This is a genomic window from Priestia sp. YIM B13552 (assembly GCF_042787775.1).
Taxonomy (GTDB): domain Bacteria; phylum Bacillota; class Bacilli; order Bacillales; family Bacillaceae_H; genus Priestia; species Priestia megaterium_E.
This window is the reverse complement of sequence record NZ_JBHZOU010000002.1, coordinates 741,469-798,810: the sequence shown is the minus strand read 5'-3', so window position 1 is coordinate 798,810 and position 57,342 is coordinate 741,469. Positions and strand designations below refer to the sequence as shown.

Here is a 57,342-nt window from a genome sequence, read left to right as displayed (position 1 = left end):
TCAAAATAAGGGGAAGCGTTTCGGCTTCTCGTATTTATTTACACTGATAGTAAACAATAGATATTAAATAGACATAGAGAGACTTTTATTGTGCTCAAAACGGTTAAAGACGATGAAGGAGGATTATCCAATGGCAATAACAATGGAATTGACTAACAAAGAAAAAGTAGATACTCCGCAAACAAAAGAAATTGTATATAAAACAAAAGGTTTGAATTTATGGTATGGCAACACACATGCCTTAAAAAATATTGATTTAGACATTCATGCTAACGAAGTTACCGCGATCATCGGTCCATCAGGCTGCGGAAAATCAACATATATTAAAACGTTAAATCGTATGGTAGAAATGACTCCAATTGTCCGTACATCAGGTGAAATTGAGTATAGAGGGAAAAATATTTTTGATAAATCGTACCACGTGGAAGAGCTGCGCACGCAAGTAGGAATGGTTTTCCAAAAGCCAAATCCGTTCCCAAAATCTATTTATGATAATATTGCCTACGGCCCAAGAATTCATGGCGTTCGCAATAAGAAAAAACTAGATGAAATTGTTGAAAAAAGTTTACGAGGAGCAGCTATTTGGGACGAAGTTAAAGATCGTTTGAATCAAAATGCGAATGGGTTGTCAGGTGGACAACAGCAGCGTATCTGTATTGCGCGCTGCTTGGCTATTGAACCCGACGTTATTTTAATGGATGAGCCTACTTCTGCACTCGATCCAATTTCAACATTAAAAGTAGAAGAGTTAGTACAAGAATTAAAGAAAGACTTCAGCATTATTATTGTTACACATAATATGCAGCAAGCGGCACGTATTTCAGATAAAACAGCATTTTTCTTAAATGGAGAAGTGGTAGAGTACGCAGAAACAGATAAAATCTTCTCAATGCCATCTGATAAACGCACAGAAGATTATATTACAGGTCGTTTCGGTTAAGACATACAAGGAGATGGGATGAGTGGTTGTACGCGAAAAGTTTCATGGTGATTTAAAGATATTACGTGAAAAATTATTAGAAATAGGGCGTTTAACGCATGAGGCGCTATCAAAATCAATTGAAGCGTTGCAAACAAGCAATGTTGAGCTGGCGCTAGAAATTATCGACGGCGATTCATACGTAGATGACTTAGAAGAAGAAATTAATGACCTAGCTATCTTACTGATTGCAAAGCAGCAGCCCGTGGCTATCGATTTAAGACGTATCATTGTGGCAATTAAAATTGCTTCGGATGTTGAGCGTATGGCAGATTTTGCGGTTAACGTAGCAAAATCAGCTATACGAATTGGAAACGAAGAATTAATTAAGCCGTTAGAACATGTAAAGAAAATGCACGATATTTCGATTGAAATGTTGAGCCTTTCGTTAAAAGCTTATCACGAGGAAGATCTTGTGCTGGCTAAAAAAGTAGCGGAAATGGACGATCAAGTGGATGAGCTTTACGGAATAACAATCAAAGAACTTTTAAGTCTTGCTAAAGAAAAGCAGGAGGCTATGAACCAAATTACGCAGCTTTTATTTGTAGCCCGCTATTTAGAGCGTATGGCTGATCATACCACTAACGTAGCAGAAAGCGTATTTTACCTTGTAAAAGGCAAACGCTACGACTTAAACGAATAGTAGAAAAACCTCTTCTAATAAGCGAAGAGGTTTTTTTGTTAGTAAATTATAATTACTACGTTAACCTGAATTTTTAACACAAATCGACAAATTGCGTTTATTGTGGCAACTTTTTCTGAATGGTAAGATGTTAATAAGTTTATACGGCATTTATATGTAGAAAAAACATTCTAAGAAACGAAGTGATAAAACAGTGGCTGCTAATCTTATTCAAAACTTAAATGTGTGTATAGCTACTCAGCTTGACTCATCTCGTATTTATGTTCATTGGTCGTTTTCTGAGCATATTCGAGAGATGGTAGAAAGTATGTTTTCGACACGATGGGAAGAATTGAATCTAGCTATGTGTACGTATGATATAACAGGTCTTCATTTTAACGGACATGAATCAAACCGCTATTATATGAAAGGCCTTACTCCTAAGCAAGACTTCATGTTTATGAACAGCTTGGAAAGTGAGCGCACGTATGTAATAGATATTGGCATTCAAGATAAAGAAGGAAGTTTTTTTTCCCTTCTTCGTTCGAATCCGGTTTATTTGATGAAAGAACAACATGAACAAGTGAATGTAACTTCGTTGAGCTGGATGTACGAACCTGTAAAAGTTCACCAGGGTGTTCAAAATGAATTTAGCACATATTCCTTATATTCAAATGACTTGGAGCAGGTGAAAAAGCAATATGAATAGTGATGACTGTATTCTTTTAACTTATATGCATTATCCCTTGCTACATGTATTTCAAGCAGAGAGCGAGTATCCGCTGTTTGAACAAGTAACGAACGAGTTCATCCCTTTTTTAGATCAAATTGAGTCTAAGAAATTGATAGGTGCAACAGCTGTGATGTCTTGTGTATTTTTGAACGCATTAAACGACGAGGCGTTTAACACTCGTTACGCGCGGTATTTACACCAGTTTTCAAGCCGGCAGCATCAGAGAGCACTCACTTTTTTAAAAAAGTGGAAAGGGAGCTTGTTCTCAGCCTGCAAATATTTCTTTCAACATGACATGATGGAATGTATTCCTACTACCGTAACGAACGCGTTCGTTTCCATCCTTAAAACCGAACAAACATTAAATCTCCAAATTACAGAAGCAATACGTGTTTTTCAACAGTTTTTTGAAAAAAAGCCCGTCGGTTTTTTTATACAGCAAGGAGAATATACTCATCAAGTAGATATGCTCCTAAAATCTCATGAAATACGCTATACCTTTGTGAAGTCATCAACAGATGAACTAAAAAAGTCGCCTGCTGGCATTATCTTGTTTCCATATCCCAAGCAAGGAAAACAAATTGAGGAAGGAACCATGAATAAAGCGAGCGCTGTTTTGGATTTGAAAGCTAAGGACACGCTTGGCTTTCAGCGAATGCAAGCAGCAAGGGGTACATTTCAATATCCTTTAGACTACGCGAGGGATATACAGTTTCACCAAAACGAAACTCTTGCACTCTACGGTGCAACAAAAAGCGCCGAATTTGTCAGTCAGAACAATCAATTGTTTATTTCAACTGTACAGAAGTCAGAGGCAATGCTAGATGTTATCGATTCTAAACATCCTAGCGTGGTGAATGCTATCTACCGACAGTGGCTTCTTTTAAGCAGCAGCGATTGGCTTTATAACTTTGAAAAAGTCAGAGATGAATACGAAAGGCAAGTAAAACTATTTGATTTTCTTTGTCACGAAAAGAATCCAAGGATGGATAGCGAAAACAGTTTTCTTTCAGGCAGTTCTTTTTTATATTCTACAAAAGAGATAGAGCCGGCAGCTTTATCAGTAAATCAATATAAAGGCGGTCTCTCCATTTTAATGCTTGCATGGGAATTCCCTCCTCTAGTTATCGGAGGACTTGCACGACATGTATTTGATTTATCCAGAGCGTTAGCAAAGGCGGGCCATCACGTTAGTGTATTAACAACATATGTAGAGGGGCTGCCGGAATATGAGCGGTTATACGGTGTTCATGTTTACCGAGTTAAAAGCCTGCAGCCTCATCATCCGGATTTTTTGACATGGGTAAACAGTTTGAACGTGGCTATGGCTCTTAGAGGACTGCAATTAGGCTACAAGCTGTCTTTTGACGTTATTCATGCTCATGACTGGCTTGTTGCCTCCGCTGCAAAATGTTTAGCGGATAAAACGGATAGACCGCTAATTACGACCATTCATGCGACAGAACATGGGCGCAATAATGGTATTCATAATGACATGCAGCAGAAAATTCACTTGCAAGAAGAGGAGCTGATTCGACAATCAAGCTCAATTATTGTCTGCAGTGACTATATGAAGAAAGAATTAATCACTTTATTTCACGTAGAACAAGATAAAATTGCTATATTTCCAAATGGAATTGACAAGCAGCTGGTAGTCGACGCAGTAAATGAGCGGTTAAAAGAAAGTTTACAAAAGAAATATAATTTTAGAAAGGCCCCTATTATTTTTTCAATTGGACGAATTGTATATGAAAAAGGATTTCAGCTATTTATTGAAGCAGCGGAACTATTTAAGAAAAAACAAATAGATGTTCAATTCGTTGTGGCGGGAAAAGGACCTTTACTTCATGAGTTTCGAACACAGGTAAGTGAAAAGCAATTGGACAAATACGTGTATTTTATTGGATACATTACCGATAACGAACGAAATCAGCTTCTTCAAGCTTGCAAAATGGTTGTTTTTCCAAGTCTATATGAACCTTTTGGAATTGTGGCTTTAGAGGGGATGGTAGCCAAGAAGCCAACTATCGTTGCCGATACAGGAGGTCTAAGCGATATTGTTTCACATTTCGACACGGGCCTGACGTTTGCCCGAGGAGATACGCTCGAATTAATTAACTGTATTGAATTTTTGTTAAAAAATGAAAAAACGGCTGCGAAAATCAGCGAAAATGGGTATAGAAAAGCAACAACTATGTTTAGCTGGGAAAAAATCGCTATTGATACAAGTAAGCTGTTTCAACATCACATTTGCCAGGATAAAAAAAGGAGGGAGGCAAAAAATTGAAAGCCATTATACTTGCTGGCGGTAAAGGAACAAGACTGCAGCCCTTGACCTATACGATTCCAAAGCCTATGCTGCCGCTTTACGATAAACCTGTGATGGAATATAGCATTGAGCTGCTTAAGAAACATGGAATTACAGAGATTGGGATTACGCTGCAGTATAGGCATGAACAAATTATTGAATACTTTGGGGATGGCTCTCAGTGGGGAGTGACGCTTACTTATTTTATCGAAAAAGAGCCTCTTGGAACGGCGGGGGGAATTAAGCGAGCAGAGGCCTTTATTGAGGAAGACTGTATTATTATTAGTGGAGATGCCTTAACAGAAATTAATCTTCAAGACGTTATTCATTTTCATTATGAACAAAAAAGCGAAATGACCATTGTTACAAAAGAAGTAAACGACGTGCGGGGTTATGGAGTGGTGACGATAGATGAAGGGCATCGAGTCACCGAGTTTGTAGAGAAACCGACCTACGAACAGGCCAATAGCCGATTGATTAATACGGGAGTGTATGTGATCAAAAAATCCGTTTTTGATTACGTGAATTCTTATGGTCCTACAGATTTTAGCTTTGACATTATCCCGCTTCTTTTGGAATATAATCATACTGTGTGCAGTTTTGTAACGGAAGATTATTGGATTGATATTGGGCAAATCCACCATTATCGTCAAGCACACTATGATTTGTGGAGCAAGTGGTTTGGCAATAGACAGGAAAGTATTGTCTCAGATGACGCGCTCATAGAAGAAGGGGTGACTGTTTACGATCCGGTTTACGTAGGAGAAAATGTGGTGATTAAAAAAGGTGCTTCAATTGGTCCTTACACGATTATTGGAACCAATAGCATCATAGAAGCACATGCTGCAATCGATAAAACGATTTTGCTTCAAAACGTAACGGTGGGGGCAGAATCGTTTTTATACAACGCTACGATAGGTCCCTATGTAAATGTTCAAGCAATGACTACGTATGTCCAAGATACAGTAGCTGAAAATCAAGTGCTACCCCAACTTTCTGTAAAGCCAGATGTTTCTATCTTCAAAAACGGTCGCTTGTATGTACATTCATCTGTTGATCGAGAAAGACTATACAATGCGTTATTACTTGTATGCAAACATCAAGGGTCGTTCTGTCTAGCAAGCGATGATGAAGGAGAAGCCACTCAGCTTCGCAAAGAATGCTTTTCTTTTTTACGAAGTAATCATTCAGCTGTGTATGATATTAAAAAAGAAGCTCTTCCGGTATTTCGATATTACATGATGACTTCACAAGCGAGCATTGGTATTTATATTGGTGTGGATAGCAAAAACAGCAGCCTGTTTTTAGAAATATATGATGATAAAGGGCAATTAGTTAATCAGCTTATTGAAAAAAAGATTGAGCGGATGTACCTTCAAGCTAAAAAAGCAAGCGTAACGACTTCTGTTTCATTTAAAGAAACAAGCATAGGAAATATCAGGAGAGAATATTGTGATGCTTTAGTAAAATCAATTAATCAGCATGCTTTATTAGAAGACAATATGCGGATTGGCGTGATCTGTTCGCCGTTTATACAGGAAGTTGTCGAATTATTATGTAAGCGTCTTCGTGTCCACGTTTTATTTTTAAACAAATGGGAGAAAACAGAAGAACCCAAACGAATAATTAAACGAAATAAGCTGTCTTTTTGTATTCAGATTAAAGAAGATGGAGAAACATTTGCTCTATATGATGAAAAAGGCTGCAGCGTAAATGACTCAGAAATTATGTCGCTTTATATTTATAGCGTATACATGACAAAAAAAGTAGCATTCGTTCCTATTCCTATACACTATTCATCCACACTAGAAACATTTGCTCAATCTCTCAATCAATCATTTATGAGGACAAAAGCAAAAAAACGTGATTTGCTTAGTCTTTTAGGGCCTGTTCAATTTCAGTTGGATGCCATGTACGCTTTATGCCAGCTGATCGAATTAATTATGGTGCAACAGCGGAAAATTTCTGAAATGATTCAATATGTCCCGCACGCTTATATGAACTGGCGGTATATTTCATGTCCGCTAGAAATTCAAGAACAAGTGATGAAGAAACTATTAGAAGAAGCAATCGGTAAACAAGTGTATGTCATTGATGGCTTGAAAATTTATCATGATCCTCATGAATGGACGCTTATTTTGCCCGATGGTCACTTGCCTGTATTAAATATTTATTCCGAGGCGTTAAACACTCAGACTGCCAAGAAGCTGTCGGCATATTTTGTAGAAAAAATACAAGAGTATCAAAGAGTGTAAATAATGGATTTTATTTAAAAGAAAGGAAGTGCGCCTCTCGTAAAAAGAGTTCCGTTTATTTCAAGAAACTTCATATATAAGATGCAGCAGAGAAGGAACTCAGGGCTCTAAGAGGAAAGAAAAAGTGAAGAAATGAAATTAAATGACTTTCTTCAAAAAAACAGACTGGCATTTCCTTTCGAAAAATGATATTATATTAAAGTCTGATTTATGTTTATAATGTTTGGAGGGAAAATAGATGCGCGTAAACGTTACATTAGCTTGCACTGAAACTGGTGACCGTAATTACATTACAACTAAAAACAAGCGTAATAACCCAGATCGTCTTGAGTTAAAAAAATACAGCCCAAGACTTAAAAAAGTTACACTTCATCGTGAAACAAAGTAAGCAGTAGGAGTACAATCCTGCTGTTTTTTTTATAGGGGGAATTAAAATGAAATCTCATCTGCGCAAAGAGATGAAGGGCGTTCTTAATTTAATTTCTGAAGAGCAGCACGAGGCACATTCAACAAGCATAGCAAATGCACTGTATGAAACTTGTTTATGGAAAGAAGCTAGAGTCATTGCAGCTACAGTTTCAAGAAATAAAGAAGTTAATACGAAAGCCATCATTGAACGTGCTTGGAAAGATGGAAAGAAAGTAGCTGTTCCAAAATGCAACCCCACAACATCTCAAATGGTTTTCTACGAGATTACGAATTTTTCACAGCTTGAAACAGTGTACTACGGGTTAGCCGAACCAATTGTTGAAGAAACTGTTCCCGTTTCAAAATCTTCAATTGATTTACTCCTTGTGCCTGGCGTGGTATATAGCAAAAATGGATATCGTATCGGCTATGGAGGCGGCTATTACGATCGTTATCTAACAGATTATACCGGACAGAAGCTAAGCCTCGCGTTTGATTGTCAAGTCGTTTCAGAGGTCCCATATGAATCTCATGATATTCCCGTTGAATATATTTTGACAGAGAAGGAGCTTATTTGCTGTGAATCCGTTTGATGCTGTCATGATAATTGTAATATTACTCATGGCAGGAGCAGGCTACATAGCAAAAGCACTGACAGTATCGGGAGCCTGCATGTCTTTCATCGTAGGAGCGAGCGTTTATATTGGTTTTTCGCTTCAAGGTTTTTTACTCTTACTCTTATTTTTTAGCACTTCTACGTTGTGTAGTAAGTACAAAAAAGAAAAAAAACGCGCACTAGAAGAAAAGCTAGAGAAACACGACAGGCGAGATTATATTCAAGTCCTTGCTAATGGAGGTGTAGCTGCTGCTTGCGGTTTGTTATATGCTGCAACAGCTTTTCCTGTTTACATGTGGATGTTTATGATCAGTATCTCAGCTGCTAATGCGGACACATGGGCATCTGAAATAGGATCTCTTAGTAAGAAGCCGCCGTTTTACCTTTGGACATTAAAGAGAGTAGAAGCGGGTACCTCAGGAGCCGTTTCACTTTTAGGTACAGCAGCCGGAGCAGCCGGAGCTTTTCTTATCGCTGCCGCTTGTTATTTTGCTTTTCCATCCGCATCGCTGAGTAGTATATTGCTAGTCGGGTGCTTTGGTTTTATTGGAAACGCTATAGACACTCTTCTTGGAGCAAGTGTGCAAGTTCGCTTTCGCTGTCAAAGCTGCGGTATTGAAACGGAACGGAAAGATCATTGCCGTAAGCCAACGATAAAAGAGAAAGGAATAACTTTCTTTAACAATGATGTTGTAAATCTTGCCGCTATTTTGCTTGCTGCTTTTACAGGCGGAATCCTTATCCTGTTTTTACCTATATAAGAGCATAAAATGTTCGTCATAGGAGCAAAGTAAACGTAAGGAGGCTTGAAAATGAGACATATTGTATTAGTACTTACGCTTTTAGTTGTTGGAACGCTGGGCTATCAAATGAGATACCGTGTTTTAAATTCGCTGTTTGGAAATTCATTTATCCGCAGTCTAGCTGTTCGTTCATTTTTTAATTTGCCGTTTGTTCGGGATCGTTTAATGAAGCAGGTCTTCCGCTAAGAGCGAAAGATACATAAAAAACACCTTACCGACCTGTAAGGTGTTTTTTTGTAGAAAAAGAAAAAGGGAAAATCGTTGCTTTTTTCCTGGCTTTCTGCCATCTTTACATATAGAGAGTATGAGGAGGTGACTATTTGTCTAGGCAAGATTTTTATTATTTGCAGCTGGCACAGCAATTGCTTGGCCATTCTTCATATGAGCTGATTTCGATGAAAGCTGATGCTTCTGAGCTATGGTTTCAATCGTCGCATCGTAAAGATAAGTCAATTGTCCGCATAGTCCGCCGGAATTTTAAATCAGCCGTTGAGCAGCAAAAAGATGTATTGTATGCATTACAAAGAGCTGAGAATGTGCGAAAGCAGAGAGGTAAATCAACGCTTACTCTTAACACGATTTACTTTGCTGATTTTGATCCTTTTTATACAGAGCAGTCCTTAGAAAGTGCGCCGAGTCCCTCTAAAGTGAATAGTTACGTTGAACAACTAACGGCAGAGAAAGCAAGCGCTTATGAACCTTTATTCGAACGGCTAGGTCTTACATTAGAAAGCGCAGACAATTTCTCTTCCGAAGAAGAAGCACAGCGAATAGAGAAGTGGAAACATAAAATTGTGCTTTTTGTACAGAAAAAACAAAGCGAAGAACAGCAAATAGCTGGATACGGGAAGCCTATTTTTACATATATATTTTTAGCGCTGCAAATCTTAATGTTTCTATTTCTGGAGTGGAAGAGCAGTACACAAAATACGCTCACTCTGATTCAATACGGAGCTAAATACAACCCCTTAATTATGGAAGGCGAATGGTGGCGTTTTTTTACACCTATAATTTTGCATATAGGACTTCTGCATTTGCTTATGAATAGTGTAGCCCTTTATTATTTAGGAACGCTTGTAGAGAGGATATATGGCAGCGGACGTTTTGTCTTTATTTATATATTTGCCGGGTTTGCAGGATCTCTAGGAAGTTTTATATGGAATACGTCCATTTCCGCAGGAGCCTCAGGGGCTATTTTCGGTTGCTTTGGAGCTTTACTGTTTATAGCAAGAACAAATCCACGCTTCTTTTTTCGAACAATGGGGTCGAGTTTTATTGTCATCATTGTGATTAACTTGATTTTTGGATTTGTTGCGCCGAACGTCGATAATGCAGGACATATTGGCGGTTTGGTTGGCGGATTTTTAGCTGCGAGCATCGTCAGTTTACCGAAACAAAAAAAGCTGTATATTCAGATTCCGGCTTTCATTTGCACGCTTTTATTAGTAGGAAGTCTGCTTTTTTATGGATATCATGAGCGTTCTGTTTATCAAGATGAGCCCTATGCACTCAGCGTAGCGGCTACGTATCTTCAACAGAAGCAGTATGAAGAAGCAAAAGATGCCATTAAGCTTTTTGTTGAAAAAGGAACAGCAAATAGTAACGTGTATTTCGTCAGTGCTAACGCAGAATTTTATCTTGAAAATTATAAAAAAGCTAAACAGCAATTAAATCAGGCTGTAAAGTATGATTCAACTTTTCATGAGGCGTATTACAATTTAGCTCTGGTGAATATGAAACTGAATGATATTCCAGCGGCCACACAAAATATCGATAAAGCAATTGCGCTGGAACCGCAAAATGAAAAATACGAAAAGCTGAAGCAAGAGATAGGAAATTAAAACTGTTGAATGACGAATTTAATATTTTATACTTTACTATTGTGAGAACGTTTACTAGAATATTAATATGTAGACCTAGCAGTGGGCGTTAAATACGGCCGCTGTTTATGACTGAATGACTGTTGAGTTATCTCAAAATAAATGAATCATATCACCTAGAAAATAGGATAAAGGTGACAGAATGAATACGTTATATGATGTACAACAATTATTAAAGTCCTTCGGCATTTTTATATACGTGGGCGATCGTATTGCTGATTTAGAGCTGATGGAAGCGGAAGTAAAAGAGTTATATCAGTCTAACTTGATTGATGTACGTGATTACCAAATGGCAATTCTTTTGCTTCGTCGAGAGTTAAAACAACAAAAAGAGAAAAAGGATGAATGAACATGGATGACAAATGGTTAGTTGGAGTTGATTTAGGCGGTACAACAATAAAAATGGCCTTTATTAATCATTATGGAGAAATCATTCACAAGTGGGAAATTAATACGGATGTGAGCGAGCAAGGCCGTAAAATTCCAACGGATATTGCAAAAGCAATTGATAAAAAGTTAAACGATCTTGGAGAAGTAAAATCAAGGTTAGTAGGAATTGGTATTGGTGCACCGGGGCCTGTCAACTTTGCAAACGGTTCGATTGAAGTAGCTGTCAATTTAGGTTGGGAAAAATTCCCTATTAAAGATATCTTGGAAGTAGAAACTTCTCTTCCTGTTGTAGTAGACAATGATGCAAACATTGCAGCGATTGGAGAAATGTGGAAGGGTGCTGGAGACGGAGCAAAAGATTTACTTTGCGTTACGCTTGGCACAGGCGTTGGCGGTGGCGTCATTGCAAACGGTGAAATTGTACAAGGCGTAAATGGAGCCGCTGGTGAGATCGGGCACATTACTTCTATTCCTGAAGGCGGGGCACCGTGTAACTGCGGCAAAACCGGCTGTTTAGAAACCATTGCTTCAGCAACTGGAATTGTACGTTTAACAATGGAAGAATTAACGGAAACGGACAAACCAAGTGAGCTTCGCACAGTGTTAGAACAAAATGGACAAGTTACATCTAAAGATGTATTTGATGCAGCTCGTTCAAAAGACGAGTTAGCTATGCATGTTGTAGATAAAGTTGCTTTTCATTTAGGTCTAGCACTAGCAAACTCTGCTAATGCATTAAACCCTGAGAAGATCGTTCTAGGCGGCGGTGTGTCTCGTGCAGGCGAGGTATTACTTGCACCGGTAAGAGATTATTTCAAACGTTTTGCATTTCCTCGCGTAGCGCAAGGTGCTGAACTAGCAATCGCTACTTTAGGAAACGATGCGGGAATCATTGGAGGAGCTTGGTTAGTTAAATCTTATTTTGAATAATAAGCAAGAATCTAACTGAGATAAAAAAGCGCTTTGACATTTAGTCAAAGCGCTTTTTTATCATGCATCTTTTCAATCTTTACATATACATAGTGTAAAGGAGTGAAGATTATGCAAATTGTAGATATCCAAAAGCCCTACGATTACACGCGAACAATACAAGATATCCAAACACTTTTAACGTACTATCCCTATGGTGCTCTTGAATGGATAGGGTGCAGCGTGCTTGGAAAGCCGATTCCTCATATTTTAATTGGAAACGGAGAAAGAAAAGTTCATATTAATGCGTCTTTTCATGCCAATGAATGGATTACGACAAATGTTCTTCTACAGTTTGTTGAAGATTATTTAGCTGCTCTTCATTATGATCAGGCGTTGAATGGTCAGGAAGCAAGAACTCTTTTTAATCAAATTACGCTTTCTGCGGTTCCAATTGTTAATCCAGACGGAGTAGATCTGGTCTTAAAAGGTCCTGCTGTAAGTGAACCTTATGCGTCTTTTCTTTCTAAAATAGGGAGAGATTTTCCTGATTTTCAAAGCTGGAAAGCAAATATCCGAGGGGTAGACTTAAACAATCAGTTTCCAGCTTATTGGGAAATTGAAAAAAAGCGCAAAGAACCTAAAGCTCCGCATTATCGGGACTTTCCAGGCTATGAATCTCTGTCTGAACCTGAAGCGCAGGCAATGGTAAAACTCGTTGAGCGTCATGATTTTGATTGTGTGATCGCTTTACATACCCAAGGAGAAGAATTTTACTGGGGGTATATGAATGAAGAGCCGAAGGAAGCGGAGGAAATAGCCAGTTATTTTGAAAGGGTAAGCGGTTATAAAGCAGTCAAAACGATTGATAGTCACGCTGGATTTAAGGATTGGTTTATTTTAGAAAAGAAAAAGCTAGGGTTCACTTTAGAACTGGGGAAAGGAATTAATCCGCTTCCTTTATCTCAAATATCGCGCGTATATAATCCGACCAAGGCTATTTTAGTTGCGGCAATGGAATATCTATCTATTTGAAAAGCCACGCAAAGCATATGCTTTGCGTGGCTTTTTTAATGATGTACCGCCGGATAACCGTGATGTATAATGGTCATCACGGTAAACCATCCGAACACACCGAATGTTAGTACCGAAAAACCAATGCCTAATATGTTTTTATTTCTAAAAGATGAAATAGCTGCAAATACGCCTAGCAATGTTGTTAGTGCAAAAATAATCATAAGACCCACTCGAAGAAACCTCCTTTAGGCAACTTAAAATTAAAGCGCTATCATTAGCTTATCCCTTTAATTGTAAAACTTTTCTAACCGTTTGTCGAGATGAAAACCAATCTTTCTTTCGCCTTATTAGCTTAGAAAGGTCCTTACTTTCATTTATAAGATGATGTGTGTATGATAATGCATATAACGAAAATAAATTTTACAAGGAGGATACATTATGAACTATCATCGTATACCGCTAGGACCGATTCAAACGAATTGTTATGTCGTGGCTAACGAAAAAAAAGAGTGTTTAGTTTTTGACCCGGGAGCTCAGGGAAAACAGCTCGTTGAATTTCTAGAAAAACAAACGTATAAACCGTTGGCTATTTTGCTGACACACGCTCATTTTGATCACATTGGAGGAGTAGATGAAGTGATGAATCACTACTCTATCCCGCTTTATGTACATAAAAATGAAAAAGAATGGCTTCATAATAGTGATTTAAACGGTTCGAAATTTTTTGATTTAGGAGAAATTACGGCTCCAGATGCAACCGATATTATTTCAGTCGAAGGCAATTTAACAATTGGCTCATTCCAATTTGAGGTGTACGAAACGCCTGGCCATTCTCCTGGCAGCGTTTCATATTATTTCAAACCGGGTAACTTCGTAGTATCTGGTGACGCGCTTTTTGCAGGCGGCATTGGACGCACAGATTTACCTGGAGGCAATCAAGCTCAGCTGTTAGAAAGCATCGAATCAAAATTGCTGTCCCTTCCAGAAGATACGCTTGTACTAAGCGGTCACGGACCTGAAACAACTGTGGGACACGAAATGGATCAAAATCCTTTTCTAAATGGTTTTTAAGAATACAAAAAGCGATGGAAGCCCATCGCTTTTCTCTTTACTGTCCTGGTGTCATCATAAAAGTTGACCAGTACGTGAACCCCACAAAAAAGACGGTCAAATATGCTCCGAAAACGTAAATGTACATTCTTTCAGACAGCTTTAAATAACTAAGAATTACAAAAAAGCCTGTTTGAGCTAAAAAGAGTAAAGAAGTCTTATGCATGTGACCGAGGTAAAACATTACAGTGAAAATTGCTGTCCAGAACCCCATTACACGGTACATTCGTTCCACGTCCATTTCCTCCTTTATCAAACTTAGTTAGTGTCATGATGAATGTCATCGCTGTGTAAGCACTAGAAAGCACTTATGAAACTATATCGATACTTTTCCATTATAATACATCCTTTCTTTCCTGAAAACGCTATCTTTTCCTTGAAATACGACAGAAGAAAAAAAGTTATACAAAACATGTGCAAAATACTATACAAAAGTTATACAAAACGTGTACAATGTATATAAACAACCTACAACTAAAAAACGGGAGGGTTTCATATGGAAGAAATTAAATTTTATACGTATCCGAGCTGTACATCTTGTCGTAAAACGAAAAAATGGCTAGTGAAGGAAGATGTAAATTTTAAAGAGCGTCATTTATTTAGAGAAACACCTACTCATAAAGAAATGCTTGAACTTCTTTCTATGACAACAGAAGGGATGGATGAACTTCTTGCTAAAAGAAGTCAAGAATATAAAAAGTTAAATGTTGATGTGGATAGCATGACGCTATCAGAAGTAGTCAATCTATTAATTGAACATCCTCGTTTGCTTCGCCGACCAATTTTAACAGATGGCAAAAAGCTTGTAGTAGGCTATAACGAATCTGCTCTTAAAAATTTAGTCAAGAAAAAAACAAGTCTTACTTCTCTAGTTGTGTAAGCGTACATGATGAAGAAGTTCAATTCAGTAAATAACGAATAAAACGACAGCGTAGAGTTTTACATCACGTTGTCTTTTTTATGTAATCGTTTAGAGGTGTACAGAAGTTGTACATCTTGTACAAGGATTGAAGCGAAGAAAAGAAGCGTATACTAAAAAAATTATAAAAAATGAAAAAAAAAGGAGGGAAATCTCGAAAAAGGTCGAAATTACTGTTTCTAGATGTTTTACCAATCATCTTGATTACAAATAAAGGAGTGATGATCGTTTGACCGAAATTGAACAGTTTGCAACTTACATTATACGAGATGCATGTGAGTGCCGAAGTTCTGATGTGCATATTGTGCCCCGAAAGAAAGATGCTGTGATTCAGCTGCGAATTGACCAAGAGCTTATTTTAAAGAGGGTTATTTCAAAGGAAATGTCTGAACGGCTCATTTCGCATTTTAAATTTTTAGGGGGAATGGATATTGGCGAACGAAGAAAACCTCAAAATGGTGCATTGACCACTTCCATTGATCACTATCAAGTAAATTTACGTTTATCAACTCTTCCTACTTCTCATGATGAAAGTCTTGTTATTCGGCTTTTGCCTCATCAACAATCTACATCTCTCAAACATTTATCTCTTTTTCCTGAACATACTAAAAAGCTTATTTCTCTCTTGAAATTCTCTCATGGATTAATTATTTTTACCGGTCCTACAGGATCAGGTAAAACCACTACTCTATATACTCTTTTACACGAAGTAAAGCATCTTTTTAATCGAAATGTTATTACACTAGAAGACCCTATTGAAAAACCGAGTGAAACCGTGCTTCAAGTACAGGTAAATGAACGGGCGGGGATTACGTACACGACTGGTTTAAAAGCTATATTGCGCCATGACCCAGACATTATCATGGTGGGAGAAATAAGAGATAGTGAGACTGCCAAAATTGCTGTGAGAGCAGCGCTTACCGGACACTTGGTTTTGACAACGATGCATACTAAAGATACAAAAGGATCTTTGTACAGGCTGCTTGAATTTGGCGTTAGCTTTCAAGAAATGGAACAGACTCTTGTAGCAGTAGCTGCACAGCGCCTTGTAGAAATTCGCTGTCCGCTGTGTTCCGGAAAATGCCATCCCGCTTGTAAAAAAATGAGAAAGCATCGTCAGTCCAGCATATACGAATTGCTTTATGGCAAGGAGCTTAGCGCAGTGATGAGAGAAGTGAAAGGAGAAAATGCGGATTATGATTATAAGACGCTCCGAGATGTTATTCTAAAAGGAATCGCGCTAGGCTATTTATATCCGCATTCGCTAGACGGATGGGGGTAAAGACAAATAGACAAAAAAGGTGGTCTCTTGCTCAGCAAGCGAAAATTCTTAAGCAGGTCTCTAAGCTCTTAGAAAAAGGCTACACTCTTTCTCAAGCTCTTTCGTTTTTGACGTTTCAAGTATCTAACAAAGAAAAAACGGATATTGAAAAATGTCTTGAGCAGTTAAAACGAGGAGAATCTTTGCACGATGCTTTTGTTAAACTTCAGTTTCACCGTGATATTTTAAGCTATTTATATTTTGCGGAGCAGCATGGAAACCTTCAATTTGCTTTAAAAGAAAGCAGCTCAATGATTGAAGAAAAAGTCAGGCATCGTAAAAAATTTCAAAAGCTTGTTCAATATCCCGTATTGCTACTGCTGTTTATTCTGTCCATTTTATTTGTTTTAAGTACGGTTTTACTTCCACAGTTTGAAGCTCTGTACTTATCCTTTGGAAACAAGCAGTCTTCGTTTATCCTCTTATTTATGCAGGCGATGTCGTTCTTTCCTTTTGTGTTACCTGCAGTCATCAGTATGCCAATCATCCTGTATTTGTTTTATGTGATTTACATTAAAAAATTGCCTCCAGTAGTTCAAATGCAGCTCTTTATGAGAGTTCCCGTTATCCGAACGTTCACACGGCTATTTAACTCGTACTTTTTTTCTGTTCATATGAGCAATTTACTAAATGGTGGTTTATCTATTTATGAATGCTTTGCTCTTTTTCAAAAGCAAGAGCATCATCCGTTTTTTCAAGTGGAAGCTTTTGCTTTTACAGATCAACTTTCCTCAGGAATGCGATTAGATCATATCGTTTCAGGTAAATCTCATTATGAAAAAGACTTGGCTCATGTTATTGTTCATGGCCAGCAGAACGGTGAGCTTTCTCAAGAACTGTATGATTACAGTCTATTTATGATGGAAAGAATGGAACAGTTTATTTTTCGTATTTTAAAATATGTACAGCCGCTTACATTCTTATTCATCGGAATTGTCATTCTGCTTATGTATATGTCCGTTATGCTTCCGATGTTAGAAGTGATGTCGAGCTTGTAGAAAGGTGAAAGAATATGATTCTAAAAGGTAATAAAGGATTTACCCTTATTGAAATGCTCATTGTTATGCTCGTTATTACCGTGCTTTTGCTCATTATGATTCCAAATGTATTAAAGCATAATACGGTTATTAACAACAAAGGCTGCTCAGCTCTTGTCAAAACCGTAGAGGCTGAGGTACAAGTATACGAACTTGAAAATGGCGAAAAACCAAGTCTAGAAGAGCTTGAAGCAGGGGGCTACTTAAAAGAAGGCACCGTGTGTCCAAATGGCCAAGCTATTCAAATTGACGGTACCGGAAAGGTTACAGCTAGTGGTTCTTCTTAAGCAAAAAGGATTTACCCTCATTGAGATGCTGATGGTTTTATTTATTGTGCAAGTGATGATGTTTTCCGTTATCGTAGCCATTCGGCCGCTTGTGGAATATTACAAAATCACATTATTCTTGCGACAGCTGCAAAGCGACACGTTTTATGTGCAGCAGACAGCCATGAACCGAGAATCTCCAATTAAAATTAACTTCGCATCGAAGGGAACAGAATATATTATTTCTGATTCTCGTGCCGTTCTTTATAAGCGCGCCTATGACTCCACCATTCATATTACGTTTGGAAGCGGCAATTCCACGATACAATACAACAAAAACGGCAATATTTCTCAAGCGAAGACCATTTTTATCAGCAATCAAAAATTTAAATATAAAGTTACTTTTCAAATAGGCAGAGGGCGTTTTTATGTGGACAAGATGTAAGGGTCAGCAGGGCTACACCTTGTTAGAAATGCTTGTTTCATTTAGTATGCTTTTACTCCTAACCGGTACAATTATTCCTTTGTATGTTCAGATGAAGGAAGCAGAAAAGAAGCAATATGTTTCGTATCAAGCTGATGCTATCTTGCACGAAGAGCTATTGAAATATAAATATGAAGCAGGATATAAACGGCGAGAAAAAATCGTAAAAGAAAACGTTGCGTTTTATCTGAAGTGGGACGGAGAAAGTGCTCAAAAGCTTTGTGTAGAATGGACAGATTCCGCTGAGAAAATGAAAAAGAAGTGTGATGTGATGTTGAAGTGAAAAGGGAAAAAGGTTTTACGCTTGTAGAGATGCTAGTCAGTTTTACTCTTTTTTTGATCATTGTTTCCTTTTTCCCCATTATCATTCCGCTAGCTAAGCAAACATATAATCCGGACTTTAGTATGAATGAAATGGAGTGGGAAATCTTTGTAAATCAACTTGCTATGGAATATCGAGAAGCAAAAGAAGTGGGAATTCATGCGACTACGCTTACGTTGAAAATGGAAAATAATCAGATCATCACTTATGAACGCTACGAAGACAAGATAAGAAGACGAGTGGATGAAAGCGGTCATGAAGTTGTGCTGCAGCACATTAAGAATATTATGTACGAACAGCAAAAAGAAAGGCTGTTGATTCGTTCAACAGACGGTGTTAACAAAGTTAGAGAAGAAACCATTACGACGTTTTTGATGCTTGCTCATGAAACATAATGAGCAAGGATTTATTCTCCCGGTTGTTTTGGCATTTTGTGCGCTTTTTCTTCTGTTAGTAGCTCAGCAAACCACTTATTTTGTGACGAAAAGTTCATTTTATCAAGAAGTAGAGCAGAAAAATCGTCTGCAGCATCTTTTAGAAAACGCGGTTGTACATGTAAAAAAAGAAATAAAAGAACATAATAAATCTCCATTTGCACCTTTAGTATTAGAAACTGGTACGGTTTCATACGAAGTAGTAAGTGAAGATGAACAGATGATTATCCTAAAAATAAAGTGTCAAACATTGCAAGGAAGAGCATTGACGGAAACGGCATATATTCAAAAAAAGGATCAGCACATTGTGAAGTGGACGGATTAAGTCTCTTTCTCTCCGGATATAATAGTGCTGAGGAGATGATTATATGAAAACGAATGATTATGTAAAATATATGACTCAGCAATTTGTACAATATATGGATCAGCCAAAAGAAGAGAGGAAAACGAAAAAGATTCAAAAAAAAGAAGAGCGAGCACCTTTTGCAAACAGATGGTTTGGAATGATTCCGCTGTCGTTTATGCTGTGGTATCGAAAGAAAAAAGAAAGATGAGCATATCATATGCTCATCTTTTTTTAACCGGCTTGTGTTTTATTAAATTGACGAGACATCGTTTCAGGCGATATGTAAAATAAGCCACCGTTTATAAATTTAAATAAGATAGTCGGCTCGTACAATTCTTGAAGCGCTGTTTTTTCGGTCATATATATTTCTGGCAGCTCTTCTGCTGTTTCGTAAAAATGATCAAGAAGCGCTAAGTCTTCATACCATCTCTCCTGCGCTTTTTCAGCCCATTCAGTTGGCTGAGTTTTAACATAGTCACTCACATATGATGTGAGTCGTGCGATGGCACTTTTCGGTTTAATAAAAGGTGAGAGAGTAAAGCAATAGTCTGAGATTTTAGATGATAAATTTTGATTAATGATTAATTCGTGAAATGATTCAATAATTTGTCCATTGATTAAATTAATGCCAAGCGACAAGAGCTCATCTTTTTTACGATCGCATTTGTACGAGACTTTAATATTTAATGCAAGCCAAGGGTGTAAAGGCTGATTTGTTGGCTGAGCTGATGCAACTTGTTCATACAAGTGAATAAACCCGCCAAGTTTTTGAGTAGAAGCGAAAATTTGGTGCAGCCTAGGTGAACCGAAATGAATTCGTTCTCCTTGAACGGAATCGTCTTCAAATGCTGGGTCTGTAATGAAAGTGAGCGAAGCAGGAGTTGCTTCTCCTCCCGTCTTTTCGATATAGTGCCAATAAAATGGACGATTCATCAATTCTTTATCGAGTTCAATCGTTAATTGAACCGTCAGGTAAGACGATGTTTCTGTGACAATAGAACAATTATTAGCTAGAAAATAACGCTTTAAAAATTGATGAATATCAGTTTGCTGCATGCTGATCCTCCTCGCTGTCTTCGTATTGAATAATAGACGTCAAGTTCTCCATTTTGATTTTTATTTCTCCTTCACTCCGTGAATGAAATAAAATATCTTGAATATGCTCTTCGATATTTTTTAAATCAAGCTTTGTTAAAATATCATCTAGCTCTCCAACAACCCGTTCAAAAAGGTTTATTTTTTCGTACAGTAATTTTAAAATATGTTCTTCGACCGTATGTTGAATGGCTAAATTGTAAATGTGAACATCATGTTTTTGACCTAAACGATGGACCCTTCCAATTCGCTGTTCTAGACGCATTGGATTCCACGGCAGATCATAGTTAATGATATGATGACAAAACTGAAGGTTGATTCCTTCTCCGCCTGCTTCAGTGGCAATAAATACTTGCGCGTGGCTTTCAAAAAGCTGCTTCATCCAGTCTTTTTTACCTCGCTTAAATCCGCCTCTAAAGGGTACAGAGGTAATTCCATGCTGTTTTAAATACCACTGTAAATACAGTTGAGTTGCCCTGTACTCAGTAAAAATAATGACTTTATCATCAATTTTCTGAACGAGCTCTAGCACTTTTTCTGCTTTTGCATTTTGCGGCACTTGCTGAAGTAGTTCCATTAACGGCGTAATCATATGTTCCGTTAATGCGCTGTTTTGATCTTCCTGACGTTCCAGCATGTTTTTTAATGTCATATACACCGCTTCACGGCTGCTGCAGGCCTCTCGCTGCAGAGTTAAAATTGAAAAAGCGCTTGAAGGGTGGAGTCCGTTTCCTTTAAAAGATGTAATTGCATCGTACAGCTCCCGTTCTTTTGGCGAGAATTCAACAGGAATGGTTTGAACAATTCGCTTCGTCCATTCGATACCCGTATCGTGGCGGCGATTTCGAATCATAACTTTGTTAACAAGCTCTTTTAAGTGTTCATCGTTTTGCAAAGAGCGTTTTTTAGCGGAAAATAATTCTTCGAAATAGTCTTTATTGCCGAGATGGCCAGGCTTTAAAAGAGAGACTAAGTTAAAAATTTCTTCAATTCGATTTTGAATCGGTGTTGCGGTTAGCAACAGACAAAATTTCTTTTTTAGACTTTGCACAAATTCATAGTTTTTTGTTTTGTTGTTTTTAAGTTTGTGAGCTTCATCAATGATGATGAGATCGTAGTCTTGTTCAAGCACAATTTCTCGATGAGGAGAACGTTTTGCTGTATCAATTGAAGATACAACGATGTCACACTGATCCCACACATATGATTTTCTTTGAGGAACTGCGGGAATATAAAATTTTTGATTCAATTCCATAGCCCACTGTGAAACAAGCGAAGCTGGAACTAAAATGAGAACTTTTTTAACAAGTCCGCGAATCATATATTCCTTCAAAATTAACCCTGCTTCAATCGTTTTCCCCAGTCCTACTTCATCTGCTAAAATGGCTTTCCCATTCATTGTTTCAACTACTTGTTTGGCTACTTCGAGCTGATGAGGAAGCGGCGTTAAATCAGCTAGATGTTTTGGGCTTTGCAGTCCTTCAAATTCTGAGATAAGCGTTTGGTCTTCTATTTCATAGGCAAGTTTATACAAATCCCATGCAGACCAAGGGCCATCTTGCTCCAATTTAGTTGAGAAGGCTGCTTCCCATGTTTCATCGATGTTTAATTTCACTTTCATGATAAAAATGCTCCTTTGTAAAAAATTTTTATTGAACAAATGATAAGAATCAGGTAGGATAAAAATATATTTAGAAAATTTGAAAAAGAAAATAGATTAGCACTTTACAAATGATTGTGTGAATAAAGATAGATACATCTTTCAGTAGTATGCCCAACTTTACCAACTTTATAGAAGCGAATGACGACACGGGGAGAGACTACTTGAATGTAGCGCCGAAGGAGCAAGCAATAAAATTGTGAATCTCTCAGGCAAAAAGACTCTTGTTTGACGCAGCTCTGGAGAGTGTCTATGCGTTTATAGACCACCCACGAGGCAAACCTATTCGTTTATAGGTAAACTTTCAGGTGAAAAGGACAGAGACTTCCTACTAAATACAGTAGGGGGTTTTCTGTCCTTTTTTGTTTGGATACATAGTGATCCCCACACTATTTGAAAACTCCCCGTTATGAAAAGTTTCACGTGAAAAAGAGGAGGACATAAATATGACAACAGAATTACACAAAACGCCGCTTTATGATACCTATCAAAAATATGGTGCCAAAACAATTGATTTTGGCGGATGGGCTCTTCCCGTTCAATTTTCTTCTATTAAAGAAGAGCATGAAGCTGTACGTACAAAGGCAGGGCTTTTTGATGTCTCTCATATGGGAGAAATTCTTGTAACAGGAGCTGATAGCTTAGCTTTTCTTCAGCACACGATGACAAATGACGTTTCTACCCTCGTAGATGGAAAAGCGCAGTATACGGCTATGTGTTATGAAGACGGAGGCACGGTAGATGATTTGCTGATTTATAAAAAAGCAGATCAAGAGTATTTGCTAGTCGTAAACGCTGCTAATATTCAAAAAGACTATGAGTGGCTGGTGTCTCACAAACAAGGAGATGTAACGCTCGTTAATCAATCTGATGAAACTGCGCAGTTAGCTTTACAAGGTCCTGTAGCAGAAAAAGTTTTACAAACGTTAACGAACGAAAATTTAGCTCTATTAAAGCCATTTACATTTGCTGATGATGTAGAAGTAGCGAATATAAAAGCTCTCGTTTCACGTACTGGGTACACCGGGGAAGACGGCTTTGAAATTTATTGTTCTTCAACTGACGCCGCTCACTTGTGGACGGCTATTTTAGAAGCAGGCAGTGATGAAGGTGTGCTGCCTTGCGGATTAGGAGCTCGCGATACGCTTCGTTTTGAAGCCACTTTGGCTTTATATGGCCAAGAGCTTTCAAAAGATATTACGCCCATTGAAGCTCGAATTGGATTTGCAGTAAAAACGAACAAAGACAGCTTTATTGGAAAAGAAGTGTTAAAAGAACAGCGTGAAAGCGGGGCACCTCGTAAGCTGGTAGGAATTGAAATGATTGATAAAGGTATACCAAGACACGGTTACGAAGTATTTGCAGATGAAGAACAAATTGGATTTGTGACAACAGGTACACAGTCACCGACATTAAAGAAAAACATCGGTCTAGCACTATTGTCAGCAGAGTATACAGAGCTTGGTCAAGAAGTGGAAGTACAGGTTCGGAAAAAACGCTTAAAAGCAAAAGTGGTTTCAACACCTTTTTATAAACGTTCAAAGTAAGCTTTGGGGAGGAATTTAACATGTTACATCGCTATTTACCAATGACAGAACAAGATCAGCAGCAAATGTTAGCAGCAATTGGTGTTTCATCTGTTGATGATTTATTTTCAGATATTCCGCAGCGCGTTCGTTTTCAAGGAGAATACAATATTAAAAAAGCGGCCTCAGAGCCTCAGTTGTTAAAAGAATTAAATAGTATGGCTGCTAAAAATGCTCATTTAAAAGACTATGCTTCTTTTTTAGGAGCAGGAGTTTACGATCATTACATGCCGGTTATTGTTGATCATGTTATTTCTCGTTCGGAATTTTATACGGCCTATACTCCGTATCAACCAGAAATTTCTCAAGGAGAACTTCAGGCCATCTTTGAATTTCAAACAATGATTTGTGAGTTAACGGGGATGGACGTGGCTAATTCTTCTATGTATGACGGAGGAACTGCTTTAGCAGAAGCCGCTATGCTCAGTGCGGGTCAAACAAAAAAGAAAAAAGTACTTGTCTCTGCGGCTGTTCACCCTGAGTCAAAAGATGTGTTAAAAACGTATGCGAAGGGTCAATACATTGAAGTGGTAGAAATCCCTGCAGCAGACGGAGTAACAGATATGATTGCATTAGAAAAAGAGATGGGGAGTGACGTGGCAGCTGTTATTGTCCAGTATCCAAATTTCTACGGACAAATCGAGCCGTTAAAAGAAATTGAAGAAATTACCCATCAAGAAAAATGCATGTTTGTGGTTTCAAGCAATCCGTTATCATTAGGTTTACTTACGCCTCCTGGAGAGTTCGGAGCTGATATTGTCATTGGAGATGCACAGCCATTTGGTATTCCAAGTCAATTTGGAGGCCCGCACTGCGGATACTTTGCAACTACGTCTAAGCTTATGCGAAAAATCCCAGGACGTTTAGTAGGGCAAACGGTAGATGAAAACGGTAAGCGAGGGTTTGTTTTAACCCTTCAAGCACGTGAACAGCATATACGCCGCGATAAAGCGACGTCTAACATTTGTTCAAATCAAGCGTTAAATGCTTTAGCGGCATCAGTTGCCATGACAGCTTTAGGCAAGCAAGGTGTAAAAGAAATGGCGCTGCAAAATTTATCAAAAGCGCATTATGCATATGAAGCGTTAAAGGCAAAAGGGGTAAATGTAGCATTTGAAGGACCGTTTTTTAATGAATTAGTCGTGAAGCTTCCTGTTTCGGTAACAGAAGCAAACAGTCAGTTATTAGCTTCAAAAATAATTGGCGGTTATGATCTTAGCCGTGATAACCAAGCGCTTGAAAATCACATGCTGCTTGCTTTTACAGAGCTCCGTACAAAAGAGGAAATTGACCAACTTGTAAATGAATTGGGGGATCTTCATGCTTAATCAAAATCAATCACTTATTTTTGAAAGCAGTAAAGAAGGGCGAATCGGCTATTCATTGCCAGAGTTAGATGTGCCAAAAGTTAATGCTGAAGAACTGCTTGGAAAAGCGTATGTGCGTACTAAAGCTCCTGAGCTTCCTGAAGTATCAGAACTCGATATTATGCGTCATTACACCGCGCTTTCAAAACGAAATCACGGAGTAGATTCAGGGTTTTATCCGCTTGGTTCATGTACGATGAAATATAATCCAAAAGTGAACGAACAAGCAGCACGCATTGCTGGGTTTGCGCATATTCATCCGCTTCAGGATGAGCAAACGGTTCAAGGTGCTCTCGAACTTTTATATGATTTACAAGAGCATTTAACAGAAATCACAGGAATGGATGAAGTAACGCTTCAGCCAGCAGCAGGTGCTCACGGCGAGTGGACCGGGCTTATGATGATTCGTGCCTATCACGAAGCAAATGGTGAGACGCAGCGAACAAAAGTCATTGTTCCAGACTCAGCCCACGGAACGAACCCGGCTTCGGCAACAGTTGCGGGATTTGAAACGGTAACGGTAAAATCAAACGAACATGGTTTAGTGGACTTAGAGGATTTACGCCGCGTAGTAGGAGAAGATACAGCCGCTTTAATGTTAACAAATCCAAATACGCTGGGGTTATTTGAAGAAGATATTTTAGAAATGGCTGAAATTGTTCACGCAGCAGGTGGAAAGCTTTATTATGACGGTGCAAATTTAAACGCAGTATTAAGTAAAGCCCGTCCTGGAGATATGGGGTTTGACGTGGTTCATTTAAACCTTCATAAAACGTTTACAGGTCCTCATGGAGGAGGCGGTCCTGGTTCTGGTCCGGTAGGGGTAAAAGCAGATTTAATTCCGTATTTGCCTAAACCAGTGCTTGTGAAAACAGAACAAGGCTATCACTTTGACTATAACCGTCCTCAGTCAATTGGACGCGTAAAGCCGTTTTACGGCAACTTCGGCATCAACGTTCGCGCTTATACGTATATTCGTTCAATGGGTCCAGACGGCTTAAAAGCCGTGACGGAAAACGCTGTGCTAAACGCCAATTATATGATGCGTCGTTTAGCAGAGCACTATGAGTTGCCGTTTGACCGTCACTGTAAGCACGAATTTGTTTTATCAGGAAAACGTCAGAAAAAGCTTGGGGTACGCACATTGGATATCGCGAAACGACTGCTTGATTTTGGCTATCATCCGCCGACTATCTACTTCCCGCTTATCGTAGAAGAGTGCATGATGATCGAACCAACGGAAACGGAGTCGAAAGAAACGCTAGATGCGTTTATCGATGCGATGATTCAAATTGCAAAAGAAGCAGAAGAAACGCCTGAAGTCGTACAGGAAGCTCCGCATACAACGGTTGTGAAGCGCCTTGACGAAACGCTCGCAGCGAGAAAGCCAGTTCTTCGCTATCAGAAAGAACAGGCTGTTCAAAACGTCTAACAAAAAACCTCGCCCAAAGGCGAGGTTTTTCTATATACATACCATTATTTTTTCTTTTTCACTTTACCGTTCCACATTTTGAAGCCGCCTTTTAAATCATAGATTTCTTGAACACCGTGGCGACGAAGCATTTGTGCTGCGCGTCCTGTGCGCATTCCGCTTTGACAATAGATGTAGACAGGCTGATCTGGACGGAATTCTTTAATGCGCATACGGAACTGTGAAAGAGGAATATTTCGTGCGCCTAAAATATGTCCGTTTTCGAATTCATTCGGCTCACGGATATCAACTAGCTGTGCCTTGCGGTAGCCGCTGCGGAATTCTTCTTCAGTTAACGTTTTCATAATGCGACGTTGGACAAAGAACATAACGACAGAGTATATGATGATTACTCCAAGTAAAATGAGTACTGCTGTAATTGGTGACATGCTGATTCTTCCTTTCTTCGACAAAATCCATACTCTTATTATATAAGTGAATGAAATTAGAAGTAAAGCGATTTTGCCTTGAATCTAGCGGATTTCTTCCCGAAAATGAAAAAACTACCACATTTGAATTCACAGTTTTATGTTGCTCTTTGCTTTTCCTTAGCTCAATCTTTTGGTAGACTAAAAAACGGATTTATTTTTATATTACATATAGCTGAGGATGAGGTAGATGAAAGCAAAGTGGAGATTTATTGATTCCAACAACCGTTCGCCTTATTACAATATGGCGTTAGATGAAGCGTTATTAGAATGGCATAGTAAAGGAGAAATTCCACCTACGATTCGTTTTTACGGATGGAACCCTCCAACGCTGTCAATCGGTTATTTTCAAAAAGCTGAAAAAGAAATTAACTTTGATAAAGTAAAAGAATTAGGACTGGGCTTTGTAAGACGTCCAACGGGCGGCAGGGGCGTGCTTCATGATGAAGAGCTTACTTACAGCGTAATTGTATCTGAAGAGTATCCTAACATGCCTAAGACAGTTACAGAGGCATATCGCGTAATCTCTGAAGGTTTACTGGAAGGATTTCGTTCGTTAGGGCTCGAGGCTTATTTTGCTATTCCTCGTTCAGAAGAAGAAAAAAATAGCTTAAAAAACCCTCGTTCGTCCGTGTGCTTTGATGCTCCTTCTTGGTATGAACTAGTTGTAGAGGGCCGCAAAATTGCTGGAAGTGCCCAAACTAGACAAAAAGGAGTTATTCTACAGCACGGCTCTATTCTGTTAGAGATTGATGAAGATAAATTATTCAGCGTGTTTAATTATCCAAATGATCGTGTGAAAGAAAGAATGCAGCGCGCATTTCGTTCCAAAGCGGTAGCCATCAATGCAATTGCGGGCCGCAAAATCTCTATTGAAGAAGCAAAAGAAGCGTTTTATAAAGGATTTGCTTCTGCTCTTGATATCGATTTAGAACCGTATACACTGTCTGAAGAAGAGGAAGCATATGTAGAAGAACTAGCGCGCACAAAGTACGGATCGGATGAATGGAACTTTAAGCGCTAAACGGATGCCCATGGGAAATAGATAAAAGTGCAACTTCTTATAAGTTGCACTTTTTATTGGGATTTTTAGAAACAATGCTTGGCTAATAGAATACATAGAGAAGAAAAGTCAAACACTTTTTTTACGAAAAAAAAAATATTTCACTTGACACCCTTCTATATGTAGATGTTTGGAGAAGTGTCAAATACTATATATTGAATTCGTCCAAGCCGTGTGGTAAGTTATTGATAGTTGATTGAAAAACTCTATTTCCTTTAAAAGGAAATAGAGTTAATAAATTTATAGATGTTCGATAGGTAAGGAGTTGTGAGAATGACTGTTTTGTTAAATCAAAAAGTGAATATGAATGTTGAAAAGCTCAATTCAGATATTGAACGCTTTCCGCAAGTACATCCGATTACACCGGATATGAAGTTGACTCATAAAGGTGTTTCAAGATTGGTAATGTTAGACCGCTATGCGTTTAAGGATACGGAAAAATTAACGTTATCAGAAGGAGATTTTGTTGTTCTAACCGTAAAGGAAGATCCAAAATTTCCAGCACGAGGACTTGGCTATGTGGAAAGCATTAATTTTGAGCAAAAAACCGCTGTTGTCAAGGTAGAAGATGAGTTTAGAGGAGCTTTATCGCCTGAAGAAGCAGAAAACGGATTAATTACTCGTTCTTTAGATGTCATTGAAAAACCTCTAGAAGTCTTTTATGAGCAAATTGCAAAACGTAATGCAACAGGCTTAGCTTCTGTGGAAAAAACAGAAGCTAAGCGCAAAGAGTGGTTTGAAAAGTTCTATCAAGAGCTTGTTCTGCTAAACTTTGTACCAGCTGGCCGCGTTCTTTACGGTGCAGGTGCTGATACGGACGTAACGTACTTCAACTGTTATGTAATGCCTTATGTAAAAGATTCACGTGAAGGTATTTCAGAACACCGCAAACAAGTAATGGAAATTATGAGCCGTGGAGGCGGTGTTGGAACGAATGGTTCAACTCTTCGCCCGCGCAACACGCTGGCTCGCGGTGTAAACGGCAAATCATCTGGTTCGGTTTCATGGTTAGATGATATTGCTAAACTGACGCATCTTGTTGAACAAGGTGGGTCGCGCAGGGGCGCCCAAATGATCATGCTTGCCGACTGGCATCCTGACATTGTAGAGTTTATTATTTCTAAAATGCAAAACCCTCGCATTTTACGTTTCTTAATTGAAAACACAAATGACGAAATGATTAAAAAACATGCGCAAGATAAATTGAAGTTCACGCCGCTAACAGAGTCTGAAGAAGCGATGTATCAAGGAATCATTAACTATAAACAAATTCCTGGTCTTGGTGGATTCAGTGAAAAAATCATCAAAGATGCAGAAGAAAAGCTGCAAACAGGCGGAACGTACAGCGTTCATAACTCAGAGTTTTTAACAGGAGCAAACATTTCTGTATGCTTAACAAAAGATTTCATGGATGCTGTTGAAAACGACGGAGAATACGAACTTCGCTTCCCAGACGTAGAAAGCTATTCAAAAGAAGAAATGGCTAACTACAATGAAAACTGGCACGAAGTAGGCGACGTGCGCGAATGGGCAAAACAAGGAAACAAAGTTCGTACGTACCGTACTATCCGTGCAAAAGAGCTATGGAACTTAATTAACATCTGTGCAACGTACTCAGCTGAACCAGGCATTTTCTTCTTCGACAATGCTAATGACATGACAAATGCTCAAGCATATGGTCAGCACGTTGTTGCAACAAATCCATGTGGTGAACAACCACTTGCACCATTCTCTGTCTGCAACTTAGCTGCTGTTAACTTAGCGCAAATGGCAGATAAAGAAACGAAAACTGTTAATTTTGAAAAGTTACGTCAAACGGTTGAAACAGGCGTTAGAATGCAAGATAACGTTATTGATGCAACTCCTTATTTCTTAGAAGAAAACCAAAAGCAAGCGCTTGGCGAACGCCGCGTTGGCCTTGGTGTAATGGGTCTTCACGATCTTCTTATTTATTGTGAGACAGAGTACGGCTCTGACAAAGGCAATGAGTTAGTAGATAAAGTGTTTGAAACAATTGCAACGACGGCTTACCGCGCGTCTGTAGAGCTTGGAAAAGAAAAAGGAAGCTTCCCGTTCTTAGTGGGTGAAACAGATGCTGAAACGGCTTCTTTACGTGAAGCATTTACAAATACAGGCTTCATGAAAAAAATGCCTGAAGATATTCGTCAAAACATTAAAGAGAACGGTATCCGAAACTCTCATTTATTAACAGTAGCGCCAACAGGCAGTACTGGAACAATGGTTGGAGTATCAACGGGTCTTGAACCTTATTTCTCATTCTCATACTTCCGAAGCGGCCGTTTAGGTAAATTTATTGAAGTAAAAGCTGATATCGTTCAAGAGTATTTAGATCAGCATCCAGAAGCAGATCCAAACAATCTTCCTGAATGGTTCATTTCAGCTATGGAACTTGCACCACAAGCTCACGCGGACGTGCAATGTGTGATTCAGCGCTGGATTGACAGTTCAATTAGTAAAACAGTAAACGCTCCTCGCGGTTACACAGTAGAGCAAGTTCAAAAAGTGTACGAGCGTCTGTATAAAGGCGGAGCAAAAGGCGGTACGGTGTACGTAGACGGCAGCCGTGATGCACAAGTCTTAACGCTAAAAGCAGAAGAAAATACGTTTGATGAAGAAATTGAAGCGCCAAAAGAAGAAACGAAACCGCACGTTGTGTTAGTTGATACAATTAATGAAATTCGTTCAACTGATGTAACAATCGGTTCTGAAGTAGGTAATACTTGTCCGGTTTGCCGTCAAGGAACGGTAGAAGAAATGGGCGGATGCAACACATGTACAAACTGTGGTGCACAGCTGAAATGCGGCCTTTAATTTTGAACATGATTGACTAGTAAAAGCTGACTCAAACGAGTCAGCTTTTATTATGTATAAAAATGGGGCATAAATAAGAAGCGGGATCGAACGGTTCTTGTATTTGAATAAGCATTGTAGTATGATTTTAATTGAATGTCTTTTATCCAGTTTTATCTTATGACATCGCTTTATTTACACGTTTTTTTCACATAGATTATCAAACATGAACACGATATCACTATAAGAAACAGACATTTATGACTTATTATTAGCAATACATAATATTAATTGGGGGAGATTTCATGCCTACACCGAGTATGGAAGATTATATTGAACAAATATATATGCTAATTGAAGATAAAGGATACGCTCGAGTGTCTGATATTGCTGATGCATTGGCGGTTCACCCCTCATCTGTAACGAAGATGGTTCAAAAGCTAGACAAAGATGAGTACTTAATTTATGAAAAATATCGAGGCCTTGTTTTAACAGCTAAGGGGCAGAAGATTGGAAAACGTCTTGTTTATCGCCACGAGCTTTTAGAGCAGCTGCTGCGCATCATTGGCGTAGATGAGAAAAATATTTATGATGACGTAGAAGGAATTGAACATCATTTAAGCTGGAATTCCATTGATCGAATTGGAGATTTGGTTCAATACTTTGAAGAAAATCATAACCGTATTCAAGATCTTCGCAATGTACAAAAACGAAATGAAGAAGAGCAAAAATTATAAGAAAAAAGCAGCGGCCAATAGCGTCACTGCTTTTTTTCTTTTTATCATAACTTGTTGCTGAGTCGACTACAAATGTAGAGTGGGTAGTTTGGAGGAGAGGCTGTGTACGTCGACGGAGTGTTTTCAGGTGGCGGTATTAAAGGGCTTGCACTGATTGGCGCGTTACAAGCTCTAGAAGAAAAAGGCTTGATCTTTCGGCGGTTAGCCGGAACGAGTGCGGGTTCCATTATTTGTGCATTTGTAGCAGCCGGTTATACAAGTGAAGAAATTGTTGAAATGATGAATGAAATTGAGTTATCGTCTTTTTTAGATCAAAGAATGTCTTTTTTACCATCGAGCTTGACAAAGTGGCTGTTTTTATATTGGAAAATGGGATTGTATAAAGGAGAAAGGCTTGAAAAGTGGATTGCTGAGAAATTGCGGAGCAGAGGAATTCGTACATTTGCTGATTTGCCTGATCAGTCGCTGCGTATTATTGCGTCAGACTTGACCAACAGTACGATGCTTGTTCTTCCAGATGATTTGCCTAAATATCAAATCGACCCGAATCGCTTTTCTGTAGCAAGAGCCGTTCGAATGAGCTGCAGCATTCCATATTTTTTTGAGCCGGTTAAATTAAAATCTACCCCAAGCAGTTTAATAGTCGACGGGGGCGTGTTAAGCAACTTTCCAATTTTTCTGTTTGATGATGATAAAAGTCTTAAGAAGCGACCGGTAATTGGTGTGAAGCTGAGCCCGAAGGACGAAGAAAGGGAACGGAATAAAATTAAAAATGCCGTTGGTTTATTCAGCGCGCTTTTTGAGACGATGAAAGATGCGCACGATGCAAGGCATATTTCAAAACGTCACGAAAAAAATATTATCTTTTTACCTGTTAATCAAGTTTTTGCGACAGAATTTACCCTCACAGAAGAACGGAAGGAGGAGCTGATTGCGTTTGGAAAAAAGCGTACAAGGGCATTTTTGAAAAAATGGTGCTATTAAAAAAACAAGGAGGCTTTTCTCCTTGTTTTTTTAAAAGAATGCTCTATTTTTCTTTTTTCCTTTTTTACCTTCGATGACGGTCAAGTGTGAGTTGTTTTTCTTTTTCTTTAGCGGTTTCGTTGATTTGGATACCGGGCGCTTATTTGAGCTTCGGTACGTATGCATATCAACTTTGTTGCTTCCTCGCTCTTTTTCTTTTTGACGCAGTTTTGATTGTTTTACTGCGCGCACATAGCCTCTATCTTGACCTTTTGTCTGAGAAGGGCGGAGAATAAACCGATAAACTAAGTAAAACAAAATGATAAACAGAAAAATATAACCTGCTTGACGTAATAAAACAGCTGGATCTGTAATCAACGTAAATGCAAAGCCAATGACTCCTAACCCGATTAGACCATATACAAGTGGTTTCACGAATGGACGTCTCATTTTGTTCACCTCCTAAAATAGTAAAAAAAGAAAGCAAAACGGTGTGGATTAGACAACTTGTTCGTCAGTGGTAGAAGAAAGTTCATTTTCAACGCGTAAAAGTTCTTTAAATGAAGCAATCGCAACTTCAACTTGATCATCTTTTGGTTCTTTGGTTGTTAAAAGCTGAAGCCATAAACCGGGATAACCTAAAAAGCGAAGAAGAGGGACATGACGAACTTTATTGGTTAACTGTAACACTTCAAATGATAAACCAAGGACAACTGGAATTAATGCAAGGCGATCCACAATTCGTAACCAAAGAGGATCCGTTGGAACAAGTAGGTAGACAAACATTCCTACAACTACGGTAAAGAGGATAAAGCTACTTCCGCAGCGATAATGAAGTCGAGACTGTGCTTGCACGGCTTCTACCGTAAGTTCAGCATTGTTTTCATATGCATTAATGACCTTGTGTTCTGCTCCATGATATTGAAACACCCGTTTAATAAGTGGCGTTTGTGAAATCACATAAATATAGCCAAGAAGCAATAATAGTTTAAATACTCCTTCAATAAAAACCTGAGCTACACTTGAAGTGAAAACAGGACGTGTCAATTGTGCTAAAAACACAGGAATCAATGTAAATAGTACTTTCCCGAAAAGAAAGGATATTACACCAATAGTTGCAACGCCAAATATTAAAGATAGTTTTGATTCTTTTTTCTCTTTTTGTTGTTCTGCTGCTACTTGAGCATCATCTTCTGGATTCACGTCATAGCGTTCAGAGGAAAAGTTCAAGTGCTGCGTACCGTTTGCACTGGCTTCAACAATAGCAGCAATTCCTCGTAAAAAAGGAATTTTTTTTAAAGCAGTGAGTACGGAATTTGATTTTCTTTTTGAATGAAAATAATCAATAGATTGATCTTTGCGGCGAATAGCCGTCACCATCATACGTTTGCCACCGAACATGACGCCTTCTATAACGGCTTGACCACCATACGCAGGTTTTTGTAATTTAGACATTTCAGGCACCAACCTAACTTAACTAGACTAGACTTCTTAGTATTTTATATTCTACAGCAAAATCAAATAAACCTCTAGGCGGATGCATGTTATCTAGTTTAGCCAATATTTTTCATCTCCACACCCTTGTTATGAATTTTTTTCCTTTCACTTATAAAATTTGTTTATGAAACTCTGTGCGAAGTAATTTAAAAATGTCTCTTTGATATCAGGCTCCCTTCTTGCGTATAGGAAGAGTAATAAACGTAAAAACTTAGAAATGAGTCAGTAGGAAATGAGAAAAAAGTTCATACTACATCAAGAGGTGATTAATATGTCAGAACCTAAAGAACAGCATGAAAAAAAACAGGATAACCACCCTACGCATAAACAGGAAATGTCTTTTTTATTTAAAGCCATCTTTATTTCCTTTTTTGGAGGGATTTTCTGGAGCTTTATTGGCTATTTAAATTATCTGTTCAGCTTTAGTGTTATCAATCCAAATATGCTTTTAGATCCATGGGCGTTAGGTGATTGGAAGGATAAAGGAATAGGTGTTATCGTCAGTATTTTTCTTATAGGGGTATTATCTATTGTTGTCGGGTTGTTATACTACGTCCTATTAAAGAAGTTTAAAACAATTTGGATAGGTTTTGCTTACGGCTTATTATGGTGGGCAATTGTATTCGTTGTTTTGAATCCGCTCTTTCCCAACTTAAAAACAATTGGAGAGCTTCCAGCTAACACGATTATTTCATCCCTCTGTATTTATATTTTATATGGTGTATTCATCGGATATTCCATTTCTTTTGAAGCTGCAGAGCTTCAAACAAAAGATGAATCTACAGATTTTCAAACGGCGAATAAGTAGTGTGAATGTTCCAACGTATGCTAATATATTCTATATAATGATTTAAAAAGAAAAATAAAGTGCAAATTCACATAAGTGAGCTGCATAAAGGGTTCGTAGTAGGGGAGAGTGTTGAATTAAGATGAATAAGATTTTAGTAATAAACGGTCCTAATTTAAATCGTTTAGGCGTACGCGAACCAGCGGTATATGGGACAGATAATCTTCAAAATCTTGAAGAGAAGCTTCAGCGAGCAGGCAGAGACCATAGGGTAGAAGTTGAGTGCGTACAGTCTAATCACGAAGGTGTAATTATCGACTGGATTCATGAAGCAGATGAGAAATTTGATGGGATTATGATCAATCCTGGTGCTTTTACTCACTACAGTTATGCCATTCGAGATGCGATTGCCAGTATATCTGTTCCTGTTATTGAAGTGCATATTTCGAACGTACATAAGCGTGAAGATTTTCGCCACCATTCGGTGACGGCACCTGTTACACATGGTCAAATTGTCGGGTTAGGTTTATACGGATACGAGCTTGCCCTGCAGGCACTTTTACAATTAAGGGGGAAATAAAATGAAAATCGAAAAACTACGCGAACAGTTTTCAAAGTTGAATGTGGATGGTGTTGTAATTACAAGTGAATATAACAGACGCTATATGACCAATTTCACAGGATCTGCTGGTGTCGTTATCATTTCTGAAGACAAAGCGGCATTTGTAACAGATTTTCGTTATGTTGAACAAGCAACTAGTCAAACAGAAGGTTTTGATATCGTTCAGCACAAGGGTCCTATTGTAGAAGAAGTAGCGAATGTAGTGAAACAATTTGGAATTAAAAAGCTTGGTTTTGAACAGAATTATGTTACATATGGACAGCATCAATTATTTGATAAGCATATCGGCGCGGAACTTGTTCCAATCTCGCACGCAATCGAAAACTTACGCTTGATAAAGAGTGACTCAGAGATTAAGATATTAAAGGAAGCTGCAAAAATAGCAGATGCAGCATATGAACATATTTTAACCTTTGTTCGTCCTGGTTTAACAGAGCTTCAAGTATCTAATGAACTGGAGTTCTTTATGAGAAAACAAGGCGCAACATCTTCATCTTTTGATACAATTGTTGCTTCAGGGCATCGCGGGGCTTTACCGCATGGTGTTGCTTCTGAAAAAGTAATTGAAAAAGGGGAACTTGTAACGCTTGATTTTGGCGCATACTATAACGGTTACTGTTCAGATATCACACGGACATTTGCCGTCGGTGAAGTAAGTGATAAGCTAAAAGAAATTTATAATGTCGTACTGCAAGCGCAGCTTAATGGAATGAGCGGCATCAAAGCGGGTATGACGGGTAAAGAAGCAGATGCGTTAACGCGTGATTATATTACAGAACACGGATACGGCCAGTATTTTGGACATTCGACCGGTCACGGCGTAGGGTTAGAAGTACATGAAGGCCCATCACTTTCTGTGAAATCTACAGATGTACTGCAGCCAGGTATGATTGTAACCGTTGAACCAGGTATTTACATACCAGACTTAGGGGGCGTTCGTATTGAAGATGATACGATCGTCACAGCAGAAGGTAATGAGGCATTATCGCACTCATCAAAAGAGTTCATTATTTTATAAAATGTAGGAGGATTTCTTCATGATTTCAGTAAATGATTTTCGTACAGGTTTGACAGTAGAAGTAGACGGAGGTATTTGGCGTGTAATGGATTTCCAACACGTAAAGCCTGGTAAAGGCGCTGCATTCGTTCGCTCAAAACTACGTAACCTTCGTACAGGAGCTGTGCAAGAAAAAACGTTCCGTGCAGGTGAAAAAGTAGGAAAAGCACAAATTGATAACCGTAAAATGCAATATCTATATGCAAGCGGCGATCAGCACGTATTCATGGACAACCAGTCTTATGAGCAATTAGAGCTTCCAGCAAGTGCAATTGAATATGAGCTAAAATTCTTAAAAGAGAATATGGAAGTAGCAATTATGATGTACCAAGGTGAGACATTAGGTGTTGAACTTCCAAACACAGTTGAGCTTAAAGTAACAGAAACTGAACCTGGTATTAAAGGTGACACAGCTTCTGGCGGTACAAAACCAGCAACTGTGGAAACTGGCTTAACAGTAAACGTTCCGTTCTTCGTAAACGAAGGCGACGTATTAATTATCAACACAACAGACAGCAGCTACGTATCACGCGCGTAATTGGATCGTGTAAGCAAGCTGCAAACATACAAAAAAGGCAGAGAATCATTCTCTGCCTTTTTTGTATGTTTTTTTGTGCTAACTCTTCCTTATTTTGCATAGGTTGTACTAAACAACGCAGAGATATAGGAGGGGCTTATGAAGCAGTGGTTGGATCATTTAAACGGTACGGTATTAACGATGGCGTGCCTTCGATTTATTTCTTCATTTATTGAGTTTATTGCCGCTATTTTAATTGTCACAAACAATGATGTGAAAAAAGCGTTAATGATTAATGGAATGTTAGCACTTGTTGGTCCGATTGTAATGGTGAGTTCTTTTACCATAGGTTTAGTGTCCGTAGCCGATCAATTATCTTTTGGGAAATTAATCATGATTGTAGTAGGAGTGCTCTTCATTTTAATCGGTGTTTTTAAATAAAAGGTAGGCATAAAATGGTCAAGCTTATAATACATTGAAGTGAGTTCAAATATGAGGGGATGAATATGTTAAACGAAATACTTGCAATCTTTCCGCCTAATTTAAAAAAGACTGTTGAATTTTATGTTACAAACCATTCTCATGTACTAGAAGAAATTCGAGTGCGTATAGGAAGACCTGTCGAATTTACAATCAACAATCAGCCATATTTCGAATCGTATCTTCCAAGTGCAGAAGATGCTTTATTTATCTTAAATAAATTAAGCCAGTTTTCAATTTATATGATTGAAGAAGAATTGAAAAAAGGATATGTCACCATTGAAGGCGGGCACCGGGTTGGGCTAGCGGGAAAAGTTGTAACAGAAAATGGACAGGTTCGTGTGATTCGAGATGTATCATCCTTTAATATCCGGATTGCTAAACAAAAGATTGGTATTTCGAATCAGCTTATTCCTTTTTTATACAATCGCTATTGGCAAAGTACGGTCATTATAGGACCTCCTCAAACAGGAAAAACAACCATGATTCGCGATTTAGCCAGAGTAATAAGTACTGGCATAGAGCGCTCTAAGATTCCTCCGTTTAAAGTGGGAATTGTAGATGAACGATCAGAAATTGCTGGGGCTGTTAAAGGGGTTCCTCAGCATACATTCGGATCTAGAATGGATTTATTAGACAGCTGTCCGAAAGCTGAAGGCATGATGATGATGATTCGCTCCATGAGCCCCGATGTGCTGATCGTGGATGAAGTGGGAAGTGAAGAAGATTGTAAGGCCGTACTTGAAGCGGTTAATGCTGGCGTTCGTGTCATTATGACTGTTCATGGCTATGACATTGACGATTTAATGAAGCGTCCCACTTTGCAAGCTTTAATGAAACTTCACGTATTCAAAAGGTATGTTGTGCTATCGAACAGCCGAGGTCCTGGAACACTTCAGGCTATCTACGATGAGCACTATAATTCCATGAAAACGTCCGTTGAAAAGTCGCTTATTGAAAATAGTAAAGGGTGATGGTGTATGAAACTGTTTGGTGCCATCTTTATCTTATTTGCTTCCACTTACACAGGGTTTGAGTTTGCAAAGCAGCTTAGTGCAAGACCCAGGCAGCTCAGGCAATTAAAAACGGCTCTGAGGTCGTTAGAAGCAGAAATTATGTACAGCAATCGGCCTCTTCAAGAAGTTGCTCATTTGTTATCTCTACAGCTTCCTAATCCTTTGGCTTCTTTATTTAATGAGTTTTCAATGAAATTAAAAGAAGGTACTGAAAGTGTCAAGGAAGCTTGGGAAAAGACGTTGGACCAATTTTGGAAACAAACCGCACTTAAAACGGGAGAACTAGAAATCTTAAAACAATTTGGTGAAACGCTTGGTCAGCATGATCGTTATTCGCAGCAAAAGCATATCTTACTGACGCTGAATCATCTTGAACGCGAAGAACAAGATGCAATTGATAAGCAGAATCGCTATGAAAAAATGGTTAAAAGTTTAGGCTTTCTATCTGGGTTGCTACTGGTCATTCTATTGATGTAGCGATAGAGGAGGATTGAATGTGGGAATTGATATGAACACCATTTTTCAGATTGCTGGGATTGGTATCGTCGTAGCTTTTTTAGTCACCGTACTCGAACAGATGGGAAAAAAAGATTACGCGAACTGGGTTACCCTCATCGGTTTTATTTATATTTTATTTATGGTTGCTTCGATTGTAGAGGACTTATTTCAAAAAATCAAATCGGTTTTTTTATTTCAAGGGTAGAGGGGTGAGTTGCCATTGAAATGCTTCAAATTGTGGGCTTAGGGTTAGTAGCTACGTTTTTGGCTCTTATTTTAAAAGAACATAAATCACCTATTGCTTTTTTACTTGTTGTATTCGTGGGATCCGTGATCTTTCTTTTTTTAATTGATCAAATCTACGAAATTATTAAGATGGTCGAGCGGCTGTCGATTAATGCCCACGTTAACATGATTTATGTGGAAACCATTTTGAAAATTATTGGTATCGCCTATATCGCCGAATTTGGTGCTCAAATTACGAAAGATGCAGGGCAGGGTGCCATTGCTTCTAAAATTGAATTAGGTGGAAAAGTGCTGATTCTCTCCATGGCAATTCCTATTTTAACGGTCATTATTGAAACGATTATTTCAATGCTGCCCAATTAATTTTACTTAATATGAGGTGACGAAATGAAGCGGTGGACGTTTAAAGTGAATATACTCGCTCTTCTTTTGTTCCTCTTTTTTTTCTTTCCAGAAAATGTACAAGCTTCCGAACCCCCGAAGCAGCAAGAACTTGTCAATGAACAAATTGATAAGCTCGGTATCGATGAAGTCAAACAGTTTTGGGACGATATTATTACCCAATACGGCGGCTTTTTACCCGAGAGTCAGAAGGGAAGTTTAGTCGATTTTTTAAAAGGAGAAAAAGAGTTCTCTCTTAAAGAATGGCTAGGAGGTCTTGTAAAGTTTTTATTTCATGAAGTATTAGCGAATGGAAAGCTCCTCGGCACGCTCATTATGCTAACGGTTTTTAGCGTGTTTTTACAAACGCTCCAAAGTGCGTTTAATCAGCAAACCGTAAGTAAAGTAGCGTATGCGCTTGTATATATGGTTTTGATCATCATTGCTCTTAATAGTTTTCAAATTGCTATCTCTTATGCAACGGGAGCGATTGAGACCATGACCAAATTCATTTTAGCTCTGGTGCCGCTGCTGCTTGCCTTAATGGCATCATCAGGAGGAGTTGTATCGGCAGCCTTTTTTCATCCGATGATTTTGTTTTTAATGAACACAAGCGGTTTGCTTATTCAATACGTAGTGATGCCGCTGCTTTTTCTTTCAGCACTGCTTAGCATTGTGAGTACGATTTCAGATGAACATAAGGTTACACAGCTTGCTCAGCTGTTGAGAAATATAAGCATTGGCGTGCTTGGAATATTCCTAACTGTTTTTTTAGGGGTGCTGTCCGTTCAAGGGGCCACCTCAGCTGTTGCCGACGGTATTACAATTCGAACGGCAAAGTTTGTCACAGGGAACTTTATACCTGTTGTAGGACGTGTATTCACAGATGCGGCTGATACAGTCATCAGTGCCTCGCTTCTATTAAAGAATTCAGTAGGGATTGCTGGAGTAGCAGTCTTACTGTTAATCGTCGCGTTTCCGGCTATTAAAGTGTTAACGCTCGCTTTTATCTATAAGCTAGCAGCAGCTCTTCTTCAACCTATTGGAGGAGGACCGGTTATTTCCTGCTTGAGCATTATCAGCAAAAGCGTCATCTATATTTTCGCGGCGCTTGCGGTTGTCTCGCTTATGTTTTTCTTATGTTTAACGGTCATCATTACAGCGAGCAACGTCACAATGATGGTGAGGTGAAGAAATTGCAGGCCTTAACGACGTGGATTACTAATATCGTTCTTTTTATCTTATTAGCTACCATTATTAATTTACTATTGCCCAATTCTAGTTTTCAAAAATATACAAAGCTGGTGGTTGGACTTCTTTTAATGCTGATTATTATTACACCCGTTTTTCAAATTTTCAAAGTGGATGTTAATCAAATGCTGAAATCACTTAGCTTATCATCTATTCGATCCGATCAGCAGGTAGAAAATTCAATAGAAAATCAGAAAAAAGAAATACAAGCTTCACAACGTGCATATATTTTAGAACAAATGGCTGTCCAAATGGAGACAGATGTAAAAGAGGAGTTGATGGATCAGTATGGTGTAGCAATTGATCGAATTCACATTGAAACAAAAAAGCCGAACGACGAACCTACCGCTGATAATATTAAATCCATTTCAGTTGCCGTAAGTAAAAAAGCATCGGATGATTCCGAGGTTGTTTCAGCTGTGAAAGTTATTTCTATTGATACCTCCACACCGATCGAAACAAACAAACCAACAGAATCCAAGAAATTATCCAACTATTTAGCAGCAAAATGGGATGTAAAACAAGGCCAAGTTGTTGTGAATATGGAGGAGGGAGACACGAAATGAGTCAAAAGCCAGAAAAAGGTGACCCATCATTTTTTCAGCGGTTCTTTTCACTTAAACAGTCATCAACTACGAAGAAACCTTCAAAGTTAATGTATATAGGCATTTTACTAGCTGCAGGCGTTATCTTTATGGTATTTAGCAACTCACTCACAACATCTATGAATTCAGGCGGATTACTAAAGAGTGCAAGCAAAGAAACCAGCGCACCACCGGTATCACAGGATGTTCCCGCTTTTAGCTCTAAAAAGACAACAACGATGACAGGTTATGAAGAGCGGTATGAGGAAGAATTGAAAGATATTTTGGATCAAGTTAGAGGCGTAAGTAAGGTAAAAGTAATTGTGAACCTAGATGCAACAGAATCCAAAATATATGAAAAAAACAGCGTCACAAAATCGCAAACGACCAACGAAACGGACCGTGAAGGAGGGACTCGTAAAGTTGAAGATTCCTCAACAGACGAACAGCTGGTCATTGTAAGAAGCGGAGAACAAGAAAAGCCTGTTGTAGTTAAAACCGAAAAACCAAAAGTAAGAGGCGTGTTAGTTGTCGCTAAAGGAGCTGATAATATCGAGGTAAAGAAATCTATTATTGAAGCCGTGACAAGAGCGCTCGATATACCAAGTCATAGAGTAGCAGTATTAGCGAAAAAAGGATGAGGGGGAAATGAATATGTTATTAAAAAAGCAAACGGTTTGGTTATTAACAATGCTAAGTTTAGTGGTTGTGTTATCGGTGTATTATATGACAACGCCAGAAAATCCTCAGAGTAATGTTGCGTTAGTAGACAATGAAAAGCAAAGCGAAAAGCAAGCTGATGACAAGGCTCCTGCAGAAGATACAAAACAACAGACAGATGAGAAATCAGGAACAAAAGAAGATTCAAAAACTGAAGGCTCAGCAGAAGATGTAAAGAAGGAAACGGCTAAAAATGCAAAAGAATCAGCGGTTGTATCAAGCACGGATAGCGATGAGCTATTTACGGCGCTTCGTTTGGAATTAAATGATGAAAGAAGTCAATTAAAAGAAGAGTATCAAGAAGTAGCGGCATCAAAAAATGTGACGCCTGCGGAAGTAAGCAAGGCGATGGATAAAATTGATGAATTATCAAAGCTAGGGGAAAAAGAAGCCACGCTGGAAACATTAATTAAAGCAAAAGGATACAGTGACGCGCTAGTAAGAGCAGACGGAAAGCAAGTACAAATTACGGTTAAGACAGAAAAACACTCAAAAACAAAAGCAAATCAAATCATTCAGCTAGTCAAAAAAGAAATGGGTCCAAAAGAAGTAGCGGTAGAGTTTCAGCCAACTAAATAAAGGGAATAAAAGAAGTGTGAAACAGCCGTAAATTGGGGTTGTTTACACTTCTTTTTTTATGAAATGACTAAAATCTAAGCGAGACGGTAAAAATTTTAACATGGCTTTCTTTTTTTACTTCGGTTATAATAGGTTTCATAATCTTATATTAGTACTAGGTGACAAATGTTTTCATACGTATTGTCATCTGTAAAGCTATGTTTCCATTTATAAAACGATAACGCTAAAAAGTTATTATAGAGTAAGTGGAACTTCTTTTTAATGTTTGCCAAACGAATTGAATGGCTGTAGCCATCTATCGTATTATTAACATTGTAGAGAATTCTATTTTCATGAGGTAGGAGTGTTCAATATGTTAAAAATTCAAGAGATCCGTGAGATCATTAAACTAGTTGATCAATCATCAATCGAGGAGTTCACCTATGAGCACGAAGGCTCCAAAATCAAGATGAAGAAAAAAGACGCAATTGTTTCCAAACAAGCGCAGCAAGTAGTGGTTTCGGCACCTGAACAAGTGGCAGCCCCAGCACCGCAGGCAGCAGCGGCTCCAGCGCCAGCCCCAGCAGCACAGTCTGCTCAACCAAAAGAAGAACAAGCGGCCCCAGCGGTTGATGAAAGCTTACATAAAATTACATCTCCGATGGTAGGGACATTCTATGCGTCATCATCGCCAGAAACAGATGTATACGTAACGCCTGGAGATAAAGTACAAAAAGATTCGGTTGTATGTATTGTAGAAGCAATGAAATTATTCAATGAAATCGAAGCAGAAGTTAAAGGTGAAATCGTTGACGTATTAGTTGAAAATGGACAACTTGTAGAATACGGTCAACCTCTTTTCTTAGTAAAGCCTGAATAAGGAGCGGTAAATATGATTAAAAAGCTATTAATTGCGAATCGAGGAGAAATTGCGGTTCGAATTATTCGAGCGTGTAAAGAATTAGGTGTAGAATCAGTAGCTGTTCATTCTCAAGCTGATCGTGACTCTTTGCATGTACAATTAGCAGACGAAGCGTATTGTATTGGACCAACGTCATCTAAAGACAGCTATTTAAACTTTACAAACATTATGAGCGTTGCGATGCTAACGGGCTGTGACGCCATTCACCCTGGATACGGCTTTTTAGCTGAAAACGCTGATTTTGCAGAGCTATGCAGAGAGTGTAACGTTACATTTGTAGGACCAAGTCCTGAAGCCATTAACAAAATGGGAACAAAAGACGTAGCGAGAGAAACGATGCGTGAAGCGGGTGTCCCAATTGTTCCTGGTTCAACTGGAATTGTAGAGTCAGTGGAAGACGGTATGTCAATTGCTAATGATATTGGCTATCCTGTTATTATTAAAGCAACGGCAGGAGGCGGAGGAAAAGGAATCCGCGTTGCGAAAAATGAACAAGAGCTTATCAAAGGTATTACAATTACACAGCAAGAAGCTGCTACAGCTTTCGGTAACCCTGGTGTGTACATTGAAAAGTTCATTGAGGATTTCCGTCACGTTGAGATCCAAGTGTTGGCTGATTCTCATGGGAATACTGTACATTTAGGAGAGCGTGATTGCTCGATTCAACGTCGTCTTCAAAAATTAATTGAAGAAACGCCTTCTCCAGCGTTAGACGAAAAAACGCGTGAATTAATGGGCGACGCTGCTGTTAAAGCTGCTCAAGCCGTTAATTACACAGGAGCCGGAACAGTGGAATTCATTTATGATTACCGTGAAAACAAATTTTACTTCATGGAAATGAATACGCGTATCCAAGTAGAACACCCTGTTACAGAGATGGTGACAGGAGTTGATTTAATTAAAGAACAAATCAAAGTGGCAAATGGTGAAACTTTACCGTTTACGCAAGAAGAAGTGACATTTAACGGATGGGCAATTGAGTGCCGAATCAATGCAGAAAACCCAGAGAAAAACTTTATGCCATCACCAGGTACGATTCAAATGTACTTGCCGCCAGGTGGCTACGGAGTGCGCGTAGACTCTGCTGCATACCCGGGCTATGCAATCCCGCCTTACTATGATTCAATGGTGGCTAAATTGATCGTTCATGCGCCAACTCGTGAGGAAGCTATTGAACGAATGAAGCGCGCGTTAGATGAATTTGTTATCGACGGCGTGGCGACCACTATTCCTTTTCACCAAAAACTATTAAATCATGAAAAATTTGTTAGCGGTGAATTCAACACGAAGTTTCTTGAGCTATATGACGTAATGAATTCTTAGTATAATATAAACTATAGGAGGTGCTGTACATGAATGAAAATCATGTATTAGAAATGGAAGAACACCCAAATTCTCTTGGCAAAGTAGAAATTGCTCCTGAGGTTATTGAAGTCATTGCGGGTATTGCTGCTTCTGAAGTAGAAGGCGTTTCTGCAATGAGAGGAAATTTTGCAGCTGGCGTTGTGGAGAAACTAGGAAAGAAAAACCACGGTAAAGGTGTAAAAGTGGACTTAACAGAAAACGGGATAAAAGTAGACGTATTTTGTATGATGAAGTTTGGAGTGTCTATTCCAAACGTAGCGCAACAAGTACAAGATAACATTCGTCAAGCCCTTAAAAATATGACAGCTATTGATCTCGATGAAGTAAACATTCATATCGTAGGGATTCAGTTTGATACGCAAAAAACTGATATTGAAGAAGTTGAATAAAACAAACGTTGACCTAACGGCTGTTGCTAAAATGGAATAACGTATGATTACTTGTTCCTTTTCAACACAAGCTATGGTAAAGTGAAAAAGACTGTCTCGTCATAAAGACGGTCTTTTTCGTGTTCTACAAACTTCGTCTAAGAACAATGAAGTATCGTTTCATAAACTATGCTATTATCTAGGTATACTAGTTGAAGAAGATAAATAAAGGAGCAAAAATAATGAAAAGACATACAGCACGCCAAAAAGCATTACAAGCACTATTTCAGCATGATTTAGGGCAGACCGAGCCAATGGAGGCAATCGGAAATGTTGTACAAAATGAAAAGTCTGATCAATTTTTAGAAAGTCTCGTGCTAGGTGTGGTTGAACATCAGCAAGAAATTGATGAACTTTTACGCAATCATTTAGAAAAATGGACGTTAGATCGTGTAGCTACTGTAGACCGCGTTATCCTACGTATTGCCGTATACGAAATGAAGTATGAAGAAGAAATTCCTACGAGCGTTACGTTAAATGAAGCGATTGAATTAGCGAAAACGTTTGGCGATGATCAATCAAGCAAGTTTATCAATGGCGTATTGTCTAAAGTGTTAACAACTTTATCTAAATAAAGGTTCATCTTGCCAAATCAAGTGACCAAAATGCTTCTCTCCTTTATATAAAGGGGAGAGGGTGACTGCAAAGGAGGCAAAACGATGAGTGAAGTGCGTTATCTAACCGTTACGGCTCTTACACGATACATTAAGCGCAAGTTTGATGTAGACCCTCACATGCAAGATGTATGGATTAAAGGAGAAATTTCTAACTTTAAACGTCATAGTCGGGGACATATGTATTTCACCTTGAAAGATCAAAATGCTCGTATCGCAGCCGTTATGTTTGCTGGGCATAACCGGCAGCTTAATTTTCAGCCTGAAGAAGGAATGAATGTACTCATTCGAGCTGAAATTTCGGTTTATGAACCAAGCGGAAACTATCAAATGTACGTAAAAGAAATGCAGCCTGAGGGCGTTGGAAACTTATACTTGGCCTACGAACAGCTGAAAAAAAAGCTGGAAAAAGAAGGCTTATTTGATCCTGCCAGGAAACGAAAACTGCCGAAGTATCCAACAACAATAGGTGTTATTACATCTCCAACTGGAGCAGCCGTACGTGATATTATTACGACATTAAAGCGCAGATATAACGCGAACATTATTGTGATGCCCGCTCTTGTTCAAGGAGTGAATGCGGCACCGTCTATCATTAAGGCAATTGAAGAAGCAAACCGTCGTAAAGAAGCAGACGTATTAATTGTTGGCCGCGGTGGTGGGTCAATTGAAGAGCTTTGGGCTTTTAACGAAGAAAGCGTTGCTCGTGCAATTTTCACTTCTACTATTCCTGTTATTTCAGCGGTTGGACATGAAACCGATTTTACAATTGCAGATTTTGTAGCAGATCTTCGCGCTCCTACTCCAACGGGTGCTGCGGAATTGGCTGTGCCTCATATCAGTGAAATTACAGAAAGATTGACTCAGCGAAATATCCGTCTTCTTCGTTCGATGAAAGAAATGCTTCAGTCTAGTAGCCGCAGGCTTGAACGATCCCAAAAATCATATGCTTTTCGTTATCCTCAAAAGTTGGTCGAGCAAAAAGAGCAGCAGTTAGATCAGTTGATGGAGCGTTTTTATCGTGAAGGTAGAAGGTACATTGAAGATAAACGGACGAACTCCGAGCAGCTAACAGCCGCTTTGTTGCGCAATCACCCCCAGCATCAGTTAACGAAAGCAGCGGAGCGTCAACAGCAGCTGACGAAAATACTGACAAAAGAGATGCAGCAGCTGCTAAAGCAAAAACAGCTTTTATTTGCAACGGCAACGTCAAAATTACATACGCTTAGTCCATTAAAAACAATGGAAAGAGGCTACAGCTTAGTATACGATAAAGAAAAAGAGTTAATTAAATCAACCAAACAAGTATCCAAAGGCGATGTGGTAAACGTTCGTTTGACCGATGGACAGTTGCAGTGTGAAGTTTCGAAAATAGAGGAGCGATGAAAAATGGCGACAAATAAAGAGTATACGTTTGAAGAGGCGATGGAGCAGTTAGAAACCATCGTAAACAAGCTAGAAGAAGGCGACGTGCCTTTAGAAGAAGCAATTCAACAATTCCAAGAAGGAATGACTCTTTCAAAATTCTGTCACGATCGTCTTCAGCATATTGAAAAGCAAATGGAAACTATTTTACGTGAAGACGGAACGCTTGAGCCATTCTCGGTGCAGGAGGAAGAGTGATGGTGAATGAAATGAATTTAAAAGAGTATATTTCTTTTACAAAAGATCGAGTAGAAACACGCTTGCCTGAAGTGGTAAAAGCATTACATGCTCCGGTTAACTTAAAGGAATCCATGCTTTACTCTCTTACGGCAGGAGGAAAGCGACTTCGCCCAGTGCTGTTGTTTGCAACGCTACATGCGTTTGGAAAAGACGAGAGCATGGGATTAGAAACAGCATGTGCAGTGGAAATGATTCATACATATTCTCTCATTCACGATGATTTACCTAGCATGGATGATGACGACTTAAGAAGAGGTAAACCGACGAATCACAAGGTGTACGGCGAAGCAACGGCTATATTAGCTGGAGATGCTCTTTTAACAAATAGCTTTCAGCTCATTTCTGAAGCGGCACATCCTGAGATTACATCACATATGAAGCTTCAGCTCATTACAGAACTGGTAAAAGCAAGTGGAACAGAAGGTATGATCAGCGGACAGGTTGCGGATATGGAAGGCGAAAAAAAGCAGCTCACGCTAGATGAGCTTGAATATATTCACCTTCACAAAACGGGGAAGCTGCTAGGTTTTTGTGTAAAAGCAGGAGCTATTCTTGCAAAAGCTACGCCTCTACAGCAAGAATTATTAGAAGAATTCAGTAAGCATGTAGGGTTAGCGTTTCAAATTCAAGATGATATCTTGGATGTGGAAGGGTCTGAAGAAAAATTAGGAAAGCCAATTGGCAGTGATACAGAAAATGAAAAAACGACATATCCTTCTTTGTTAGGTATGGAAGCGGCCAAAGAAAAGTTACAGTATCATGTTGAACAAGCACTTCTCTCGTTACGTCAAGCTCAAATTAAGCACGGATTACTAGAAGAAATTTGTTTATATATAGCAAAACGTGATAGTTAATGACGAGTTCTGTCAGGTTTTTTGAGTGATACAGTAAAATAAGATTGAGTCCCAATAGGGGCTATGCTATAATGATTTTACTACTGTATAAAAGCGTAGTGCATAGGTTTGAAAGACATATACAATATCTTGGTGGCCGTTATCACATTTGTGTTAGCGGCTATTTTTTCACTGTTTTCCTTTGAATATCACTGGTTTACTGATAGAATATCAAAGGTATTGTAAGTAATAAGGAAATACTAAAAATTGACTATACGTATAAAACAATAGACAATGTATTAAGGTAACTTTATAACAAGTACGAAAGTGAGTGATCCACCTTGGATCTTACAACGATAAAAAATCCTGAGTTTTTAAAGAAAATGTCAGTAACACAATTAGAAGAACTAAGTGAAGAGATTCGTCGTTTTTTAATTACAAAGCTTTCTGCAACTGGTGGTCATATAGGGCCGAATTTGGGGGTTGTTGAGTTAACGCTTGCACTCCATAAAGTGTTCGACAGCCCAAAAGATAAATTTTTATGGGACGTGGGGCATCAGTCGTATGTCCATAAAATTTTAACAGGACGAGCGGGAGAGTTTGATACAATCCGTCAATATAAAGGATTATGCGGTTTTCCAAAGCGTGACGAAAGTGAGCATGATGTATGGGAAACGGGACATAGTTCTACATCTCTTTCAGCCGCAATGGGAATGGCTGCTGCAAGAGATTTACAAAAAACAAAAGCTCATATTGTTCCTATCATTGGGGATGGAGCTTTAACAGGTGGTATGGCTCTTGAAGCGCTTAACCACATCGGGCACGAGCAAACGGATATGACCGTTATTTTAAATGACAATGAAATGTCTATCGCTCCTAACGTGGGTGCTGTACACAGTATTCTAGGACGTTTGCGCACGGCGGGCAAATACAACTGGGTAAAAGATGAGCTTGAAGTCTTGCTGAAAAAAGTGCCTGCAGTAGGCGGGAAGCTTGCAGCAACGGCAGAACGTGTAAAAGATGGCCTAAAGTACATGGTCGTGTCAGGCATGTTCTTTGAAGATCTTGGCTTTACGTATTTAGGCCCGGTTGATGGCCATAGCTATGACGATTTATTGGAAACGTTACAATATGCAAAGAAAACAAAAGGACCGGTACTGATTCACGTTATTACGAAAAAAGGGAAAGGGTACTTGCCAGCGGAAAGCGATAAAAGCGGAGCATGGCATGGTACAGGCCCTTACAAAATTGAGTCTGGTGACTTTATTAAAGACAAAAATGTTCCGATTGCTTGGAGTAAATTAGTAAGTGATACGGTATTGAAGATGGCTAGAGAAGATGATCGCATTGTAGCCGTAACGCCAGCAATGCCTGTAGGTTCAAAACTCGAAGCATTTCAAAAAGAGTTTCCACATCGCATGTTTGATGTTGGGATTGCAGAGCAGCATGCAACAACAATGGCAGCGGGTCTTGCAACTCAAAATATGAAGCCCTTTTTAGCTATTTATTCTACGTTTTTACAGCGTGCATACGATCAGGTGGTTCATGATATTTGCCGTCAGAAGCTAAATGTATTTATTGGAATTGATCGCGCTGGACTAGTAGGTGCTGATGGTGAAACGCATCAAGGCGTGTTTGATATTGCATTCTTACGTCATTTGCCTAACCTTGTTATTATGATGCCAAAAGACGAGAATGAAGGCCAGCACATGGTTCACACTGCTTTGACTTATGAAGAAGGTCCGATTGCTATGCGCTACGCTAGAGGAAACGGATTAGGTGTTGAACTAGATTCAGAACTGAAAAACATTCCAATCGGTACATGGGACGTATTAAAAGAAGGTTCAGATACAACCATTTTAACGTTTGGTACAACGATTTCAATGGCGATGGATGCAGCAGCAGAACTTGAGAAGCAAGGAATCAGCGTCAAAGTGGTAAATGCTCGTTTTATTAAACCGCTGGATGAAAAAATGCTTCATGAGATTTTCCAAACGAATAAGCCTGTGATTACGGTAGAAGAAGCGGTACTTCAAGGCGGTTTTGGAAGCGCGGTGTTAGAGTTTGCATCAGAGCACGGCTATTATGATACGCGCGTTGAACGTATGGGGATTCCAGATCGCTTTATCGAGCACGGCAGCGTAACAAAACTTTTAGAAGAAATTGGCTTAACCAAAGAAGAGATTATAAATCGAGTTAAAAAACTCGTAACACCAACACAAAAGAGGCTTGAAGTTAAGTGACAAAAAAAGAACGAGTAGATGTATTATTAGTAGAACGAGGTTTGATTGAAACAAGAGAAAAAGCAAAGCGTACAGTAATGGCAGGACTTGTTTATGCGAATGAAGTCCGTTTGGATAAGCCGGGAGAGAAAATTGAACGCGATACGCCGCTGACAATTAAAGGTGCAGTAATGCCTTACGTCAGCAGAGGCGGCTTTAAGCTTGAAAAAGCGATTAAAGAATTTAATGTCCATGTAGCGGATAAAATTATGATTGATATTGGTTCTTCTACTGGAGGCTTTACTGATTGTGCGCTTCAAAATGGAGCGAAGATGTCCTATGCGCTAGACGTAGGCTATAATCAGCTAGCTTGGAAGCTTCGTCAAGATGAACGAGTAGAAGTAATGGAACGAACAAATTTCCGTTACGTGACGCCAGCTGATTTATCAAGAGGCTTGCCTGAATTCGCTTCTATTGATGTATCATTTATTTCCTTAAGACTCATTCTTCCTGTGTTAAAAACACTTCTTGTTCCACACAGCGACGTTGTTGCGCTCGTTAAGCCACAGTTTGAGGCTGGAAGAGAGCAAGTTGGGAAAAAAGGAATCGTGCGTGATTCAAAAGTGCATGAAGAAGTCCTTCAAGGCATGGTGGATTTCTCGCTTCGTCAAGGATACGATGTATATAACATGTCGTATTCACCGATAACGGGAGGAGATGGAAATATCGAATTCCTTCTTCACCTGCGCTGGAAAGGCGAGCGTGAACTTGGTGGAAATCAAGCTCCGCTCACTGTGCATGAAGTAGTCGAAGAAGCACATAAGACGTTAAAAGAGAAAAAGTAATAATGGCCAATGTTAAGCAAAGACTTAGCATTGGCGATTTGATTATGACTCTTTATACAAAAGGTGCATAATCAAGTTGAACACATTATGCTACTTAATTAGTGAAAGACTTATAAACAACAAAACAAAAAGAAGATTACATATTAATGTGAGGTGCCAACATGAATAAAGGGCAAAGACATATTAAAATTCGTGATATTATCACGAATAATGATATTGAAACACAGGATGAATTGGTAGATATTTTAAAAAACCAAGGTTTTAATGTAACACAGGCAACAATCTCTCGTGATATTAAAGAATTGCACTTAGTCAAAGTGCCTTTGATGGACGGTCGATACAAATACAGCTTGCCTGCAGATCAGCGTTTTAATCCCTTACAAAAGTTAAAGCGCTCTCTTATGGACGCATTTGTAAAAATTGATTCAGCTGGGCATATGTTGGTGATGAAAACATTACCGGGAAATGCAAATGCGATTGGCGCATTAATTGATCATTTGGACTGGGATGAAATATTAGGAACAATTTGTGGAGACGATACATGTTTGATTATTTGCCGTACTCCTGAAGATACGCAAATTATATCAGACCGATTCTTAGAAATGTTATAAAGGTGAGTGAAGCAGGTTGTTAGCTGAATTATCCATTAAAAACTTTGCGATTATTGATGAACTTTCTGTTTCATTTGAAAAAGGCTTAACGGTATTAACAGGCGAAACAGGAGCGGGGAAATCGATTATTATTGATGCCATTTCATTGTTAGTAGGTGGAAGAGGCTCTTCGGAGTTTGTTCGCCACGGAACAGACAGAGCCGAAATTGAAGGACTTTTCTTATTTGATGAAGAACAGCATCCAAGTCATGAAAAAGCTAAACAAGTCGGTTTAGAAGTGGAAGATGGAATGATTGTGCTTCGCCGAGACATTACCACAAATGGGAAAAGTATTTGCCGGATCAACGGTAAGCTCGTAACGTTAGCTATCCTGCGTGAAGTCGGACAGACGTTAATTGATATACATGGACAGCACGAGCACCAAGATTTAATGAATCAAGATCGTCACTTAACTCTTCTTGATCAATATGGAGGAGAAAAAGTAGAAGAGGCTTTGACGGAGTATCGAGAGGTATTTTCTAGGTATACATCGCTAAAAAAACAGCTCGATCAATTAACTGAAAATGAACAGCAGATGGCACATCGCCTCGATCTTATTCAATTTCAATTAGATGAAATCAAAGCGGCAAATTTGCAGCTGAACGAAGACGAGGAACTAAATGAAGAGCGTTTGAAGATTTCTAACTTTGAAAAGATCTATACGTCGCTAAACGATGCGTACAATGCGCTGCACGGTGAACACCAAGGTTTAGATTGGGTAGGTGTAGCCATGAATCATACGGAGGATATTTCGTCACTGGAAAAAAACTATGCCGAAATTTCTGAGATCATTTCATCGAGCTTCTACCAGCTAGAAGACGCATCTTATAAAATTCGTCAGCAGCTTGATTTATTAGAATTTGATCCCAAACGCTTGGATTTTATTGAAGCGCGTTTAAATGAAATTAATCACTTAAAGCGTAAATACGGTCAAAGTGTAGATGAAATTCTAGAATATGCAGCGCAAATTGAAGATGAAATTGATCGTATTGAAAATCGAGATACGCATGTGAGCAAGATCAAAGAAGAGTTAAACAGTGTAGCACAGGATTTATTAGTAGAAGCTAATAACGTTTCAGCTATTCGAAAAAAACTTGCTCAAGAGTTAACGGACAGCATCCATCATGAGCTTCAAGAACTGTATATGGCTAAGACCGTATTTCAAATTAAATTCTCTGTTGTAAATGCAGGTAAAAATGATGTTGAAGTAAATGGAGAAAGAATAAAATTCACCAAAGACGGCATTGACAACGTAGAATTTTATATTTCTACCAATCCTGGTGAACCGTTAAAGCCTCTTGCAAAAGTAGCATCAGGAGGAGAACTGTCAAGAATTATGCTGGCGTTAAAAAGCATCTTCTCTAAGCATCAAGGCGTGACGTCCATTATCTTTGATGAAGTTGATACAGGCGTAAGTGGAAGAGTAGCTCAATCGATCGGTGAAAAAATACATGCTATTTCTGTTGATTCACAAGTTCTCTGTATATCTCATCTGCCTCAGGTAGCAGCAATGGCAGATACTCATCTCTTTATTGCTAAAGAGATAAAAGGCGATCGTACAACGACGTCTGTTCTTCCATTAACTGTTGATGAAAAAGTAAAAGAAATTGGTCGAATGATTGCAGGAGCTGAAATTACAAGCTTAACAAAGGAACATGCCAAAGAGCTTTTAGATTTAGCGGATAAGATGAAGCACACCATTTAAAAAAAACACCTTTTAACACGTAACAGTATGTGTTAAAGGTGTTTTTTTATACAAAATGGAGGAACTGAAAATGTTTCCTTGCACTTCTTTTCATTTTTCTCTGAACTTCTGTTATAAATGCGCTCTAAGAAGGCTAAATTAAATGTGTAGCCATTTAGGCGAGGAAGCGAGGAGAGTGAAAACATGCAAAATCGATACAGACATATAATTGGTGCGATTCTCCTTGTTTCGTTCATTTTTGTAGGATTTATTCCAGTTGTGCAACAATATATACACATTCCAAAACAAATCGTCTTATTTGAACAGCAAAAAGAAAAAATTAATACGACATTACCGCTTAGCGTAGAAGCTTCATCACCTGTTTACGATGTAACAAGTAACAAGGCGAAGCTGACCGTAGCAGGCAAACAGGTAGGCAAAGAAGAGTTGATGCTTCATTTGGCCGGTATTCCTGTAAAGCGTGTAGATGTGCAGGTATTATCTGATTTTAAAGTCATTCCAGGTGGACAATCAATCGGTGTGAAATTAAATTCAAAAGGTGTTCTTGTTGTAGGCTATCATCAAGTAGATACAGCAAAAGGTAAAAGATCTCCTGGCGAAATTGCGGGTATTCAAGTTGGAGATATGATTACGAAGATTAATGGTAAAACCATTGAAAAAATGAGTGATATTACACCGTTTATTCAGCAGGCAGGAAAAACGGGTGAACCATTAAATCTGCATATTTTAAGAGAAAAAAAGCAGTTTGATACTAAGCTGTATCCGTTAAAAGATAAGCAAGATTATGCGTACAGAATCGGTTTATACATCCGTGATTCAGCTGCAGGAATTGGCACAATGACTTTTTATGATCCAAAATCTAAAAAATATGGCGCTTTAGGCCACGTTATTTCGGATATGGATACAAAAAAGCCAATCGTAGTAGAAGATGGACAAATTGTCCGTTCGACCGTTACATCAATTGAGAAAGGTTCTAACGGCGTTCCGGGTGAAAAGCTAGCAAGGTTTTCTGAAGATAGACAAATCATTGGAAATATTACACGAAATAGTCCTTTTGGTATTTTTGGAAAATTGTCTTCAACGATGGAAAACGGAATAATGGATAAAGCAATGCCAATTGCCCTATCTCATCAAGTAAAAGAAGGACCGGCTAAAATTCTAACGGTAGTAGATGATGATCAAGTGGAAGAATTTGATATTGAAATTATGAGTACTATACCTCAAAAGTTTCCGGCTACTAAAGGAATGGTTATTAAAATTACAGATCCTAAATTGTTAAAGAAAACAGGTGGAATTGTTCAAGGAATGAGCGGGAGCCCGATTATTCAAAACGGTAAAGTCGTTGGAGCGGTTACCCACGTTTTTGTAAATGATCCTACCTCGGGTTATGGTGTCCATATTGAATGGATGCTTAACGAAGCAGGAATTGATATTTATAAAAATAATCGAAAAAAAGCGAGCTAATGTTGTCATTAGTTCGCTTTTTTTGATAAAAATTATTGTCGTAAATGTACGAGAAAAACGTCGAAAAACAAAGAAAATAAGAGAAAATCGAATAAATTCCATTTAAAAGACTTTTTTCTAAAAAAATAAAGGAAATAATGTTGCATTGTCGAATTTGTCCTTTAGAATAAAGAATAGAGACACGTAGGAAACGACGTATAACATAAAGGACTGAGGAGGAAGCTGCATTGAAAAAAATTAAAGTATGCTTGGTTGATGATAATCGGGAACTAATTGGTTTGCTTGAAGATTATATTTCAGAGCAAGAAGACATGGAAGTAATTGGAGTAGCTTACAATGGACAAGAGTGTTTATCCATTTTAAAAGATAAAGATCCGGATGTTCTTGTATTAGACATTATTATGCCGCATCTAGATGGATTAGCAGTTTTAGGTCAGTTAAAAGAAATGAAAAAAGAAAATTATCCAAATGTCATTATGCTAACAGCATTTGGGCAAGAAGACGTAACGAAAAAAGCGGTTGATTTAGGAGCTGCTTATTTTATTCTAAAGCCGTTTGATATGGAAAACTTAGTGAATCATATTCGTCAAGTTAGCGGACAAACATCTTCATTTATGCAACGTTCATCTTCTTCCATGCGTTCACATCGCGACAGCAAACCAGCAAATTTAGATGCAAGCATTACGAGCATCATTCACGAAATTGGTGTACCTGCTCATATCAAAGGCTATTTGTATTTGAGAGAAGCCATTTCAATGGTATATAAGGATATTGAGCTGCTTGGGTCGATTACAAAAGTACTGTATCCTGATATTGCAAAAAAATATAATACAACGGCAAGCCGCGTTGAGCGTGCCATTCGTCATGCCATTGAAGTAGCATGGAGCCGAGGAAACATTGATTCCATTTCGTCATTATTCGGGTATACTGTCAGCATGTCAAAAGCGAAGCCGACAAACAGTGAATTTATCGCTATGGTTGCGGATAAATTACGCCTTGAACATAAAGCGAGTTGAAAGGGATAGGACTGCTGGAATTACGGGGTTTTGAGTGAGCTGATACCTTTTGTAATACAGAGTACATGCCGATAAATCTTTGGAATTTACACTAGATAGTAAACTAAAAACCAATAAACTTTTTACTGCAGGGCCAATGAATTTTACTCATTCATTGGTCTTTTTATTTTGTTTTAAGAGGTGAAAATATTGAGGTTAATGGAACGTGCATCTTGTTTTTCTTCATATCCATAGTGGAGTATTTTATTGAAATAATTTATTTAATTGTTATGAGGGTTTTGTGTTTGAAAGAAGATTTAGAAGATGCATTGAAAAATTCATGTCCATATTTTAAATGGGATATAGATAAGTGAATTATAAAAAAGCAGCCTTTAGAAAAGGCTGCTTTTTTTAATCCATTAATTTAGCAATCGGTTTTGAAAGGAACAGAACAATAATTCCAAGTACAATTGTTACAGCTCCGATTAAGCTGAAGATATCGAAATAACCTAAAGACTGTGTATAAGATGCAAGAACACCCGCTAGCTTATTAGCAACAGCAGAGCTTGCCATCCATACGCCCATTAAAAGAGAAGCAAGCTTTAATGGAGCCAGTCTACTTACCATAGACAGCCCTACTGGCGAAATCATAAGCTCAGCTAGCGTGTGCAGGAAGTAAGTGAAAATCATGAACAGGATATTTACTTTTAAAGCTGGGTCATTACCAGTATACATAACGGCTGGAATTAAAATTAAGAATCCTAATCCCACTGTCACAAGTCCCATACCCATTTTTGTTGGCGTTTTGAAATCACCGCGTTTTGAATTTCCGAGCTTGTACCAAACTAGTGACATAATTGGTGCTAAAATCATGATAAACAGCGGATTCAATGATTGGAACCACTCTGTTGGAACCGTGAAACTACCTATTTGACGATTAATTTGATCTTGAGCATATAGCGTTAAAGAACTTCCGGCCTGTTCAAAAGCTGTCCAGAAAGCAATAACAACGAAGGCTAGAATAACGATAGCAACCGTTCTTTTCTTTTCTCGTGCTGACAGCGGAGCAGTTGATGTTTG

At 38.6% G+C, this 57,342-nt stretch carries 64 protein-coding genes and 1 riboswitch (1 of these 65 only partly in view); of the genes, 56 read left to right on the top strand and 8 right to left on the bottom strand.

All coding sequences use genetic code 11. The features are described from left to right. Positions 1 to 142 precede the first annotated feature (142 nt). The 13 genes from pstB (at position 143) to ACFX40_RS10105 (ending at position 12,938) form a co-directional block, all read left to right on the top strand. A complete protein-coding gene (pstB, locus tag ACFX40_RS10165; RefSeq protein WP_371264484.1) occupies positions 143 to 940 on the top strand; it encodes a phosphate ABC transporter ATP-binding protein PstB in 798 nt (265 codons plus the stop codon). 22 nt (positions 941 to 962) lie between these two features. Next, positions 963 to 1,622 carry a phosphate signaling complex protein PhoU gene (phoU, locus tag ACFX40_RS10160; protein ID WP_013059193.1) on the top strand — a complete coding sequence of 220 codons (660 nt, stop codon included), beginning with the start codon at positions 963 to 965 and terminating at the stop codon, positions 1,620 to 1,622. A gap of 193 nt (positions 1,623 to 1,815) precedes the next feature. After that, positions 1,816 to 2,310: a DUF4912 domain-containing protein gene (locus ACFX40_RS10155; RefSeq protein WP_028410635.1), complete on the top strand. Its 495-nt coding sequence runs from the start codon at positions 1,816 to 1,818 to the stop codon at positions 2,308 to 2,310. Continuing rightward, positions 2,303 to 4,621, top strand: coding sequence for a glycosyltransferase (locus ACFX40_RS10150; protein ID WP_377254873.1), 2,319 nt, complete (start codon positions 2,303 to 2,305; stop codon positions 4,619 to 4,621). The genes ACFX40_RS10155 and ACFX40_RS10150 overlap by 8 nt, the downstream gene beginning before the upstream one ends. Continuing rightward, a complete protein-coding gene (locus tag ACFX40_RS10145) occupies positions 4,618 to 6,897 on the top strand; it encodes a sugar phosphate nucleotidyltransferase (RefSeq protein ID WP_028410637.1) in 2,280 nt (759 codons plus the stop codon). Before ACFX40_RS10150 ends, ACFX40_RS10145 begins: the two co-directional genes overlap by 4 nt. Positions 6,898 to 7,135: 238 nt before the next feature. Further along, entirely contained in the window at positions 7,136 to 7,285 is a 150-nt protein-coding gene (gene rpmG, locus ACFX40_RS10140; protein WP_013059189.1) for a 50S ribosomal protein L33, read from the top strand. A 46-nt stretch (positions 7,286 to 7,331) separates the two neighbouring features. After that, positions 7,332 to 7,898 (top strand): 5-formyltetrahydrofolate cyclo-ligase, encoded by a 567-nt coding sequence (locus tag ACFX40_RS10135; RefSeq protein ID WP_028410638.1) that lies wholly within the window; start codon positions 7,332 to 7,334, stop codon positions 7,896 to 7,898. After that, positions 7,885 to 8,682 carry a DUF92 domain-containing protein gene (locus tag ACFX40_RS10130; RefSeq protein ID WP_377254870.1) on the top strand — a complete coding sequence of 266 codons (798 nt, stop codon included), beginning with the start codon at positions 7,885 to 7,887 and terminating at the stop codon, positions 8,680 to 8,682. Before ACFX40_RS10135 ends, ACFX40_RS10130 begins: the two co-directional genes overlap by 14 nt. Before the next feature lie 51 nt (positions 8,683 to 8,733). Next, a complete protein-coding gene (locus ACFX40_RS10125; RefSeq protein WP_013059186.1) occupies positions 8,734 to 8,910 on the top strand; it encodes a hypothetical protein in 177 nt (58 codons plus the stop codon). Positions 8,911 to 9,044: 134 nt separating this feature from the next. Continuing rightward, positions 9,045 to 10,565 (top strand): rhomboid family protein, encoded by a 1,521-nt coding sequence (locus ACFX40_RS10120; protein ID WP_098331857.1) that lies wholly within the window; start codon positions 9,045 to 9,047, stop codon positions 10,563 to 10,565. A gap of 181 nt (positions 10,566 to 10,746) precedes the next feature. Beyond that, positions 10,747 to 10,953 (top strand): YqgQ family protein, encoded by a 207-nt coding sequence (locus tag ACFX40_RS10115; protein WP_013059184.1) that lies wholly within the window; start codon positions 10,747 to 10,749, stop codon positions 10,951 to 10,953. A gap of 2 nt (positions 10,954 to 10,955) precedes the next feature. Continuing rightward, positions 10,956 to 11,924 carry an ROK family glucokinase gene (locus ACFX40_RS10110; RefSeq protein ID WP_013059183.1) on the top strand — a complete coding sequence of 323 codons (969 nt, stop codon included), beginning with the start codon at positions 10,956 to 10,958 and terminating at the stop codon, positions 11,922 to 11,924. 111 nt (positions 11,925 to 12,035) lie between these two features. Then, positions 12,036 to 12,938, top strand: a complete 903-nt coding sequence (locus ACFX40_RS10105) for a M14 family metallopeptidase (RefSeq protein ID WP_028410641.1) — start codon at positions 12,036 to 12,038, stop codon at positions 12,936 to 12,938. 35 nt (positions 12,939 to 12,973) lie between these two features. On the opposite strand, the gene ACFX40_RS10100 is transcribed toward ACFX40_RS10105, so the two are convergent. After that, on the bottom strand, positions 12,974 to 13,150 hold the full coding sequence (locus ACFX40_RS10100; RefSeq protein ID WP_013059181.1) for a DUF2759 domain-containing protein: 177 nt from the start codon (positions 13,148 to 13,150) through the stop codon (positions 12,974 to 12,976). Between the two features lie 208 nt (positions 13,151 to 13,358). On the opposite strand from ACFX40_RS10100, the gene ACFX40_RS10095 reads away from it, so the two are divergent. Continuing rightward, positions 13,359 to 13,991, top strand: a complete 633-nt coding sequence (locus ACFX40_RS10095) for an MBL fold metallo-hydrolase (RefSeq protein ID WP_028410642.1) — start codon at positions 13,359 to 13,361, stop codon at positions 13,989 to 13,991. A gap of 37 nt (positions 13,992 to 14,028) precedes the next feature. Here the strand turns inward: ACFX40_RS10095 and ACFX40_RS10090 are convergent, their stop codons facing one another. After that, complete coding sequence (locus ACFX40_RS10090; RefSeq protein ID WP_013059179.1) at positions 14,029 to 14,265, bottom strand: DUF2626 domain-containing protein; 237 nt, start codon at positions 14,263 to 14,265, stop codon at positions 14,029 to 14,031. A gap of 261 nt (positions 14,266 to 14,526) precedes the next feature. On the opposite strand from ACFX40_RS10090, the gene ACFX40_RS10085 reads away from it, so the two are divergent. From ACFX40_RS10085 to ACFX40_RS10045, 9 genes are all read left to right on the top strand, one after another. Then, on the top strand, positions 14,527 to 14,910 hold the full coding sequence (locus ACFX40_RS10085; protein WP_098333370.1) for a Spx/MgsR family RNA polymerase-binding regulatory protein: 384 nt from the start codon (positions 14,527 to 14,529) through the stop codon (positions 14,908 to 14,910). Between the two features lie 268 nt (positions 14,911 to 15,178). Next, a complete protein-coding gene (gene comGA / locus ACFX40_RS10080) occupies positions 15,179 to 16,231 on the top strand; it encodes a competence type IV pilus ATPase ComGA (RefSeq protein WP_013059177.1) in 1,053 nt (350 codons plus the stop codon). Next, positions 16,222 to 17,268, top strand: a complete 1,047-nt coding sequence (gene comGB, locus ACFX40_RS10075) for a competence type IV pilus assembly protein ComGB (protein WP_028410643.1) — start codon at positions 16,222 to 16,224, stop codon at positions 17,266 to 17,268. The genes comGA and comGB overlap by 10 nt, the downstream gene beginning before the upstream one ends. A 14-nt stretch (positions 17,269 to 17,282) precedes the next feature. After that, positions 17,283 to 17,594: a competence type IV pilus major pilin ComGC gene (comGC, locus tag ACFX40_RS10070; protein ID WP_016765560.1), complete on the top strand. Its 312-nt coding sequence runs from the start codon at positions 17,283 to 17,285 to the stop codon at positions 17,592 to 17,594. Next, the gene (gene comGD, locus ACFX40_RS10065) at positions 17,536 to 18,018 is read left to right on the top strand and encodes a competence type IV pilus minor pilin ComGD (RefSeq protein ID WP_377254867.1); all 483 of its coding nucleotides are present in this window, start codon (positions 17,536 to 17,538) and stop codon (positions 18,016 to 18,018) included. The genes comGC and comGD overlap by 59 nt, the downstream gene beginning before the upstream one ends. Beyond that, positions 18,002 to 18,340 (top strand): type II secretion system protein, encoded by a 339-nt coding sequence (locus tag ACFX40_RS10060; RefSeq protein WP_028410645.1) that lies wholly within the window; start codon positions 18,002 to 18,004, stop codon positions 18,338 to 18,340. Before comGD ends, ACFX40_RS10060 begins: the two co-directional genes overlap by 17 nt. Next, complete coding sequence (gene comGF, locus ACFX40_RS10055; RefSeq protein ID WP_013059172.1) at positions 18,337 to 18,774, top strand: competence type IV pilus minor pilin ComGF; 438 nt, start codon at positions 18,337 to 18,339, stop codon at positions 18,772 to 18,774. The genes ACFX40_RS10060 and comGF overlap by 4 nt, the downstream gene beginning before the upstream one ends. Beyond that, entirely contained in the window at positions 18,764 to 19,138 is a 375-nt protein-coding gene (gene comGG, locus ACFX40_RS10050; protein ID WP_028410646.1) for a competence type IV pilus minor pilin ComGG, read from the top strand. Before comGF ends, comGG begins: the two co-directional genes overlap by 11 nt. Positions 19,139 to 19,181: 43 nt before the next feature. Next, on the top strand, positions 19,182 to 19,367 hold the full coding sequence (locus ACFX40_RS10045; protein WP_013059170.1) for a YqzE family protein: 186 nt from the start codon (positions 19,182 to 19,184) through the stop codon (positions 19,365 to 19,367). 23 nt (positions 19,368 to 19,390) lie between these two features. Here the strand turns inward: ACFX40_RS10045 and ACFX40_RS10040 are convergent, their stop codons facing one another. Together ACFX40_RS10040 and ACFX40_RS10035 are read right to left on the bottom strand one after the other, a co-directional pair. Next, positions 19,391 to 20,215, bottom strand: coding sequence for a YqhG family protein (locus tag ACFX40_RS10040; RefSeq protein ID WP_060746976.1), 825 nt, complete (start codon positions 20,213 to 20,215; stop codon positions 19,391 to 19,393). Continuing rightward, on the bottom strand, positions 20,202 to 21,875 hold the full coding sequence (locus tag ACFX40_RS10035; protein WP_014458233.1) for a DEAD/DEAH box helicase: 1,674 nt from the start codon (positions 21,873 to 21,875) through the stop codon (positions 20,202 to 20,204). The genes ACFX40_RS10040 and ACFX40_RS10035 overlap by 14 nt, the downstream gene beginning before the upstream one ends. A 180-nt stretch (positions 21,876 to 22,055) precedes the next feature. Further along, a riboswitch (glycine riboswitch) is annotated at positions 22,056 to 22,148 on the top strand. Between the two features lie 212 nt (positions 22,149 to 22,360). Between ACFX40_RS10035 and gcvT the strand changes: the two genes are divergently transcribed. Genes gcvT through gcvPB form a run of 3 tightly spaced genes read left to right on the top strand, consistent with a single transcriptional unit; the run spans position 22,361 to position 26,299 of the window. Then, on the top strand, positions 22,361 to 23,461 hold the full coding sequence (gcvT, locus tag ACFX40_RS10030; RefSeq protein WP_060746977.1) for a glycine cleavage system aminomethyltransferase GcvT: 1,101 nt from the start codon (positions 22,361 to 22,363) through the stop codon (positions 23,459 to 23,461). 20 nt (positions 23,462 to 23,481) lie between these two features. Then, complete coding sequence (gene gcvPA, locus ACFX40_RS10025) at positions 23,482 to 24,828, top strand: aminomethyl-transferring glycine dehydrogenase subunit GcvPA (protein WP_028410649.1); 1,347 nt, start codon at positions 23,482 to 23,484, stop codon at positions 24,826 to 24,828. Next, on the top strand, positions 24,821 to 26,299 hold the full coding sequence (gene gcvPB / locus ACFX40_RS10020; protein WP_028410650.1) for an aminomethyl-transferring glycine dehydrogenase subunit GcvPB: 1,479 nt from the start codon (positions 24,821 to 24,823) through the stop codon (positions 26,297 to 26,299). The genes gcvPA and gcvPB overlap by 8 nt, the downstream gene beginning before the upstream one ends. 44 nt (positions 26,300 to 26,343) lie before the next feature. Here the strand turns inward: gcvPB and ACFX40_RS10015 are convergent, their stop codons facing one another. Continuing rightward, positions 26,344 to 26,727: a rhodanese-like domain-containing protein gene (locus ACFX40_RS10015; RefSeq protein WP_034276876.1), complete on the bottom strand. Its 384-nt coding sequence runs from the start codon at positions 26,725 to 26,727 to the stop codon at positions 26,344 to 26,346. 229 nt (positions 26,728 to 26,956) lie between these two features. Here ACFX40_RS10015 and ACFX40_RS10010 point away from each other — a divergent pair, with 229 nt between their 5' ends. The 4 genes from ACFX40_RS10010 to ACFX40_RS09995 all read left to right on the top strand — a co-directional run bounded on the left by ACFX40_RS10010 (position 26,957) and on the right by ACFX40_RS09995 (position 32,361). Beyond that, the gene (locus tag ACFX40_RS10010) at positions 26,957 to 27,790 is read left to right on the top strand and encodes a lipoate--protein ligase family protein (protein WP_013085005.1); all 834 of its coding nucleotides are present in this window, start codon (positions 26,957 to 26,959) and stop codon (positions 27,788 to 27,790) included. 312 nt (positions 27,791 to 28,102) lie between these two features. After that, complete coding sequence (locus ACFX40_RS10005) at positions 28,103 to 30,661, top strand: vitamin B12-dependent ribonucleotide reductase (protein WP_377254864.1); 2,559 nt, start codon at positions 28,103 to 28,105, stop codon at positions 30,659 to 30,661. Between the two features lie 284 nt (positions 30,662 to 30,945). After that, positions 30,946 to 31,377 carry a transcriptional regulator MntR gene (gene mntR, locus ACFX40_RS10000; protein WP_013085004.1) on the top strand — a complete coding sequence of 144 codons (432 nt, stop codon included), beginning with the start codon at positions 30,946 to 30,948 and terminating at the stop codon, positions 31,375 to 31,377. Positions 31,378 to 31,479: 102 nt separating this feature from the next. Next, positions 31,480 to 32,361, top strand: a complete 882-nt coding sequence (locus tag ACFX40_RS09995) for a patatin-like phospholipase family protein (protein WP_016765549.1) — start codon at positions 31,480 to 31,482, stop codon at positions 32,359 to 32,361. A 30-nt stretch (positions 32,362 to 32,391) separates the two neighbouring features. Here ACFX40_RS09995 and ACFX40_RS09990 read toward each other — a convergent pair whose 3' ends face one another. Both ACFX40_RS09990 and ACFX40_RS09985 read right to left on the bottom strand, forming a co-directional pair. Continuing rightward, entirely contained in the window at positions 32,392 to 32,790 is a 399-nt protein-coding gene (locus ACFX40_RS09990) for an SA1362 family protein (protein ID WP_013059160.1), read from the bottom strand. A gap of 48 nt (positions 32,791 to 32,838) precedes the next feature. Further along, positions 32,839 to 33,795: a DUF1385 domain-containing protein gene (locus tag ACFX40_RS09985; protein ID WP_014458240.1), complete on the bottom strand. Its 957-nt coding sequence runs from the start codon at positions 33,793 to 33,795 to the stop codon at positions 32,839 to 32,841. 313 nt (positions 33,796 to 34,108) lie between these two features. On the opposite strand from ACFX40_RS09985, the gene ACFX40_RS09980 reads away from it, so the two are divergent. The 26 genes from ACFX40_RS09980 (at position 34,109) to spo0A (ending at position 56,283) form a co-directional block, all read left to right on the top strand. Then, entirely contained in the window at positions 34,109 to 34,645 is a 537-nt protein-coding gene (locus ACFX40_RS09980; RefSeq protein ID WP_016765547.1) for a YqhR family membrane protein, read from the top strand. Positions 34,646 to 34,766: 121 nt separating this feature from the next. Then, complete coding sequence (aroQ, locus tag ACFX40_RS09975; protein ID WP_098249287.1) at positions 34,767 to 35,204, top strand: type II 3-dehydroquinate dehydratase; 438 nt, start codon at positions 34,767 to 34,769, stop codon at positions 35,202 to 35,204. A gap of 1 nt (position 35,205) precedes the next feature. Beyond that, complete coding sequence (locus ACFX40_RS09970) at positions 35,206 to 36,264, top strand: M24 family metallopeptidase (protein WP_028410654.1); 1,059 nt, start codon at positions 35,206 to 35,208, stop codon at positions 36,262 to 36,264. 19 nt (positions 36,265 to 36,283) lie between these two features. Next, positions 36,284 to 36,841 carry an elongation factor P gene (efp, locus tag ACFX40_RS09965; RefSeq protein ID WP_013059155.1) on the top strand — a complete coding sequence of 186 codons (558 nt, stop codon included), beginning with the start codon at positions 36,284 to 36,286 and terminating at the stop codon, positions 36,839 to 36,841. 138 nt (positions 36,842 to 36,979) lie between these two features. Continuing rightward, entirely contained in the window at positions 36,980 to 37,261 is a 282-nt protein-coding gene (locus ACFX40_RS09960; protein ID WP_013059154.1) for a YqhV family protein, read from the top strand. Between the two features lie 65 nt (positions 37,262 to 37,326). After that, positions 37,327 to 38,274 carry a stage III sporulation protein AA gene (gene spoIIIAA / locus ACFX40_RS09955; protein ID WP_060746984.1) on the top strand — a complete coding sequence of 316 codons (948 nt, stop codon included), beginning with the start codon at positions 37,327 to 37,329 and terminating at the stop codon, positions 38,272 to 38,274. Between the two features lie 6 nt (positions 38,275 to 38,280). Further along, entirely contained in the window at positions 38,281 to 38,793 is a 513-nt protein-coding gene (spoIIIAB, locus tag ACFX40_RS09950) for a stage III sporulation protein SpoIIIAB (protein WP_028410656.1), read from the top strand. A gap of 19 nt (positions 38,794 to 38,812) precedes the next feature. Continuing rightward, positions 38,813 to 39,019 carry a stage III sporulation protein AC gene (gene spoIIIAC, locus ACFX40_RS09945; protein ID WP_013059151.1) on the top strand — a complete coding sequence of 69 codons (207 nt, stop codon included), beginning with the start codon at positions 38,813 to 38,815 and terminating at the stop codon, positions 39,017 to 39,019. A gap of 20 nt (positions 39,020 to 39,039) precedes the next feature. Then, positions 39,040 to 39,423, top strand: a complete 384-nt coding sequence (gene spoIIIAD, locus ACFX40_RS09940) for a stage III sporulation protein AD (RefSeq protein WP_013059150.1) — start codon at positions 39,040 to 39,042, stop codon at positions 39,421 to 39,423. A gap of 24 nt (positions 39,424 to 39,447) precedes the next feature. Continuing rightward, positions 39,448 to 40,632 (top strand): stage III sporulation protein AE, encoded by a 1,185-nt coding sequence (gene spoIIIAE / locus ACFX40_RS09935; protein WP_013059149.1) that lies wholly within the window; start codon positions 39,448 to 39,450, stop codon positions 40,630 to 40,632. 5 nt (positions 40,633 to 40,637) lie between these two features. Continuing rightward, positions 40,638 to 41,258 (top strand): stage III sporulation protein AF, encoded by a 621-nt coding sequence (gene spoIIIAF / locus ACFX40_RS09930; protein ID WP_028410657.1) that lies wholly within the window; start codon positions 40,638 to 40,640, stop codon positions 41,256 to 41,258. Next, complete coding sequence (gene spoIIIAG, locus ACFX40_RS09925) at positions 41,255 to 41,917, top strand: stage III sporulation protein AG (RefSeq protein WP_013084996.1); 663 nt, start codon at positions 41,255 to 41,257, stop codon at positions 41,915 to 41,917. The genes spoIIIAF and spoIIIAG overlap by 4 nt, the downstream gene beginning before the upstream one ends. Before the next feature lie 7 nt (positions 41,918 to 41,924). Beyond that, complete coding sequence (locus ACFX40_RS09920; RefSeq protein WP_225049505.1) at positions 41,925 to 42,575, top strand: SpoIIIAH-like family protein; 651 nt, start codon at positions 41,925 to 41,927, stop codon at positions 42,573 to 42,575. Between the two features lie 352 nt (positions 42,576 to 42,927). Further along, positions 42,928 to 43,434: an acetyl-CoA carboxylase biotin carboxyl carrier protein gene (gene accB / locus ACFX40_RS09915; RefSeq protein ID WP_029714777.1), complete on the top strand. Its 507-nt coding sequence runs from the start codon at positions 42,928 to 42,930 to the stop codon at positions 43,432 to 43,434. A 12-nt stretch (positions 43,435 to 43,446) separates the two neighbouring features. Further along, positions 43,447 to 44,799, top strand: coding sequence for an acetyl-CoA carboxylase biotin carboxylase subunit (accC, locus tag ACFX40_RS09910; protein WP_013084993.1), 1,353 nt, complete (start codon positions 43,447 to 43,449; stop codon positions 44,797 to 44,799). A gap of 29 nt (positions 44,800 to 44,828) precedes the next feature. After that, entirely contained in the window at positions 44,829 to 45,230 is a 402-nt protein-coding gene (locus ACFX40_RS09905) for an Asp23/Gls24 family envelope stress response protein (RefSeq protein ID WP_013059143.1), read from the top strand. Between the two features lie 221 nt (positions 45,231 to 45,451). Then, positions 45,452 to 45,844: a transcription antitermination factor NusB gene (nusB, locus tag ACFX40_RS09900; RefSeq protein WP_013059142.1), complete on the top strand. Its 393-nt coding sequence runs from the start codon at positions 45,452 to 45,454 to the stop codon at positions 45,842 to 45,844. Positions 45,845 to 45,928: 84 nt separating this feature from the next. Continuing rightward, positions 45,929 to 47,269, top strand: coding sequence for an exodeoxyribonuclease VII large subunit (gene xseA, locus ACFX40_RS09895; RefSeq protein WP_377254861.1), 1,341 nt, complete (start codon positions 45,929 to 45,931; stop codon positions 47,267 to 47,269). Positions 47,270 to 47,272: 3 nt separating this feature from the next. After that, positions 47,273 to 47,506 (top strand): exodeoxyribonuclease VII small subunit, encoded by a 234-nt coding sequence (locus ACFX40_RS09890; protein ID WP_013059140.1) that lies wholly within the window; start codon positions 47,273 to 47,275, stop codon positions 47,504 to 47,506. Next, entirely contained in the window at positions 47,506 to 48,402 is an 897-nt protein-coding gene (locus tag ACFX40_RS09885; RefSeq protein WP_013059139.1) for a polyprenyl synthetase family protein, read from the top strand. Before ACFX40_RS09890 ends, ACFX40_RS09885 begins: the two co-directional genes overlap by 1 nt. 320 nt (positions 48,403 to 48,722) lie before the next feature. Continuing rightward, complete coding sequence (gene dxs / locus ACFX40_RS09880; RefSeq protein WP_028410662.1) at positions 48,723 to 50,624, top strand: 1-deoxy-D-xylulose-5-phosphate synthase; 1,902 nt, start codon at positions 48,723 to 48,725, stop codon at positions 50,622 to 50,624. Further along, on the top strand, positions 50,621 to 51,448 hold the full coding sequence (locus ACFX40_RS09875) for a TlyA family RNA methyltransferase (protein WP_377254858.1): 828 nt from the start codon (positions 50,621 to 50,623) through the stop codon (positions 51,446 to 51,448). Before dxs ends, ACFX40_RS09875 begins: the two co-directional genes overlap by 4 nt. Before the next feature lie 161 nt (positions 51,449 to 51,609). Then, entirely contained in the window at positions 51,610 to 52,059 is a 450-nt protein-coding gene (ahrC, locus tag ACFX40_RS09870) for a transcriptional regulator AhrC/ArgR (RefSeq protein ID WP_013059136.1), read from the top strand. Positions 52,060 to 52,075: 16 nt separating this feature from the next. After that, positions 52,076 to 53,803: a DNA repair protein RecN gene (gene recN, locus ACFX40_RS09865; protein ID WP_028410663.1), complete on the top strand. Its 1,728-nt coding sequence runs from the start codon at positions 52,076 to 52,078 to the stop codon at positions 53,801 to 53,803. 183 nt (positions 53,804 to 53,986) lie between these two features. Further along, a complete protein-coding gene (spoIVB, locus tag ACFX40_RS09860) occupies positions 53,987 to 55,267 on the top strand; it encodes a SpoIVB peptidase (protein ID WP_016765539.1) in 1,281 nt (426 codons plus the stop codon). Positions 55,268 to 55,494: 227 nt separating this feature from the next. Beyond that, positions 55,495 to 56,283 (top strand): sporulation transcription factor Spo0A, encoded by a 789-nt coding sequence (spo0A, locus tag ACFX40_RS09855; protein ID WP_013084985.1) that lies wholly within the window; start codon positions 55,495 to 55,497, stop codon positions 56,281 to 56,283. Positions 56,284 to 56,673: 390 nt separating this feature from the next. On the opposite strand, the gene ACFX40_RS09850 is transcribed toward spo0A, so the two are convergent. Then, positions 56,674 to 57,342, bottom strand: partial view of a peptide MFS transporter gene (locus tag ACFX40_RS09850; RefSeq protein WP_013084983.1) — the 3' portion only. It continues 663 nt past the right edge of the window; 669 of the gene's 1,332 nt are visible here — the last part of the coding sequence; the start codon falls outside the window, past its right edge; it ends in the stop codon at positions 56,674 to 56,676.

Bases quoted from the DNA above. Each gene is read 5' to 3' on its own strand.
- comGB (WP_028410643.1), top strand. From the start codon at position 16,222: ATGGGGGTAAAGACAAATAGACAAAAAAGGTGGTCTCTTGCTCAGCAA.
- ACFX40_RS10105 (WP_028410641.1), top strand. From the start codon at position 12,036: ATGCAAATTGTAGATATCCAAAAGCCCTACGATTACACGCGAACAATA.
- ACFX40_RS09920 (WP_225049505.1), top strand. From the start codon at position 41,925: ATGAATATGTTATTAAAAAAGCAAACGGTTTGGTTATTAACAATGCTA.
- spoIIIAE (WP_013059149.1), top strand. From the start codon at position 39,448: ATGAAGCGGTGGACGTTTAAAGTGAATATACTCGCTCTTCTTTTGTTC.
- ACFX40_RS09905 (WP_013059143.1), top strand. From the start codon at position 44,829: ATGAATGAAAATCATGTATTAGAAATGGAAGAACACCCAAATTCTCTT.
- gcvPB (WP_028410650.1), top strand. From the start codon at position 24,821: ATGCTTAATCAAAATCAATCACTTATTTTTGAAAGCAGTAAAGAAGGG.
- spoIIIAA (WP_060746984.1), top strand. From the start codon at position 37,327: ATGTTAAACGAAATACTTGCAATCTTTCCGCCTAATTTAAAAAAGACT.
- ACFX40_RS10150 (WP_377254873.1), top strand. From the start codon at position 2,303: ATGAATAGTGATGACTGTATTCTTTTAACTTATATGCATTATCCCTTG.
- ACFX40_RS10110 (WP_013059183.1), top strand. From the start codon at position 10,956: ATGGATGACAAATGGTTAGTTGGAGTTGATTTAGGCGGTACAACAATA.
- accB (WP_029714777.1), top strand. From the start codon at position 42,928: ATGTTAAAAATTCAAGAGATCCGTGAGATCATTAAACTAGTTGATCAA.
- ACFX40_RS10010 (WP_013085005.1), top strand. From the start codon at position 26,957: ATGAAAGCAAAGTGGAGATTTATTGATTCCAACAACCGTTCGCCTTAT.
- ACFX40_RS10125 (WP_013059186.1), top strand. From the start codon at position 8,734: ATGAGACATATTGTATTAGTACTTACGCTTTTAGTTGTTGGAACGCTG.
- aroQ (WP_098249287.1), top strand. From the start codon at position 34,767: ATGAATAAGATTTTAGTAATAAACGGTCCTAATTTAAATCGTTTAGGC.
- ahrC (WP_013059136.1), top strand. From the start codon at position 51,610: ATGAATAAAGGGCAAAGACATATTAAAATTCGTGATATTATCACGAAT.
- spoIIIAD (WP_013059150.1), top strand. From the start codon at position 39,040: ATGCTTCAAATTGTGGGCTTAGGGTTAGTAGCTACGTTTTTGGCTCTT.
- ACFX40_RS10095 (WP_028410642.1), top strand. From the start codon at position 13,359: ATGAACTATCATCGTATACCGCTAGGACCGATTCAAACGAATTGTTAT.
- ACFX40_RS09960 (WP_013059154.1), top strand. From the start codon at position 36,980: ATGAAGCAGTGGTTGGATCATTTAAACGGTACGGTATTAACGATGGCG.
- ACFX40_RS10085 (WP_098333370.1), top strand. From the start codon at position 14,527: ATGGAAGAAATTAAATTTTATACGTATCCGAGCTGTACATCTTGTCGT.
- comGG (WP_028410646.1), top strand. From the start codon at position 18,764: ATGAAACATAATGAGCAAGGATTTATTCTCCCGGTTGTTTTGGCATTT.
- ACFX40_RS10015 (WP_034276876.1), bottom strand. From the start codon at position 26,727: ATGTCACCAATTACAGCAGTACTCATTTTACTTGGAGTAATCATCATA.
- ACFX40_RS09980 (WP_016765547.1), top strand. From the start codon at position 34,109: ATGTCAGAACCTAAAGAACAGCATGAAAAAAAACAGGATAACCACCCT.
- rpmG (WP_013059189.1), top strand. From the start codon at position 7,136: ATGCGCGTAAACGTTACATTAGCTTGCACTGAAACTGGTGACCGTAAT.
- ACFX40_RS09990 (WP_013059160.1), bottom strand. From the start codon at position 32,790: ATGAGACGTCCATTCGTGAAACCACTTGTATATGGTCTAATCGGGTTA.
- xseA (WP_377254861.1), top strand. From the start codon at position 45,929: ATGAGTGAAGTGCGTTATCTAACCGTTACGGCTCTTACACGATACATT.
- ACFX40_RS09890 (WP_013059140.1), top strand. From the start codon at position 47,273: ATGGCGACAAATAAAGAGTATACGTTTGAAGAGGCGATGGAGCAGTTA.
- ACFX40_RS10040 (WP_060746976.1), bottom strand. From the start codon at position 20,215: ATGCAGCAAACTGATATTCATCAATTTTTAAAGCGTTATTTTCTAGCT.
- ACFX40_RS10135 (WP_028410638.1), top strand. From the start codon at position 7,332: ATGAAATCTCATCTGCGCAAAGAGATGAAGGGCGTTCTTAATTTAATT.
- gcvT (WP_060746977.1), top strand. From the start codon at position 22,361: ATGACAACAGAATTACACAAAACGCCGCTTTATGATACCTATCAAAAA.
- mntR (WP_013085004.1), top strand. From the start codon at position 30,946: ATGCCTACACCGAGTATGGAAGATTATATTGAACAAATATATATGCTA.
- ACFX40_RS10045 (WP_013059170.1), top strand. From the start codon at position 19,182: ATGAAAACGAATGATTATGTAAAATATATGACTCAGCAATTTGTACAA.
- efp (WP_013059155.1), top strand. From the start codon at position 36,284: ATGATTTCAGTAAATGATTTTCGTACAGGTTTGACAGTAGAAGTAGAC.
- ACFX40_RS09985 (WP_014458240.1), bottom strand. From the start codon at position 33,795: ATGTCTAAATTACAAAAACCTGCGTATGGTGGTCAAGCCGTTATAGAA.
- accC (WP_013084993.1), top strand. From the start codon at position 43,447: ATGATTAAAAAGCTATTAATTGCGAATCGAGGAGAAATTGCGGTTCGA.
- comGC (WP_016765560.1), top strand. From the start codon at position 17,283: ATGATTCTAAAAGGTAATAAAGGATTTACCCTTATTGAAATGCTCATT.
- ACFX40_RS10005 (WP_377254864.1), top strand. From the start codon at position 28,103: ATGACTGTTTTGTTAAATCAAAAAGTGAATATGAATGTTGAAAAGCTC.
- ACFX40_RS10115 (WP_013059184.1), top strand. From the start codon at position 10,747: ATGAATACGTTATATGATGTACAACAATTATTAAAGTCCTTCGGCATT.
- spoIIIAG (WP_013084996.1), top strand. From the start codon at position 41,255: ATGAGTCAAAAGCCAGAAAAAGGTGACCCATCATTTTTTCAGCGGTTC.
- spoIVB (WP_016765539.1), top strand. From the start codon at position 53,987: ATGCAAAATCGATACAGACATATAATTGGTGCGATTCTCCTTGTTTCG.
- nusB (WP_013059142.1), top strand. From the start codon at position 45,452: ATGAAAAGACATACAGCACGCCAAAAAGCATTACAAGCACTATTTCAG.
- pstB (WP_371264484.1), top strand. From the start codon at position 143: ATGGAATTGACTAACAAAGAAAAAGTAGATACTCCGCAAACAAAAGAA.
- ACFX40_RS10060 (WP_028410645.1), top strand. From the start codon at position 18,002: ATGTGGACAAGATGTAAGGGTCAGCAGGGCTACACCTTGTTAGAAATG.
- spoIIIAB (WP_028410656.1), top strand. From the start codon at position 38,281: ATGAAACTGTTTGGTGCCATCTTTATCTTATTTGCTTCCACTTACACA.
- ACFX40_RS09885 (WP_013059139.1), top strand. From the start codon at position 47,506: ATGGTGAATGAAATGAATTTAAAAGAGTATATTTCTTTTACAAAAGAT.
- gcvPA (WP_028410649.1), top strand. From the start codon at position 23,482: ATGTTACATCGCTATTTACCAATGACAGAACAAGATCAGCAGCAAATG.
- comGD (WP_377254867.1), top strand. From the start codon at position 17,536: ATGGCCAAGCTATTCAAATTGACGGTACCGGAAAGGTTACAGCTAGTG.
- ACFX40_RS09970 (WP_028410654.1), top strand. From the start codon at position 35,206: ATGAAAATCGAAAAACTACGCGAACAGTTTTCAAAGTTGAATGTGGAT.
- ACFX40_RS10035 (WP_014458233.1), bottom strand. From the start codon at position 21,875: ATGAAAGTGAAATTAAACATCGATGAAACATGGGAAGCAGCCTTCTCA.